Origin of the sequence: Methylovulum psychrotolerans, from assembly GCF_002923755.1 — a bacterium.
In the GTDB taxonomy this organism is placed as follows: domain Bacteria; phylum Pseudomonadota; class Gammaproteobacteria; order Methylococcales; family Methylomonadaceae; genus Methylovulum; species Methylovulum psychrotolerans.
Genome location: NZ_PGFZ01000007.1, coordinates 109,704 through 167,374 on the forward strand (window position 1 = coordinate 109,704; position 57,671 = coordinate 167,374).

General features: G+C 50.1%; 47 protein-coding genes (1 of these 47 only partly in view). 36 read left to right on the top strand and 11 right to left on the bottom strand.

Annotated features, from left to right (window positions below; genetic code table 11):
- The 5 genes from AADEFJLK_RS15165 to folP form a co-directional block, all read left to right on the top strand.
- The coding region (locus AADEFJLK_RS15165) for an AAA family ATPase (protein ID WP_211299232.1) at nucleotides 1–831 on the top strand (831 nt) is incomplete at its 5' end.
- Nucleotides 828–1,712 carry a DUF4435 domain-containing protein gene (locus AADEFJLK_RS15170; protein ID WP_103974844.1) on the top strand — a complete coding sequence of 295 codons (885 nt, stop codon included), beginning with the start codon at nucleotides 828–830 and terminating at the stop codon, nucleotides 1,710–1,712. The genes AADEFJLK_RS15165 and AADEFJLK_RS15170, both read left to right, overlap by 4 nt.
- Before the next feature lie 64 nt (nucleotides 1,713–1,776).
- On the top strand, nucleotides 1,777–3,057 hold the full coding sequence (gene eno, locus AADEFJLK_RS15175) for a phosphopyruvate hydratase (protein ID WP_103974845.1): 1,281 nt from the start codon (nucleotides 1,777–1,779) through the stop codon (nucleotides 3,055–3,057).
- A 214-nt stretch (nucleotides 3,058–3,271) separates the two neighbouring features.
- The gene (locus tag AADEFJLK_RS15180) at nucleotides 3,272–3,544 is read left to right on the top strand and encodes a septum formation initiator family protein (protein WP_088617947.1); all 273 of its coding nucleotides are present in this window, start codon (nucleotides 3,272–3,274) and stop codon (nucleotides 3,542–3,544) included.
- A gap of 231 nt (nucleotides 3,545–3,775) precedes the next feature.
- Nucleotides 3,776–4,591 (top strand): dihydropteroate synthase, encoded by an 816-nt coding sequence (gene folP, locus AADEFJLK_RS15185; protein ID WP_103974846.1) that lies wholly within the window; start codon nucleotides 3,776–3,778, stop codon nucleotides 4,589–4,591.
- Between the two features lie 233 nt (nucleotides 4,592–4,824).
- Here the strand turns inward: folP and AADEFJLK_RS15190 are convergent, their stop codons facing one another.
- The 3 genes from AADEFJLK_RS15190 to AADEFJLK_RS15200 form a co-directional block, all read right to left on the bottom strand.
- Nucleotides 4,825–5,154 carry a helix-turn-helix domain-containing protein gene (locus tag AADEFJLK_RS15190; protein ID WP_088617944.1) on the bottom strand — a complete coding sequence of 110 codons (330 nt, stop codon included), beginning with the start codon at nucleotides 5,152–5,154 and terminating at the stop codon, nucleotides 4,825–4,827.
- Nucleotides 5,155–5,301: 147 nt separating this feature from the next.
- A complete protein-coding gene (locus AADEFJLK_RS15195) occupies nucleotides 5,302–7,215 on the bottom strand; it encodes a proton-conducting transporter transmembrane domain-containing protein (protein ID WP_088617943.1) in 1,914 nt (637 codons plus the stop codon).
- Nucleotides 7,212–9,875 (bottom strand): YbcC family protein, encoded by a 2,664-nt coding sequence (locus AADEFJLK_RS15200; RefSeq protein WP_103974847.1) that lies wholly within the window; start codon nucleotides 9,873–9,875, stop codon nucleotides 7,212–7,214. Before AADEFJLK_RS15200 ends, AADEFJLK_RS15195 begins: the two co-directional genes overlap by 4 nt.
- A gap of 392 nt (nucleotides 9,876–10,267) precedes the next feature.
- Between AADEFJLK_RS15200 and AADEFJLK_RS15205 the strand changes: the two genes are divergently transcribed.
- On the top strand, nucleotides 10,268–12,067 hold the full coding sequence (locus AADEFJLK_RS15205) for a tetratricopeptide repeat protein (RefSeq protein WP_103974848.1): 1,800 nt from the start codon (nucleotides 10,268–10,270) through the stop codon (nucleotides 12,065–12,067).
- A 23-nt stretch (nucleotides 12,068–12,090) separates the two neighbouring features.
- Here AADEFJLK_RS15205 and AADEFJLK_RS15210 read toward each other — a convergent pair whose 3' ends face one another.
- From AADEFJLK_RS15210 to AADEFJLK_RS15220, 3 genes are all read right to left on the bottom strand, one after another.
- Nucleotides 12,091–13,116, bottom strand: a complete 1,026-nt coding sequence (locus AADEFJLK_RS15210; RefSeq protein WP_103974849.1) for a hypothetical protein — start codon at nucleotides 13,114–13,116, stop codon at nucleotides 12,091–12,093.
- Nucleotides 13,117–13,121: 5 nt separating this feature from the next.
- Nucleotides 13,122–13,349, bottom strand: a complete 228-nt coding sequence (locus AADEFJLK_RS24605) for a hypothetical protein (RefSeq protein ID WP_103974850.1) — start codon at nucleotides 13,347–13,349, stop codon at nucleotides 13,122–13,124.
- Nucleotides 13,350–13,473: 124 nt separating this feature from the next.
- On the bottom strand, nucleotides 13,474–13,686 hold the full coding sequence (locus tag AADEFJLK_RS15220) for a hypothetical protein (protein WP_103974851.1): 213 nt from the start codon (nucleotides 13,684–13,686) through the stop codon (nucleotides 13,474–13,476).
- A gap of 305 nt (nucleotides 13,687–13,991) precedes the next feature.
- Between AADEFJLK_RS15220 and AADEFJLK_RS15225 the strand changes: the two genes are divergently transcribed.
- The 6 genes from AADEFJLK_RS15225 (at nucleotide 13,992) to fae (ending at nucleotide 21,547) form a co-directional block, all read left to right on the top strand.
- Nucleotides 13,992–15,224 (top strand): multifunctional CCA addition/repair protein, encoded by a 1,233-nt coding sequence (locus AADEFJLK_RS15225; RefSeq protein ID WP_103974852.1) that lies wholly within the window; start codon nucleotides 13,992–13,994, stop codon nucleotides 15,222–15,224.
- A 41-nt stretch (nucleotides 15,225–15,265) separates the two neighbouring features.
- Complete coding sequence (locus AADEFJLK_RS15230) at nucleotides 15,266–15,748, top strand: YajQ family cyclic di-GMP-binding protein (RefSeq protein WP_088621479.1); 483 nt, start codon at nucleotides 15,266–15,268, stop codon at nucleotides 15,746–15,748.
- 1,071 nt (nucleotides 15,749–16,819) lie between these two features.
- On the top strand, nucleotides 16,820–18,907 hold the full coding sequence (fusA, locus tag AADEFJLK_RS15240; RefSeq protein ID WP_088617938.1) for an elongation factor G: 2,088 nt from the start codon (nucleotides 16,820–16,822) through the stop codon (nucleotides 18,905–18,907).
- A 185-nt stretch (nucleotides 18,908–19,092) separates the two neighbouring features.
- The gene (locus tag AADEFJLK_RS15245; protein WP_103974854.1) at nucleotides 19,093–19,980 is read left to right on the top strand and encodes an ATP-grasp domain-containing protein; all 888 of its coding nucleotides are present in this window, start codon (nucleotides 19,093–19,095) and stop codon (nucleotides 19,978–19,980) included.
- 97 nt (nucleotides 19,981–20,077) lie between these two features.
- Nucleotides 20,078–20,923, top strand: a complete 846-nt coding sequence (locus AADEFJLK_RS15250; RefSeq protein ID WP_103974855.1) for a triphosphoribosyl-dephospho-CoA synthase — start codon at nucleotides 20,078–20,080, stop codon at nucleotides 20,921–20,923.
- A gap of 105 nt (nucleotides 20,924–21,028) precedes the next feature.
- A complete protein-coding gene (gene fae, locus AADEFJLK_RS15255) occupies nucleotides 21,029–21,547 on the top strand; it encodes a formaldehyde-activating enzyme (protein WP_088617935.1) in 519 nt (172 codons plus the stop codon).
- A gap of 95 nt (nucleotides 21,548–21,642) precedes the next feature.
- On the opposite strand, the gene AADEFJLK_RS15260 is transcribed toward fae, so the two are convergent.
- Complete coding sequence (locus tag AADEFJLK_RS15260; RefSeq protein WP_103974856.1) at nucleotides 21,643–22,344, bottom strand: HisA/HisF-related TIM barrel protein; 702 nt, start codon at nucleotides 22,342–22,344, stop codon at nucleotides 21,643–21,645.
- 414 nt (nucleotides 22,345–22,758) lie between these two features.
- On the opposite strand from AADEFJLK_RS15260, the gene AADEFJLK_RS15265 reads away from it, so the two are divergent.
- Complete coding sequence (locus AADEFJLK_RS15265) at nucleotides 22,759–23,388, top strand: DUF3313 domain-containing protein (RefSeq protein WP_170065130.1); 630 nt, start codon at nucleotides 22,759–22,761, stop codon at nucleotides 23,386–23,388.
- A gap of 247 nt (nucleotides 23,389–23,635) precedes the next feature.
- Here the strand turns inward: AADEFJLK_RS15265 and AADEFJLK_RS15270 are convergent, their stop codons facing one another.
- From AADEFJLK_RS15270 to mrcB, 3 genes are all read right to left on the bottom strand, one after another.
- A complete protein-coding gene (locus AADEFJLK_RS15270) occupies nucleotides 23,636–24,946 on the bottom strand; it encodes a replication-associated recombination protein A (RefSeq protein WP_103974858.1) in 1,311 nt (436 codons plus the stop codon).
- 5 nt (nucleotides 24,947–24,951) lie between these two features.
- Nucleotides 24,952–25,581 carry an outer membrane lipoprotein periplasmic chaperone LolA gene (gene lolA, locus AADEFJLK_RS15275; RefSeq protein ID WP_088617926.1) on the bottom strand — a complete coding sequence of 210 codons (630 nt, stop codon included), beginning with the start codon at nucleotides 25,579–25,581 and terminating at the stop codon, nucleotides 24,952–24,954.
- 98 nt (nucleotides 25,582–25,679) lie between these two features.
- Nucleotides 25,680–28,031 carry a penicillin-binding protein 1B gene (gene mrcB, locus AADEFJLK_RS15280; protein ID WP_088617925.1) on the bottom strand — a complete coding sequence of 784 codons (2,352 nt, stop codon included), beginning with the start codon at nucleotides 28,029–28,031 and terminating at the stop codon, nucleotides 25,680–25,682.
- Nucleotides 28,032–28,489: 458 nt separating this feature from the next.
- Between mrcB and AADEFJLK_RS15285 the strand changes: the two genes are divergently transcribed.
- The gene (locus AADEFJLK_RS15285; RefSeq protein WP_088617924.1) at nucleotides 28,490–30,289 is read left to right on the top strand and encodes a DEAD/DEAH box helicase; all 1,800 of its coding nucleotides are present in this window, start codon (nucleotides 28,490–28,492) and stop codon (nucleotides 30,287–30,289) included.
- A gap of 143 nt (nucleotides 30,290–30,432) precedes the next feature.
- Here AADEFJLK_RS15285 and dnaQ read toward each other — a convergent pair whose 3' ends face one another.
- Nucleotides 30,433–31,164: a DNA polymerase III subunit epsilon gene (gene dnaQ, locus AADEFJLK_RS15290; protein WP_088617923.1), complete on the bottom strand. Its 732-nt coding sequence runs from the start codon at nucleotides 31,162–31,164 to the stop codon at nucleotides 30,433–30,435.
- 342 nt (nucleotides 31,165–31,506) lie between these two features.
- Between dnaQ and thiD the strand changes: the two genes are divergently transcribed.
- The 22 genes from thiD to AADEFJLK_RS15405 form a co-directional block, all read left to right on the top strand.
- Complete coding sequence (gene thiD, locus AADEFJLK_RS15295; RefSeq protein WP_103974859.1) at nucleotides 31,507–32,298, top strand: bifunctional hydroxymethylpyrimidine kinase/phosphomethylpyrimidine kinase; 792 nt, start codon at nucleotides 31,507–31,509, stop codon at nucleotides 32,296–32,298.
- Nucleotides 32,295–32,906, top strand: coding sequence for a thiamine phosphate synthase (thiE, locus tag AADEFJLK_RS15300; protein WP_088617921.1), 612 nt, complete (start codon nucleotides 32,295–32,297; stop codon nucleotides 32,904–32,906). Before thiD ends, thiE begins: the two co-directional genes overlap by 4 nt.
- Nucleotides 32,907–33,088: 182 nt before the next feature.
- Complete coding sequence (gene adk, locus AADEFJLK_RS15305) at nucleotides 33,089–33,727, top strand: adenylate kinase (RefSeq protein WP_088617920.1); 639 nt, start codon at nucleotides 33,089–33,091, stop codon at nucleotides 33,725–33,727.
- A 118-nt stretch (nucleotides 33,728–33,845) separates the two neighbouring features.
- Nucleotides 33,846–35,258, top strand: a complete 1,413-nt coding sequence (leuC, locus tag AADEFJLK_RS15310; RefSeq protein ID WP_088617919.1) for a 3-isopropylmalate dehydratase large subunit — start codon at nucleotides 33,846–33,848, stop codon at nucleotides 35,256–35,258.
- A 15-nt stretch (nucleotides 35,259–35,273) separates the two neighbouring features.
- The gene (locus AADEFJLK_RS15315; RefSeq protein ID WP_088617918.1) at nucleotides 35,274–35,387 is read left to right on the top strand and encodes an entericidin A/B family lipoprotein; all 114 of its coding nucleotides are present in this window, start codon (nucleotides 35,274–35,276) and stop codon (nucleotides 35,385–35,387) included.
- A gap of 41 nt (nucleotides 35,388–35,428) precedes the next feature.
- On the top strand, nucleotides 35,429–36,064 hold the full coding sequence (gene leuD / locus AADEFJLK_RS15320) for a 3-isopropylmalate dehydratase small subunit (protein ID WP_088621478.1): 636 nt from the start codon (nucleotides 35,429–35,431) through the stop codon (nucleotides 36,062–36,064).
- A gap of 22 nt (nucleotides 36,065–36,086) precedes the next feature.
- Nucleotides 36,087–37,175, top strand: coding sequence for a 3-isopropylmalate dehydrogenase (leuB, locus tag AADEFJLK_RS15325; protein WP_103974860.1), 1,089 nt, complete (start codon nucleotides 36,087–36,089; stop codon nucleotides 37,173–37,175).
- Nucleotides 37,175–38,197: an aspartate-semialdehyde dehydrogenase gene (locus AADEFJLK_RS15330; RefSeq protein WP_088617916.1), complete on the top strand. Its 1,023-nt coding sequence runs from the start codon at nucleotides 37,175–37,177 to the stop codon at nucleotides 38,195–38,197. Before leuB ends, AADEFJLK_RS15330 begins: the two co-directional genes overlap by 1 nt.
- A 69-nt stretch (nucleotides 38,198–38,266) precedes the next feature.
- Nucleotides 38,267–41,017, top strand: coding sequence for a motility hub landmark protein FimV (locus AADEFJLK_RS15335; protein ID WP_170065131.1), 2,751 nt, complete (start codon nucleotides 38,267–38,269; stop codon nucleotides 41,015–41,017).
- A gap of 492 nt (nucleotides 41,018–41,509) precedes the next feature.
- Nucleotides 41,510–43,933, top strand: a complete 2,424-nt coding sequence (locus AADEFJLK_RS15340) for a tetratricopeptide repeat protein (protein WP_103974862.1) — start codon at nucleotides 41,510–41,512, stop codon at nucleotides 43,931–43,933.
- 120 nt (nucleotides 43,934–44,053) lie between these two features.
- Nucleotides 44,054–45,064, top strand: a complete 1,011-nt coding sequence (locus AADEFJLK_RS15345; RefSeq protein ID WP_088617913.1) for an NAD-dependent epimerase — start codon at nucleotides 44,054–44,056, stop codon at nucleotides 45,062–45,064.
- The gene (locus AADEFJLK_RS15350; RefSeq protein WP_088617912.1) at nucleotides 45,064–46,356 is read left to right on the top strand and encodes a nucleotide sugar dehydrogenase; all 1,293 of its coding nucleotides are present in this window, start codon (nucleotides 45,064–45,066) and stop codon (nucleotides 46,354–46,356) included. The genes AADEFJLK_RS15345 and AADEFJLK_RS15350 overlap by 1 nt, the downstream gene beginning before the upstream one ends.
- Nucleotides 46,357–46,453: 97 nt before the next feature.
- Nucleotides 46,454–47,164, top strand: a complete 711-nt coding sequence (locus AADEFJLK_RS15355) for a polysaccharide export protein (RefSeq protein ID WP_249028060.1) — start codon at nucleotides 46,454–46,456, stop codon at nucleotides 47,162–47,164.
- Nucleotides 47,165–47,210: 46 nt separating this feature from the next.
- Nucleotides 47,211–48,785, top strand: coding sequence for an XrtA system polysaccharide chain length determinant (locus AADEFJLK_RS15360; RefSeq protein WP_088617910.1), 1,575 nt, complete (start codon nucleotides 47,211–47,213; stop codon nucleotides 48,783–48,785).
- 21 nt (nucleotides 48,786–48,806) lie between these two features.
- Complete coding sequence (locus tag AADEFJLK_RS15365; protein WP_088617909.1) at nucleotides 48,807–49,787, top strand: XrtA-associated tyrosine autokinase; 981 nt, start codon at nucleotides 48,807–48,809, stop codon at nucleotides 49,785–49,787.
- Nucleotides 49,788–49,944: 157 nt separating this feature from the next.
- Entirely contained in the window at nucleotides 49,945–51,483 is a 1,539-nt protein-coding gene (locus AADEFJLK_RS15370) for a TIGR03016 family PEP-CTERM system-associated outer membrane protein (protein ID WP_249028061.1), read from the top strand.
- A gap of 2 nt (nucleotides 51,484–51,485) precedes the next feature.
- Nucleotides 51,486–52,442 (top strand): XrtA/PEP-CTERM system-associated ATPase, encoded by a 957-nt coding sequence (locus AADEFJLK_RS15375; protein ID WP_088617907.1) that lies wholly within the window; start codon nucleotides 51,486–51,488, stop codon nucleotides 52,440–52,442.
- Between the two features lie 46 nt (nucleotides 52,443–52,488).
- Complete coding sequence (locus AADEFJLK_RS15380; protein WP_103974865.1) at nucleotides 52,489–53,328, top strand: XrtA system polysaccharide deacetylase; 840 nt, start codon at nucleotides 52,489–52,491, stop codon at nucleotides 53,326–53,328.
- Nucleotides 53,325–54,362 (top strand): FemAB family XrtA/PEP-CTERM system-associated protein, encoded by a 1,038-nt coding sequence (locus tag AADEFJLK_RS15385; protein WP_232463747.1) that lies wholly within the window; start codon nucleotides 53,325–53,327, stop codon nucleotides 54,360–54,362. The genes AADEFJLK_RS15380 and AADEFJLK_RS15385 overlap by 4 nt, the downstream gene beginning before the upstream one ends.
- A 4-nt stretch (nucleotides 54,363–54,366) precedes the next feature.
- The gene (locus AADEFJLK_RS15390) at nucleotides 54,367–55,557 is read left to right on the top strand and encodes a TIGR03087 family PEP-CTERM/XrtA system glycosyltransferase (protein WP_103974866.1); all 1,191 of its coding nucleotides are present in this window, start codon (nucleotides 54,367–54,369) and stop codon (nucleotides 55,555–55,557) included.
- Between the two features lie 3 nt (nucleotides 55,558–55,560).
- The gene (locus tag AADEFJLK_RS15395; protein WP_103974867.1) at nucleotides 55,561–56,706 is read left to right on the top strand and encodes a TIGR03088 family PEP-CTERM/XrtA system glycosyltransferase; all 1,146 of its coding nucleotides are present in this window, start codon (nucleotides 55,561–55,563) and stop codon (nucleotides 56,704–56,706) included.
- Nucleotides 56,707–57,036: 330 nt separating this feature from the next.
- On the top strand, nucleotides 57,037–57,671 hold the beginning of the coding sequence (locus tag AADEFJLK_RS15405; protein ID WP_103974868.1) for an XrtA/PEP-CTERM system amidotransferase. The gene runs 1,258 nt beyond the window's last position; 635 of the gene's 1,893 nt are visible here — the first part of the coding sequence; it begins with the start codon at nucleotides 57,037–57,039; the stop codon falls past the right edge of the window.

A 57,671-nucleotide genomic window follows, 5' to 3' on the forward strand; every position in this document is an offset into this window, starting at 1 on the left:
AATGGTGCAAACGATACTTATGTCGATAAGCATCTTGAGAAAAAACTAGGATATTTTCCAGTCCTATTCATTGAAGCTTCGAGGCTTATACGCACAGAAAAACAAGAAGGCTTTCGGCATAAAGAAGTTATTATCCATACTGTAAAAATATATGCCATTGAGTTGCAGCAAGCCATTAAATCGGTAATGGCGGATTATGCCAAGAAAACCCAAGAATTGGAGCAGACGTTTCCGTTCCGATTGCTAAAAACGACTGTCCATTACAGCGATGAGCAATTAAAAGCCCATTTCAATACTCTGCAAGATACGCGGCAGAAATTAAGGGCTATAGGCCTGTTACCCATAAGTGATGCTGGAAATTTAGATGCCGCCTCTATTGATAGCTTAGAAGCCCAGCACAGGGCAGTGATGGATCTTTATGTCAAAGACAGCGAGGAAAAGCTGGAGGTTTTAGCTCCGTTGAGCCAAAAAATTCAGCTGTTGCTGAGTATCATCAACAGCAAGTTTCAGGGCAAAGAACTGCGTATTGACGAACAACAAGGCTTGGTGGTGATCGGCAAGGAAGGCGAGATTGATCTTGCCTTGCTGTCATCCGGTGAGCAACACGAATTGGTGATGTTTTACGACCTGATTTTTAAAGTCGAACCGGATACCTTGGTGATGATTGATGAGCCTGAGCTATCCCTTCATATATCATGGCAGCATAAATTTATTGACGAGTTAAAGAAAATCGTTGAGCAAGCCAAGTTTGATGTGCTTATTGCCACCCATTCGCCGACGATTGTCGGACAAAACTCACATTTGATGGTGGGTTTGGATGTTCATGGATGACTTTATGTTTTTCTGACACCGATAGCCTTGATGCCGCCTTGTTGATGTTTAGGCAAAACCCTGCCTACAAACAGTGCAGTTTTTTGTTTGTCGAAGGGGAGGGCGATGAAAAGTTTTGGAATGGCAGAATTGCCGAAAATTTGTGCTGTATTGTTTTTGTGGTGGCATTTGCACAAAATAATCTTAGAAAAACAGGTAAAATAGCGGTTATTGAGAATATCCGCACATTAAATGCCAGTAGAAGTGCGATAGATGGCTATTTAGGCCTGATTGATAACGATTATGATGGCTTGGCGTGTTTGCCTAGGGATAATAATCTCTGTGTAACCGATACCCATGATTTGGAAACCTTGTTGTTACGTTCGCCTATGGTTTTTAGGAAAGTATTGGCGGAATTTGGCGATAGCCAATGTATAGCGGCGTTTGAGCAACAAATAAATAAACCGATACAAGCGCATTTGCTGGCCTTGGCGTTGCCGTTTGCACACCTAGAATGGTTTAAGCAACATACCCAGCCTAGTTTGGAGCTTAAAGACTTACATAAAAATGACACCGTCTTAATCCGGCAGGCATGGCGTGTAGAGCTTTTTCAGCTTTATGCGGAGGCAAGCAAGAAAGGCATAGCGGCTACCGAAGAACACTTGCTTAACGATACTGCCCAGTGTGACCCTTGGTTATGGTGCAACGGCCATACCCTGTTGGAGATATTGGCTATTGGTTTCCAACATAGTGCATTAGGCAACAACAAAAAGGCCACTGCCGATAATATAGCCAATTATCTGCGCGGGGCAATAGAAACAGCTGAGTTGTATCAAACCGAATTGGGGCAAGCCATTTTTCATTGGCAAGCCCAGCATCCGCCTTATCGGATAGTCAATTAATTTTTACCCCCTAAATGCAACCCCATGTTGCTTTTTATTTTTAACCTTTGGAGCCATTCAAAACATGAGCAAAATCGTAGACATTAAAGCCAGAGAAATTTTAGATTCTCGTGGCAACCCCACTTTAGAAGCCGATGTCATCCTGGAATCAGGCATTGTCGGCAGTGCGATGGTGCCATCGGGCGCGTCCACTGGCGAGCGTGAAGCGATTGAATTGCGTGACGGCGATAAAGCCCGCTTTTTGGGTAAAGGTGTGTTGAATGCGGTCAATAACGTCAGAACCGAAATCCGTGATGCTATTATCGGTAAAGAAGTGAGCGACCAAGCAGACATTGATAACACCATGATCGCGCTGGACGGCACGGACACGAAAGCCCGTTTGGGTGCAAACGCTATGTTGGCGGTCTCTATGGCGGCTGCCCATGCCGCTGCGAAAGAAGCGGGTGTGCCGTTATATCGCCACCTGAACAAAACCGGCAAGTTTGTGTTGCCAGTGCCAATGATGAACATTATCAACGGCGGTTCACACGCTGACAACAGCGTCGACCTGCAAGAATTTATGATTTTGCCTGTCGGCGCACCGACTTTCCGCGAAGCGATCCGTTACGGCGCGGAAGTGTTCCATAACCTGAGCAAAGTGTTAAAGTCTAAAGGCTTGGCGACGACTGTCGGTGATGAAGGCGGTTTTGCCCCTAACTTGTCATCTAACGAAGAAGCGATCAGTGTTATCCTGCAAGCGATTGAGCAAGCTGGCTATAAACCTGGCGTGGATATTTTCTTAGGTCTGGATGCCGCCGCGTCTGAATATTATGCCGATGGCATTTACAATTTGGCTTCTGAAAGCAAAACCTATACTTCAGCAGAAATGGCGGATTTCTTTGTTGATTGGGTCAGCAAATACCCTATCATTAGCATCGAAGACGGTTTTGACGAAAACGATTGGGACGGCTGGAAATTGCTGACTGAAAAATTGGGCGGCAGCATCCAATTGGTCGGTGACGATTTGTTCGTAACCAACCCTGCTATCTTGAAAAAAGGTATCGACCAAAACATTGCTAACTCCATTTTGATTAAAGTTAACCAAATCGGTACTTTGACCGAAACCTTGGCGGCGATTGATATGGCCCATGCGGCGGGTTACACGGCTGTGGTTTCGCACCGTTCCGGCGAAACTGAAGACACCACGATTGCTGATCTGGCCGTTGCTACCGGCACAGGCCAAATCAAGACCGGTTCATTGAGCCGTTCTGACCGTGTTGCTAAATATAACCGCCTGATGAAAATTGAAGAAGAATTGGGTGATTTGGCCGTTTATGCAGGCCGTAGCGCGTTTAAAATGCTCTAATAGCCAACATATCGGATAATTGGCAATAAGCCGATTGTCTTAGGCGTAAAGTGTAATGGCACGGGTTTCATCTGCTTGAGGGTAGGTGGAGGTCGTGCCAGTTTGCCAAAGTCTGGGAGCAGCCTGTCTTATACGCTAGCGTTAGGCGCATAAGACAGGCTGTTCTTATTCAGGCGTAATTTTTGTTGTGGTCTATTCTAAAGGTCGTCCGTTAATGAAGGTTCTGTTCGTTATCATCGTGCTGCTGATTGCGCATTTTCAATACCGTTTATGGGAACCTAAGAATGGCAGTCTTGCGCAATTACAAAATCGTGAACAGGATTTGGAAGAATTGAAGGCGCAGGTTGAAGAAAAGAAACAGCGTAATGAGGCACTTTACGCGGAAGTTGAAGATTTACGCAAAGGCCAAGAGGCCTTAGAAGAACGCGCCCGGGATGAATTGGGTATGATCCGCGCGGATGAGACCTTTTTTCAGGTCTTGGAATAGGTGGCCTAGTTTGTCCTACTGGCCTCATAGTTGCCGTCACCTAACATAGCCAAGTCCTTTTGCCAGACAAGGGTTTTGGTGATGTTCCCCGTGTCGCCGTGTACCTTGCGCGGTATTTTTCAGCACAGGCAATCCCCCTATACACCCCCCTTTCCCCGAACCACACTTTGCCGAATGTCGGCGTGACTGACAATAAAGCCAATATTATCGCTAGCATAGGAGCTTGCCGTTATGTTCAACCCATTTTATAAGCCGCTCATCATGGGGATTTTAAATGTTACCCCTGACAGTTTTTCCGATGGTGGCCGTTATAGCGATATAGCCAGTGCGGTTCAACAAGTGGAAAAGATGCTCGCCGAAGGGGTGGATATAATTGATGTGGGTGGTGAATCGACCCGCCCAGGGGCGGAACTGGTGGCGGCGGACGAACAGATCCGCCGCGTGGTGCCGGTGATTACGGCTATCCGCGAGTTTACCGATACCCTGATTAGTATCGACACCACTTCCTGCAAAGTCGCTAGTGCGGCTTTGGCGGCGGGGGCAAATATGATTAACGATGTGTCGGGCGGGCGGCAGGATACCGATATGTTTGCTGTAGCCGCCGCCGCCGCTGTGCCGATTATTATTATGCACAGCCAAGGTACGCCGAAAACTATGCAGGATAGCCCTTATTATGAAGATGTGGTGCGCGAGGTGCTGGAGGCGTTGCAAGAACGTATCGAGACGGCCTTACATGCGGGTATTAAAAAAGATAATATTGCTATCGACCCTGGCATAGGCTTCGGCAAACGCAAGCAGGATAACCTTGATTTGCTGGCGCATTTGGATGTCTTTGTGGCGTTAGGTTTTCCGGTGTTATTGGGGACTAGCCGCAAACGCTTTATGGGCAGTATTTGCGAAGTGGCGGAACCTACCGAATTGGTCACCGCCACCGCCGTGACGACAGCCTTAGGGGTGATGGCGGGGGTAAAAATGTTCCGCGTCCATGATGTTAAAGAAAACCGTCAGGCGGCGGATGTCGCGTGGGCAATCAGGCAGTGTGGCTGAGCGTATTGGCTAACAGCCACCCTTCGACAAGCTCAGGGCGGACGGTTAATCCTAAAACCGAAAACTTGACCGTTTGAAGTATAGGTGGTCATTGCGCCTCAGCGTGTTCAACCCCACCCCAGTCCTCCTTTTCGCAGGGTGGGGAGCGAATGGCTTCCCCGTCGTAGAAGCGAAAATTAGGAGGCCCTATGGGGAGGGCAGTACTTTCCGATTTAGCACGTTCCTGAGAGGCTTTAGGCGGTGCTGGCGTGGCTTTCCGAATAGCTTTGATGGGGCTGATGAGCGGAGGGGCTCGCAGCGGTTTTTCGGCTAGTAGGGGAAATTCCGCCGGTATGCCGATACAATAGGCTTTCGTGGCCCCATTCGTTGTAGCTGTGTACCCAGCCCATGACAGTTTGGTGGTTCCGGCCTGTTTCGCGGCTGATTTGGGTCGCGTTTTTGCCTTGGCTGATTTCGAACAGTGCCAAAAACCGCTCGCGTGTCCGTGGATGTTCGCTGTTCAGGGCAAGGTTGCGCAAAAATTCCGGGGATTGCCCCCATTTCTCGTAGTTTATGGCTAGCATTTTCTAGTCCGGCTCCTATGATTTCTAAAGAAAACAGCCTGCCCAATCCGTGTGCCGCCACCATGCCAGACATGGGAATGGTGGCGGCTACCGATAGGTTTGTGGAGACCCACGACGCGTAACAAGGCTTCGTGGGTTACAGACGGCTTACTTATCTGATTTAAAAATAGCCTGCAAGGCGGTGATTTCCGTATGGTTACAGATTTCGGTAGGGCGGCCCATGCACAAGCGTAAGAACACCCGTGCCGCCGCAATACCGTTGATGACGAAAGAAATGGCGATTAACGCCGCTATCCAGGCGAATTCGCTACTGGCATGGTACAACAATAAGTCTTCGCCGATAAAGGCAGGGGTAATCGGAAAGCCCACCAAACCCAAAAAGCTTAAAAACAACAGCAAAGCCAAGCTAGGGTGGGTTTCTGACATGGCACGGTAAGCAAAAGGCGCGTCGGCAAAGCGTTCTTTACCCGGCAGTTTGCTTAATACGATCAGGCCTAATAACCATGAAGGCACAATGCCTGTCATAAACAGCAGGATGTCGAATTGGGCGCTAGGTTGCAGCAACCATACCGATGTCGCCGCTAACAGGCAACTCATTGCCACCGCATTCCAAACGTGGATAAAGCTATGTTTTTGGCTAAAGGCACTGAGCGAGGCTAAAACCATTGCCAAGGCGACCGGAATGGCCAGATAGGTGCTCTCCAGCCAACCTAAGCCGACCAATGCGCCAAACAGGGCGCATACGCCTGTGCCGACCGCCGCTTTCTGCCACAGTTTAGAGCGGTTGATGGTGGCACCGATATTTTTCAAGGGTTCCCATAACACTGAGCGGACTAAGCGCTCCAAATTACCTTCTTGTAAGGCAAAGACATATAAGGTGTTTTGCAGCACTTCGGGTAAGGTATCACGCACCGAAACGGGAAAACGTGCCTGCATGGCAGTGGTTTTAAAGCCCATATCGGTATCCATAGCCCCTTCCACCCGCAGCATGTGGGCGACAATAGAGGGCGAAACCAATAACTGGTAGCAACGCAAAAAGGCATTGCCTAAAAAGTGCAGCAATACCAAAGTCTCCAACCCTAAGGCCAGTTCCATAAACATAATGCCGACTTGGGTGATGGAGGCATAAGCAATTTGGCCTTTGATATTCGATTGGGTCTTTTCGGAAATGCTCGCCACCAGTACGGTTATCAGGCCGATACCAAAGACCATCAGGCGGGTGATGATGTGGTAGCTCCAAATCGGAGTGGTGCGCAATAATAAGAACACACCCAAATGCACGGATAAAGCCCCGTAGAAAATCGCGCTGGAGGGTGTAGGTCCTTCCATGGCCCTAGGCAACCAAAAACAAAACGGGAATTGCGCCGATTTGCCGCAGGCGGCGATAAAAATCAGCAAAGACATCAGCATTAAGGCCGGATAGCTGGCGGGCGAGGGGGCGGTATGTTCAAACAATACCGACAATTGGCTGAAATGGTCGCTGCCATGGAACAGCAAATGGCTCATCCACGCGCCCAGCAACAGGCCAATATCGCAAAAACGGTACACGGTATACGCGCGTAAGGCGTTGCGCACGGGCTGGATGCGGTGGCGGTAAAAGGCGATCAATAAGAACGACGAAATACCGACAATTTCCCAACCGGCGAACAGCATGTCGATAGAACCCGCCAGAATGACCATGTTCAGGCCAAACGCAAAGCCGAAAATGGTCAGAAAAAAGCGTTTATAGCCGGATTCACGGTGCAGATAGTAACGGCAATAGCGGACGATAATCGAGAAAATCACCCAAATGGCGAACAGGTAGGCCGCACCTATGCCATCGAGGAAAAATAGGATAGGAAACTCGTAGCTGCCGTGTGCGTAAAGCTCGAACCATTCAAATTCGTAATCGGCAAAGCCGTGCATACCCCAAGTGACCAGTAATGCCAGAATGCTCAAACCCAGCGCGTGGGTTACCCAAAAGCTGAGGGCGGCAATGGTCTTTTCCGTTTTGCCAAACAAGGCAATCAATAATAAGCCTGCCAACGGTAAAAACTGGCAGGTTAATAACAAGACATTCATGATGCTCTCCGCAATTGATGGACCGGAATCGTGGCTTTTTGCCCTTGGGTAATCGTTTCCGAATAAGCGGCGGACGGTATGTCGGTCTGTTCAGAAAAATCCACAGCTTCCCAACCCGTGCTGAAATAATAGGATAATTCACGGCTGTCGGGATGGCAGGCCACCAACCGCACCCAATCATTATCCAGCCATTCCATTAAGGACGGGCCTAATTTGGCGAAGGCCTTATCCAGCACTGGCGTGGTTTGCTCAATCACAATCAGCAAGCGGGCCGGTTCGTGGACTTCAATCATTTGCGACGGTAAGCCAGTACGCAAATCGCCTTCCACGCCGTTGGCGACCCCCAGCAGGCCGATGACGTTATGCGGTAACTTGGTGCCCGCCCCATAAATCGAATTGTCGATGCGCGAGAACAGATACTCCAAATTGATGCCGCCGCAGACCGGAATAATGGCCGAGAGGATTTTGACAATCAGCACACCTTCGGGGTCGGAAGCCGGATTGTATGAATGCAAAAACGCCCGGCGGTCCATAAACAGGTCTTGCGTCAAGCTGCGGCGGCCAACAATGCTGTACAAATTATTGGAGTGGTTCAGCTCAGGGCGTGGTTCAAAAATAGAGGTGGCGCGGGCAATCACATGGTCGTGGGCTTCTTTGCGCGCTTGCGATTGCGGCTCGGTCTTAAACAGGCGGTAACGTTCCAAGGCATTGCTTTCCAGTGCTTCTTTTGGCAGGGCTTGTGGCCCTAATTCAAACCAGCGGCAACGCTCCAGGGCATTTTTATCTAAAGCTTCCTGCATGGCTTGCTGGAACACCGCCAATTTGTCGATAGCCGCTTGCGAATACAAGTGTTTATCAAAATAAGTGATTTCATCACGGCTGGTATTGTGCAAGGCGGGGACAAAATAAGTGCTGTCGGGGATATGGATACCCCGCTCGCTTAAGATGGCCCGGACATTGGCATGGTTGGCCATCCAGGCAAACGCCCGTGCATTGGGCGCACCCGGTTTACCTGAGCAGGCGCCGCAATCGTAAGCGGCAAAATGCGGATTGTTGGTGCTGCTGGAACCGTGCGCGACAATCACGACTAAGGGCGCAAAATTTTGGGTCAGGCCAATATTGCGTAACAGCCCTTCGATTTTGTCGGCCATTTCTGGGAAAGAAAAGCCCAGCATCTGCCCGTCTTCGGTCGGTTCGTCGGTTTCGCGCAACAGATGCAAATGGGTATGGGCATCGCTGACTTCACTGAGTTTTTTGATTTTCAGCAATTGTGAACCTGGGCGGAACACATCCCAAGCCATCCGGGCGGCGTAAGCCATGCCTAAAAATTGTGTGACCAGCAGGCTGCGTAACAGCGAATGGCGGTTAATATGCAGATTGGAAAGCTCGGCGTTGACTTTGGGTTTTGGCGCTTCCGGTTTCAGGTTCGATTCTAAAATCAGATGCTTGGGGCTAATAATATTGGGGCATTGTGCCACCGGGTAGGCATCGTCAAAGCCTTGGTAAAGAAAGTCGATACCAAAAAAACCGGCGGCTCCAAAAGTCTCAATACCTGTATGAGTTTCTTCCAAGTGCCGGCGTAAGGAGCATTCGCGGTCATCAATACAAAAAAAGGCTTGGGCGACCGGGGCGGATTTGTCCGCTTCGGCAGGTTCGGTCGGTTTTAAGGCCGCCAACAGTTCGGCATGGAGCGAAAATTCCATCGCCTCGTGCCAGATTTTCAGGCGCAAGGGGATGGTGATTTTTTCTTCATAATCGCTGAGCAGCAGAAAATCACCGGAATTTGGCAAGTCACTAATTTTTATGGCCCGTCCGGCGAATTTTTTCTGGACGACGGCAAGTTCTGCCATCAGTTCGACGGCAAACATTTCTTTTAAAGAAATTTGGCGGCGTTGCAGCAAAATTTTGGGGTCCAGTTCAATCAGCCGCACCATACCTGCCCAACCAGGATGGGACAGCAGCAACTCCAGCAGATATTGCTCATACAGGGCTTCGTCGCCGACGATGGCCTCAAGACAGCTTAAAATCACTTCTTCGGGGTCAAGGTCTAATAAACCGACCACGCTGGCTTCGTTGAAAGGATACAGCGGGATAAAGCTATTTTGCGCCAGCCTTTGCACACATTGCCAAAAACTTTCGCCGGGTTTTGCCAGTGTCCAACGGCTAATGCCTTGGTCAAGAAAATTAGCCAGCAGCCGGAATATGATCGGATGTACTAAAGAATTTAAGTCAACTTCCAAATGGGTCAGCCAACGGTTGCGGATACCGTGGTTAGCCAACGATACAGGCGGATAGTGGACGCTATCGTCGGCGATAAACAGCCGTTCGCGTAAAGCTTGTGCGCCCGATTCGCTACACTCGGAGTGGGCGATGGCCCAGTCGATAGCGAAATCTTTAATCCGCCCATCTCGGTATAACTGCTGGTAGTCGGCTAAAGGCAAATAACTGCGTGCGCCAAACACTTTTGCCGCAATCGCCACGCCTTTGTGGAAAGGATGGTGTTGCACGGCATGTAAGGTGTTGTGGTGGATAAAATCTTTAATCGGCCCTTGGGTGGGCAACCAGTGGGCGATGTTGTCGATAGCAGTATCAAGATCAAACGGCCCTTCGCCGATTGGCGAAGTATGATGCTGGATCGAGTAAGAAGGTGTGGCTGTCATCGCATGAAACCTGCAAAGTGAAGCGGAATTGCTATAAACCTTAGATAAGCATAATGTGTGCCTGAATTTAAGCTATTGATTGTTATATTTGTTTTTTAGAAACCTGATAGCTATTGGTGGTATTGCCCCTATTGGCGGTTTATTTCAACCAAATGTGGTGGTTGCTGGCATTAAGGCGGGTGATTTGGCGTGGTGTCAGGCAATGCCTGATGGGATGGCGCTAAGAATTAAGCGGCGTTAAATTAAGCTGAGCCACCTTGTTGATTTTTACGGTTAAGGCCTATACTGTTAGCCGTAACGTCAACACGAGACTTAATTTATGTCAGCTATGACTGCGCGACCGTCTAAAAAAATTTTCAATCGCTATTGTGCGATGAAATAGGGGACTGATAATGGTCTTGACGCTGGCCGAAGAAGAGCAATGGCAGGAATTTAGCCGTCATGTCGAATGGGCGGAGCGGTTTTGCCTGATTATCTTGTTTGTTGAAGACGCGCTGCTGGCAGGGCAGTTCCTGCAACGCTTGCAGAACCAACTGCAAGGCCAAGTCTCTAGCTTGCATATTCTTAAGCCCTCGCGCCCTGAAAGCTTAGCCGCTGATATTTTTGAGGATTTGCGGCGTTGTTTAGTGCCGCATACCATCGTGCCGTGCTGGCTGGAATTGCATCAACACCGCTCGCCGGAATGGCAACGGGCTTTGGATAATTTTTTCGCCCGTTTTAATGAAAACCGCGACCGTATCCGCCGTGACTATCCGTGTCCCTTTATCATCCTTTTACCTGTAGCGTACAAAAGCCGCTTGCGGGAAATAGCCCCTGATTTATGGTCGGTCAGAAACCATACCGATGAATTGCGGCTTAGCCAACAGGCACCAGTTCGGCGTAGTTATCATGAGTATGTCACGCCCAAATCCGGCGCAACACCGTTAACAGTGAGCGAACAGGCCTTAATGAGACCGGAAATCCGTGAATGGCAGCGGGTGCAGTCTCTGGAGATGGCGGATGATGAGCGGTTTTTGGTGACGATAGATGCATTTGATGAGGCCTTAGAGTCTGGGCAATGGGCGTTGGCTGAGGGTCTAGCCCAGCAATTGCTTACCCTTAGCCATAATATACTGGCCGATGAAGGCGAAACGACCTCGGCTTTGCGTAAGCTGGGTATCGCTTTAGATGGATTGGGGAATATAGAAAAAACAATGGGGCGTTATGATGCCGCTTATCAAGCTTATGTCAGCTGTTTACAGATTGACCGCGAATTAACCACAAATGCCAATCCCCAAATATTGCGGGATTTAAGTGTCTCGTTGGGCAAGGTAGCCGATATTGATAGTATTTTAGGCCGTTATGATGCCGCTTATGAGGGTTATGCCGAAAGCTTGCAGATTTGCCGAGGGTTAAAGGATTGCTTGGGCGATAGTCCCCAAGCATTGCGGGATTTAAGCGTCTTGTTAAACAAAGTGGCTGATATTGATAAGATATTAGGCCGCTATGATGCCGCCTATAAGGACTATGCCGAAAGTTTGCAGATTCGCCGAGAGTTAAAAGACCGCTTGGGCGGCAGCCCAGAAGTGTTGCGGGATTTAAGCGTCTCATTAGACAGGGTTGCCGATATTGATAAGATTTTAGGCCGTTATGATGCTGCCCATACAGGCTACGCCGAAAGCTTGCAAATTCGCCGAGGGTTAAGGGATGGCTTGGGCGATACTCCCGGAGTGTTGCAGGATTTAAGCGTCTCATTAGACAGAGTTGCCGATATTGATAAGATTTTAGGCCGCTATGATGTCGCCTACAAAGGCTATGCCCAAAGCTTGCAGATTCGCCGAGGATTAAAGGATAGTTTAGGTGAAACTCCCGAAATGTTGCGGGATCTAAGCGTCTCACTAGAAAAAGTGGCCGATATTGATAGCATCTTGAACCGTTACGAGGTCGCCTATAAGGGTTACACTGAAAACTTACGGATTTGCCGAGAGCTAAAAAATAGGTTCCGGGTAACACCTCAAATTCTCCGGGATTTAGGCATTGCTCTTGAAAAACAGGCGGATTGTCTGTGTCGTTTAGGACGTGACGGACAGGCCTTAGCGGCATATCAGGAATGTTTGCCTTTATTGGAGCGCTTGCAAGCTGCGCTCAGTTACGATGAGTATCCAGAACGCATTGCCAAGATAAAACAAGCGATTGCCGATTTAGATAAGTAAAGTTGGCCTATCATGGCATCCGCTCAATTGCCGTCCACCATCATCGGCTGAAAACTAAATACGTTCGGGTTGCTGGCATCCACTTGCACTTGCACCCAATGTAAATTAGGGCTGCCGAAGGTTTCGACGCGGGTGAGGTTTTTGAGCAGATGGGCAGAATCGGCCAAGGGCTTGTCCACTTTATAAAAATGGGTGTCGCCGTGCGTCAGCACCACTTGGCCGTTAAAGGCTTTGGTTTCGGCAATTAAGGTGGCCAGAAACGCATCATAACCATCAAAGCCTGCTTTTTGCCGCTCGTTTTCCGTGTCGGTTTCAGGCAGGTCAAAACCGGGATCGGCTTGGATGATGACCATGAGGCCGACCGCCTGTTGTTGGCGGGCAATGGCGAAGGATGCGCGTAAAAACGCGATATTGGCAGCATCACGGGCGCGGTATTCGGCGTTGTCGGCAGTACAATCGGCTTCGGTTCTGGCACTTTTGGGGTTGAGGCAATGCCCGTCATGGACTTTGTTATTATTGCTGCCGGGCATATTGAGGCCGACGAAGACCACACTGCCTTGTTGCCAGCGGACGTTTTCCGCATACAGTCCGCCCGCCGCGCCTTGGCGTTGCAGGGGGATTTTGTTTTGCCCAAAGCTGAACGCCTCGGCGAATAAGGTTTTGCGCAGATAATCCAGCCGCTCTAGGGCGTTATAGCCGCCATTATTGCGGCGGTGGCAGTCCGTCCATTCATTATCGCCCGGCACATAAACGGTAGGTGCTTGGAGTTTGTTAAATAAGGTTTTGACTTCCAGGCCAATCGCGCTGTCTGTGCAAAGGGAGGCACCGTCTTTGGTATCGCCGTCATAAACGGTAAACGCCAAGTGCGCCGCGTTCATGCTGGCAAGCAAGCGGGTCATTTTCTCGCCGTCTTTCGCCCCGTCACCGTTGCGGGTATAGGGCATGTCGCCCCAGAGTGCGAAGCTATAGGTATTGGGGGCTTTGACTTGGCAACTGGTGGCGATTATCAGTAGCGTAATGGCTAGGGCAGGGCGGGGGGTTGTGGGCATAGCTGTTAGGTTTTTGGAAACAAGTAAGCGGAAATGGTGAACATGATCGAACCTAATTGCACCGTCGCCGCCCCTATCAGCGTCATAATCACATTACTGTTAATAAGCCGTTGGTCGGCATTTGCCAAGCCAGTAAAGACTAAGCAAAAATCAATTGCCATAGCAATGCCTACAATTAACAAAACATATTTGTTGATGGTCTTAAACAGTGGCAATATTTCTTCTGTCATCATTTTGCGTAGCGCGTCGTTAGCCTTAATTGAATTGGCTTGCGCTTCTTCTATTATTTTGCCCTATCGATAATCAAGCTCTACATCATCAACACGTTGGGCTGATTCGTCGGCATCGCTCATAAAGCTACAATCCTATAAACTTAATGGTTTTAGCTTCGCCGGATGCGTCTTTTTTAAAGATAATTTCGCCTTTTTTGGTGGATTCCCTTATGTAGTCGGCAATTTGCAGGGCAGTAGCCACTGCTTGCGAACTGCTTTCTATACCCAATTCTTTTTTGAAATGCTCAAGGATTTCTTGGTCTTGATCGGTTAAGGTGATGGTTGATCTAAATGCCATTATCGGTTGCCTCTCTCTTTGTTTTCGGGTTTTTGAGAAAATTTAACTGCCCAGCCTCTTGCCTCGCGGAAGTTTTCTATCATATTAATAGAATATACAAAATAAATCCCAAGCCCCCAGTTAGCGGGTGTGTGCGCTTTGGCCGCGCTGTTTCCGGTTAAAGCGGGTTTTACAGGGATTTTACCACCTTTTTCTGCCTGTCCGGCATCCGTTATAATGGCGGTTTTCAGGCGTTAGGTACATCCCTATCGTTGCCGCCTATGTTATCCTACTGGCAATTTTTTATAACCCGTTAATCGTTAATTATGGAAATATATCTCGTCGGTGGCGCGGTGCGTGATAAATTGCTTAACCTGCCTGTGACCGAGCGCGATTGGGTAGTGTTGGGCGAAACGCCGGACAGTTTGCTTAAGCAAGGATTCCGGCCAGTGGGCAAGGATTTTCCGGTGTTTTTGCATCCCGACACCCAAGAAGAATACGCGCTGGCGCGGACGGAGCGCAAAACCACGCATGGCTATAAGGGCTTTAGTGTTTACACTGCGCCGGATGTGACTTTGGAAGAAGATTTGATCCGCCGTGATTTGACCATTAATGCGATGGCGATGACTCCCGACGGTCGGGTGATAGACCCGTATCATGGCCAGCGTGATTTGCAGCAACGGGTGTTCCGCCATGTTTCGCCCGCATTTGCCGAAGATCCGGTGCGGATTTTGCGGGTGGCGCGGTTCGCCGCCCGTTACAGCACGTTAGGCTTCACTTTGGCCCCGGAAACCTGCGAGCTGATGCAGGCGATGGTGGCGGCAGGGGAGGTGGATTATCTGGTCTCTGAGCGGGTGTGGGCGGAGTTGTTTAAGGCGTTGAACGAAACCACCCCGGCGGCGTTTTTTACCACCTTAAAAGCCTGTGGGGCGTTGGCGCGGATTTTCCCTGAGTTGGATAACCTGTTCGGGGTGCCGCAGCCGCCCCAGCATCATCCCGAAATTGATACGGGGGTGCATAGCCTGATGTGTTTGGAGCAGGCGGCGTTGTTGTCGCCTAGCCCTGAGGTACGCTTTGCGGCTTTGGTGCATGATTTGGGCAAGGCTTTGTCGCCGAAAGAAGACTTGCCGCACCACAACGGCCATGAGGCTAATGGCTTGCCGCTGTTAGAAGCGATGTGTACGCGCTTGCGCATTCCTAACGGCTTTAAGGCCTTGGCGCAACAAGTGATGCAATACCATACCCATTGCCATAGGGCGGCGGATTTGCGGCCAGGGACGTTGACCGACACGCTGGCGGCTTTGGGGGCGTTTAAGCCCGCCAATGCCTTGGAGAGTTTTTTATTGGCCTGTGAGGCGGACGCGCGTGGGCGCACGGGCTTTGAAAACCGTCCATATCCACAGGCGGGCTTGTTCCGCGCTGCCGCCAAGGCGGCGGTGTCGGTGGATATTTCGGCGATTGTCGGCGGTACATTGCAAGGGGCGCAAATCGGCGAGGCGATACGCCAATTAAGAATCCGTGCGGTGACGGAGGCTATCCACGCTTATGCTTTGCTGTAAAATGCCCCGCTTATTTTTTTAATCTATTTGAAGTTAATGCTATGCCCTCTTTTGATATTGTTTCTGAATTTGATAAACATGAGTTAAAAAACGCGGTCGATCAGGCCAGCAAAGAAGTGGATACCCGCTTTGATTTTAAAGGCACGGATTCGTCGGTGACGTTAACCGATGAGAAAATTGTCATGGTGTCGGAGTCTAACTTCCAGTTACAGCAGATTTTTAGCATCGTCTGCGCCAAACTCAGCCGACGCGGGATTGATATTGCTTGTATGGAACTTGGCGATGCCAAAGGTAGCGGCAAAGCCATGCGCCAAGAAATCACTTTAAAGCAAGGCCTAGATTCGGCGATGGCGAAAAAAATCGTCAAATTGATTAAGGACAAGAAACTGAAAGTGCAAGCGGCGATTCAAGGCGAGCAAGTGCGGGTAACCGGAAAAAAACGCGATGATTTGCAGGAGGTTATTCAGATGCTGCGTGACGAGAAGCTGGAAGTGCCGTTGCAGTTTGAGAATTTTCGGGAGTGACGGACGCGCAGCCCAGACAAGGTGGCCTGTACGGTGGATTTTTGTGCGGGGCATGGTCTATTGTTGTGCATAAAGTCGGCATAGTATGCCCCTTTGTTTGGCTAAGTGTTGCCTTTAAACGCTTGGAGGCTAGGGGGCTGCTATTTTTGTGATATACCTCACAAAAATATTGCATTTTAAGATAAACGGGGTTAGTCGTCTTGGTGATTTGCCCACAGCAAAAATCAAGCACTTAAGCGGAGCTTGCCGATCCGCCATCTATTGCCATATATAATATAACTCTATGATAAATAAAAATAATAAAATTGGCTTATATTTATACAATTTAACAAAACTGTAACAAAAACCGCCATTAAGCGTTAATTTTTACAAGTAATCCACAGAGTTATCCACAGGTTTTGTGTATAACTTTTTTAGCGGCCACTGTTTGCCGCCGCCAGCGGCTATTCTTGCCCCAAACTGGGTCAAGAAAAAAATGTAGGGCTTTTTAGGCGAACGGTTTTGATTCAACAATAGTTGCCCACAGAAAAAATCAAAGACTTGGCGTGTGTTCACAGATAAGCCCATGATAATTTTTTGTAAATGCAACTGATTGATATTTCTTATTTTTATGAGATTGATCGATATTTGTACAATCTGACAAAACACTAATAAAAACCGTGCTTAACCCGTAAAGCCGACATTTTGTCCACAAAGTTATCCACAGCTTTTGTGTATAACTTTTATGGCCGATTAGGTGCGGATAAATGCCGCTGTTAACGGCAATTTACGCCTGTTTATAAGCCCTGTTAATGGTTTCCTGTATTTTTGTCCGCGTTTTAGGTTAAAATAGGCGGCTTTCAAAGCTGGACGTATGAGAAGCAACGGTGACTTTAAAAACGCTATCTCATTGGCTTTGGACGACTGCATCTGGCCTGCGCATTTCTCGATGCAATGGTGTCTTAAGCGTCACCTACAAGGCTGTGGTTATGGTTGTCCATTAGTCCCAGTCCGAACCAAGCCCTCTTGAGTTTTAAGGTTCATGAGTGGTCACCCAAAAGTTTTTTATGCCCAACCTTTCAGAGTAAACACATGACAGAATTATCGCATTACAGAAATATCGGTATTTTCGCGCACGTCGATGCCGGTAAAACCACTACCACCGAGCGGATTTTAAAGCTCACCGGTAAAATTCATAAAATCGGTGAAGTGCACGACGGTGCGACCACCACTGACTTTATGGATCAAGAACGTGAACGTGGTATTACCATCCAATCAGCGGCAACCACTTGTTTCTGGAAAGACTACCGTTTCAATATCATTGATACTCCAGGTCACGTTGACTTTACTATTGAAGTATATCGTTCTTTAAAGGTATTGGACGGCGGTATTGGCGTGTTCTGCGGTTCTGGCGGTGTCGAACCCCAATCTGAAACCAACTGGCGTTATGCGAACGATTCGAAAGTATCGCGGGTTATTTATATCAACAAGTTAGACCGTATTGGTGCTGACTTCTACCGCGTTGTTAAGCAAGTAGAAGAAGTATTGGGCGCTAAACCTATTGTTATGACATTGCCTATTGGCCGTGAAGATGAATTCGTCGGCGTGGTCGATGTGTTAACTCGCCAAGCGTGGATCTGGGATGATTCTGGGGATCCAATGAACTACACCATCCAAGACATTCCTGCCGATATGGTTAAGGATGCCGAAATGTGGCGCGAAAAGCTGATTGATTCGGTTGCCGACCAAGACGACGATGTCATGGAAAGATATCTGGAAGGCGAAGAGCCGACTATCGAAGAAATTAAAATGTGCTTGCGTAGAGGCACTATTAAGATGGACTTCTTCCCGACTTTCTGCGGTTCATCTTTCAAAAATAAAGGTGTGCAGTTGGTTCTGGACGGTGTGGTTGATTATCTGCCTTGCCCAACCGAAGTTCAGCCACAGCCTGAAGTGGATTTGGAAGGTAACCCGACTGGCGAATTTGCTACTGTGGATGCTAGCAAACCCTTACGCGCTTTGGCGTTTAAGATTATGGACGACCGTTTCGGCGCGTTGACTTTCTTGCGCATCTATTGCGGTAAATTGGAAAAAGGCACCTCGGTGCTGAACACATTTACCGGTAAAACTGAGCGTATTGGCCGTATCGTCGAAATGCATGCCGATACGCGTAATGAGTTGGAATCTGCGCAAGCGGGCGACATTGTTGCCGTATTGGGTATGAAGAACATCCAAACTGGCCATACCTTGTGTGACCCTAAGTTCCCTGCGACATTGGAGCCTATGGTATTCCCTGATCCTGTTATCTCGTTGGCGATTTCGCCTAAAGATAAGGCCGGTTCAGAAAAAATGGGTATTGCTTTAGGTAAGATGATCCAAGAAGATCCGTCTTTCCACGTTGAAACTGACGAAGACAGCGGCGAAACCATTCTGAAAGGTATGGGCGAGCTGCATTTGGATATTAAGGTTGATATTTTAAGACGTACGCATGGCGTTGACGTTCTTGTCGGTAAACCACAAGTCGCGTACCGTGAAACCATCACCAAAGCGATTGAAGACGATTATACCCACAAGAAACAATCCGGCGGTTCCGGCCAATACGCGAAAATCAACTATAAAATCGAGCCAGGCGAGCCAGGTAGCGGTTTTGTGTTTGAATCAGCGGTAACCGGCGGTAACGTGCCACGCGAATACTGGCCTGCGGTGGAAAAAGGCTTTAAGAGTATGCTTGATAAAGGCGTACTGGCTGGCTTCCCTTGCTTGGATTTGAAAGTCATTCTGACAGACGGTGGTTTCCATGCGGTTGACTCCTCATCCATCGCTTTCGAAATCGCGGCAAAAGCGGCGTTCCGCCAATCAATCCCTAAAGCGGGCCCGCAATTGATTGAACCGATCATGAAAGTGGACACGTTCACCCCTGAATCTCATGTCGGTGACGTGATCGGTGACCTTAACCGTCGCCGTGGTATGATCAGATCACAAGATCCAGGCATCACCGGTGTCCGCATTAAGTCTGATGTGCCGTTGAGCGAAATGTTCGGCTACATCGGCGATTTGCGTACTATGACCTCAGGCCGTGGCCAGTTCTCTATGGAGTTCTCGCACTACATGCCATGTCCGAAAAACGTCGCTGACGAAGTGATTAAAGAAGTCAACGAACGCAACAAAGCAAAAGGCTAATTGGTCTTAAGTGGCCGGGTGGCTAATCCCGCCCGGCTATCGCTTTTTTACAATCTCCTTGCAGGATTTAGCTAAAATAACCTCCTCCGTGGGCTTGTCGCTCAACAGGGGCGAGTTTATTTTCAGCTAAATTCTTATGGCATCCGCTCTAGCGGCAGGATGTAACCCAACCTTTTTCCGACATCGTGGGCAGAATAGCCATTTTTACCGATGACCCAGGCTGGCACGGCAAACAGCTCCAACAGGCGTTTGCTGAGCGTGGGTTTGACAGCAAGTTTATCTCCCTAACCGAATGCCGTTTGCGCATCGCCCCAGACCAACTGCCTGTGCTGATCCCTCAGTTTGAAAACGCTTTGCCGGATGCGGTTTTTGTGCGTGGCGTGCCCGGCGGGTCACTGGAAGAGGTGGTGCTGTATTTGGACATACTCCATGCCTTAAAAGTCTTGGCTATCCCGGTTTACAATAACGGCCATGCCATAGAGCGCAGTGTCGATAAGGGTATGACCAGCTTTTTGTTGCACCATGCCGGTTTGCCGACTCCCTTAACGTGGGTATTGCGGGATAGGGAAGCGGCGTTGGCCTTGGCTGAGCAGGAATTAAGCAACGGTCATTTGCTGATCAGCAAGCCTTTGTTCGGCTCGCAAGGCGAAGGTATCCGCCGTTTGGAAAAAATGACCGACTTGTTCTGGTTAACCGCCAGCCGGGGCGTGTACTATTTGCAGCGCTTTGTCGAATGTGCGGGCGAAGGCTTTTCTGACCATCGGGTGTTTGTGATTAATGGCCGCGCCGTTGCCGCCATGCAGCGGCGCGGTAAGTTCTGGCTGAATAATGTCGCGCGTGGGGCGAGTTGCGCCCCGGTCGTCCTCAATGCCGATTTGGCGGAGTTGGCGGTAAAAGCCGCTGAGGCGTTGGCGATGGACTACGCTGGGGTGGATATTATTGAAGACCGGGCAGGGCAGTACACCATCATCGAAGTCAACAGCATCCCGGCTTGGAAGGGCCTGCAAAGCGTCTGCGAGGTGAATATCGCCGCCTTACTGGCCGATGATTTGCTGGGCAGGTGCTTGGCTTGACGGCTCTGCTTAGTTGCCCAAGCGGCCAATAAAGCCAGTTCTCTCCTTTAGGTTATTTCCCCTTAATGGCACAACGTTTTAATCCCCTCCTTAAATCATGACTTTATCTCCCGCCCGTTTGGCAGCGTGTTACCGGCAAGCGTGTGAGCTTGAGTTGCAGGCGTTCAAGCCCGGCAATGTCAGTGTCTACGCGGATGGGCATGATATGACTGTCGCCGATTTTCGCCTCAGTGCCGAGGTCAGTGCCGCGCCGTTATGCTGCCCTGATTACAGCTTAGGCGAGAAAATCTATTATGCCGTGAAGGCCACCCGCGCTGCCGTGGGCTGTAATACCAATTTAGGAATCATCCTCTTAGCCGCTCCCTTAGTGCAAGCGGTGCTGAACAACACAGGCCTGGGGCTGCGTGATGCCCTTAGGCAAGTGTTGGACAGCACCACGGTCAGCGATGCCGATTGGGTGTTCCGGGCTATAGCCCTTGCCGCCCCCGGCGGATTAGGTGAGGCCGAACAACAAGATGTGCATACTGGCGCGACCGTGACCCTAAAAGCCGCCATGCAGCTTGCCAGTGGCAAAGACCGCATAGCCCTGCAATACCTTACGGCTTATAAAGATATTTTTGATTTTGCCTTACCAACCTACTATAATGGTAAAAATGTATGGAAAAGCAAAAGCTGGTCAGCGGTAGTGGTTTATACAACGATGTTAAGCCAATTTCCTGACAGCCACATCGAAAGAAAATATGGTAACCAGTATTCCCAGATGATTAGGCAAACCATGGCGCGGCTCACCCAGGCGCTGGAAATCCCAGACCCTCAACAGGTGTTGCCTTTGCTTTACCAAACGGATGCGGCACTAAAAGCCCAACGAATAAATCCGGGCACCACAGCAGATATGACCGTAGCAACGTTGCTGGCGGTACTTTTACAGGAAGAGTGGGCATGACTCTATCCATCAAGAATTTGTTTTCAAAGACAAATAACAAGACACAGACGGTGTCAAAATTCGCTTAAACCTTTCAACCTTTTTCTTCACAGGGGAAAAACAAAAATGGCAAAAATTACTAAATTGTGCGTTGGTGAATCATTAGTTGGCGACGGCAACGAAATCGCTCACATCGACTTGATCATTGGCCCAAGAGGTTCAGCTGCTGAAACTGCTTTCGCAACTGCTTTGACTAACAACAAAGACGGTTTCTCTACTCTGTTGGCTGTTGTTGCTCCTAACCTGATGGTTAAACCTGCGACTATTTTGTTCAACAAAGTCACTATCAAAGGTTCTAAACAAGCCGTACAAATGTTTGGCCCAGCACAACGTGCTGTTGCTATGGCTGTTGCTGATTGTGTTGAAGACGGCACTATCCCAGCTGACGAAGCTGACGACCTGTTCATCTCTGTTGGTGTATTCATCCACTGGATGGCTGAAGACGACGCGAAAATTGAATCTTTCAACTACGCTGCAACTAAAGAAGCTCTGAAACGCGCTGTAGACGGTTCACCAACCGCTGCTGAAGTTGTTGCTGCTAAAAAAGACGCAAAACACCCATTCGCTGTTAACAACGAAGCGTAAGCTTTTTCGTTTAACGGATGTTAAAAATACCTCAGTCCGCTGGGGTATTTTTTTGCCTTAAGGAAAGGGGGCGTAGGTCTCCTGCCCGCTGCCGCTTACGTCCTGTCTGTATTTAAGCTCAGCAAATCCCCCCGCCCAATCGCCCCCGAATGTAAAGCGCTCGCCACCAAGGCCTGCTTGATCCCTAACACGCTTAAGGCCTGCAAATCGGCCAAATTGCGCACCCCGCCCGCCGCAATAAAGCGGTGCTTGGGGTAAGTGTCACAAAACGCCCTAAGCCGCGCCATGTCCGGCCCTTGGTCGCTGCCCACCTTCGCCAAGGTCATAATAATAATGTCCTCAGGCCAATACTGCGCCCCTGCAAACAGTTCCGCCGCCCCCAACGCCTGCCCCGTCGGCGAATAATCCAAAGACAACACAAAACGCCCGCCAAACGCCTTTAACTCGCTAAGGGAGCCGTCGGTATAAGACTCGCTGCCCAGCACGGGCAGATAATTGCTATAAGGCGGTAAGTCTTGGGCGTGTTGATAGCCCTTATCCACCCAAAATGTTAGCTGCGGGAAAGCCGCCAGCACCTGCGCCAGTAACGCATCATGATGGCCTTGGCGGGTAATCGCGTCTAAATCGGCGATGTAAAAGGTGTCGAAATCAGCCAAGCTTAAGAAGGCTTCTAGGACGGCGAAAATATCCGCCGAGGGGCAGAGGGGGGAGTGGATGGGCTGGTAATGCGCCCGGTCGCCTTGTTTGGCGTGGACGACTTGTTGGTTTTTTAGGTCTAGGACGGGGATGGGGGTCATGAGGCGATATAGTATTTTGGGTTACTGACTGACGTGATAAGCACTTAATCTATAAAGATATTTGTATTTTTCTGTTAACGGGTAACGTTGCCCCTGTTGTTGAATCCTAGCCAGAATAGCGATGTTTTGGGATAATCGTTGCGTTTGTATCTGGTGTTCTAGGCCGCTCAATGGGTTATTAAAACAACAGCATGAAATCAATGCGTAAGTAAGGCCTTACTGATTTTAGCTGCCCCAAAGGCCTGCTGGTAAATGCCAAATTTATTTCTTAGCTGTGAAGATACCGATAGGACTTTAGAGTTACCTAGGCCATTTGTCAATCATCGCTTATCCTACGCCTTTAGCCCGCACGAATGCGACACAGCTTCCGGTACTCTCGCGTTAGCCCTCTTACCCACTCAGGAACACCTGCTCATGAGACTTGTTTTTTCTGTATCCGCGTTACCGCTACAACGTCCCTTAACCCTATTAGCGGTAGCGTTGCTTTCTGCCTGTGCTGCCCAAGAAACCACCCATACGGGTTTTTTAAGCCATTATGAGCAGTTGCAGCCGACTAAGGATAATGGCAGTGATTTGGTTTTTAAGGCGCAGCCGTTATCGAAATATGTCGCGTTTATGGTTGATGCGCCGGTGTATATGCCGGGGTCTAAGTCGGATAAGGATGTCAGTGCGGAGGATGTGACGGAGATTAAGACCGAATTCCGGGAGGCGGCGATTGATGCGTTTTCCGAACGCTTCCATTATACGACTGAGCCTGGCCCTTATGTGCTACGGGTTAAGCTGGCGATTACCGGGATTGACAGGCCGCCGTATTGGTTTAAGGTGGGAAAGTTTTATATGGTGCCGCCGTTTGCTAACGGTGGGGCGAGTAGTGAGGCGGAAGTGGTGGATGCGGTGACGGGGCAGCGGTTGGCGGCTTTGGCGACGTATCGGAATGCCGATCCGTTACATGGCGGGGTGTTGGGGTATTTTACCCGTTATGGCCATGCCAAAAGTGTGTTGGCGGGGCAGGCGGAACGGTTGTTGGCGTTGTTGCCTAAGTGAGGTTGACGGCTTAAATCTACTGCTTAGGAACGTGCATAAAATAACCTCGGCATAAGCATTTTTGGAGCGCGGGCATCTTGCCCGCCCTTGCGGGCAAGATGCCCGCGCTCCAAGCCGCGTACCTTTTAACGTTTGCCTACATTATTTCCTACCCATTCCTAAGCCACAAAGGCCTCTCATGGTTCGACAAGACTTACCGCGAGTAGCTCCTGTAGCTTGATCTTTTGCCCTTTGTTATCTCAACTTATCAAAGCTTGCCCGCCTGCTTGTCCAGTTCCCTTAAGTGCTTGAGCTTTTCGCTGATTTTTATTTCCAGACCCCGGTTGACGGGTTCGTAGTAGCGGGTGTCGGGCAGTCCGTCGGGGAAGTAGTGTTCGCCGGCGGCGTAGGCTTCGGGTTCATTGTGGGCGTAGCGGTAGGCTTTGCCGTAGTCCAAGGCTTTCATCAATTTGGTGGGGGCGTTCCTTAAGTGGACGGGAACGGGCAAGCTGCCGTGTTGTCGGGCATCTTGCATGGCGAGTTGGTAAGCTTTGTAGACGGCGTTGCTTTTCGGGGCGCAGGCTAGGTAGACCACGGCTTGGGCTAGGGTCAGTTCGCCTTCGGGGCTGCCTAGGCGTTCTTGGGCTTCCCAGGCGTTGATGGCGATTTGTAGGGCGCGGGGGTCGGCGTTGCCTATGTCTTCGGAGGCCATGCGGACGATGCGCCGGGATAGGTAAGTAAGGTCGCAGCCGCCATCAATCATGCGGCACAGCCAATATAAAGCGCCATCCGGCGAGCTGCCGCGCACGGCTTTGTGCAGGGCGGATATTTGGTTGTAAAACTCGTCGCCCTGTTGGTCGAAGCGGCGGACTCCGCCGGATAGGACTTCTTGGGCGATGTCAGAGCCTATATCGTGGCGTTGCTCTGCGCCCGCCAGTTCGACGGCGATTTCTAAGACGTTGAGCAGGCGGCGGGCATCGCCGTCGGCGGCTTGGGCAAATTGTTGCCGGACGGCGGTATCCATGGTGATATTGAGTGTGCCCAAGCCGCGTTCGGGGTCGCTGAGGGCTTGGGCTAAAACCTGTAGCAAGTCGTCGCTGCTGAGGGCGTTGAGGACGTAAACCCGGGCGCGGGACAGCAAGGCGTTGTTGAGGGCGAAGGAGGGGTTTTCGGTGGTCGCGCCGACAAAGTAGATGGTGCCGTCTTCGACATGCGGTAAGAAGGCATCTTGTTGGGCTTTGTTAAAGCGGTGCACTTCGTCGACAAACAGCACGGTGCGTTTGTTTTGGCTGTGTTGGAGTTTTTTAGCCTCGTCAACGGCGGCGCGGATGTCTTTTACGCCCGATAACACGGCGGATAGCGGCATTAACACGGCATCGGAGTGCTGGGCGATCAGGCGGGCGAGGGTGGTTTTGCCGGTGCCGGGCGGCCCCCAGAAAATCATCGAGTGCAAACGCCCGGACAAAATCGCTTCATACAGCGGTTTGCCGGGTTTGAGCAAATGCGCTTGGCCGATGTATTCGCCCAAGGCGCGTGGGCGCATACGGTCGGCTAGGGGTTGCAGGGCAGGTTCGAACATGGGGTTTATTCGGAAAACACGTCAACGCCTTTAGGGGCTTCAAATTTGAATAGGGTCGGGTTGATGGTCGGGTTGTGCTTGATATTGCTGAAGTAGATGCGGGTCAGTTGCCCGAAGTTATCGCTCAATTCCATGCCGCTCAAGTCGCCTTTTTCTAAGCCGATGGTCAGGTATTTGAAGCTGCTGTCCTGACTTTTCGGCAATAGCTTGATCCATTGCAGGTCGCCGTCCACACCTTGCTGTTCCATGGTGTAGTTGTCTTCCAGGACGATGTCGCCGCTCAGTAACAGGGCAGGGGTGGAGCCTACCGAGTCGCCCAGTTTTTTTACCGTGACTTGTTCGAGGTCGGTGTCGTAAAACCAGACTTTGCCGTCTGTAGAGATGATTTGTTGTTGGAAGGGTTTTTGGTAATCCCAGCGGAATTTGCCGGGGCGTTGCAGATAGAACACGCCATAAGTGGTTTGCGCGGGGTTGCCCGCTTCGTTGATCAGCACTTGTTTAAAGTCGGCGGTAAGCGAGCGGGTTTTAGCCAAAAAGGTTTTCAGTTGTTCTACGGGCTTGGCTTCGGCAAACGCGGCGGCGGGCAGGGCTAAGCTTAGGGCGATAATAGCGGTGCGGAAAAAGGCGGTCGTCATTAGGCGGTTCTCGTTAAAAAAGGTGGCACGGGCGTTAGGTTAGCCGCCCGTTTTTTGGCTGGCGGGTCACGCCAGCCTGTTTCGGATGTCAAGGCTATTTAATCGGGTATAAAGCGTTCAAATTGTTCGGTCCAGGGCTGTTCCTCTTCTTCTTCGGGTGCGGCTTCTGGGGCGGCCCGTTCACAGGTGCGCCGGGCCGGTTCGGAGCCGGCGATAAAGGGGTATTCGCGCCCCCGCCCGCAGGCATCGGCGGCGACCATGCGGATATTTTCCGGTTTGTTCAGCACCACAGGTTCGGTGGAGATTTGCCGCATTAACGCTAGCCAGACGGGTAATGCTCCGGTCGCCCCAGTCAGGCCTATCGGTTTGTTGTCATCGCGGCCGACCCAGACCACTGACAGAAAGTCGCCGGTATAGCCCGCGAACCAACTGTCTTTGGCATCGTTGGTGGTGCCGGTTTTGCCTGCCAGGCCGTAATCCTTTGGGAAGACTTTATAAGCGGGCGAGCCCGTACCTTCGCGCATGACTTCTTGCAGTATGGTGTTGACGATATAGGTCGCGTCGGGGTCGACGGTTTCCTTCACGTTAAACGGATAGCTTTGCAGGTGCTTGCCGTCGGTGGAAATGACCGCGCGGATGGTGGAGATGGGGGTCAAAAAACCGCCGCCCGCGATGGTTTGGTACATTTGCGTGACATCTAGCGGAGTCAGCCCGGAAGAGCCTAGGAGCATGGACGGGTAGAGGTCGATTTCTTTATTGATCCCCAGTTGTTTTAAGGTTTTGGCGGTTTTGGCTATGCCGATATCCATGCCGATGCGGACGGTGGCGAGATTATACGACTTTGCCAGGGCTTTATGGAGAGGGACGCTGCCATGTTCGCGGTGGTCGTAGTTCTTCGGTATCCAGTCGCTGCCGCTTTGGCTGCGGACGACGATGGTGCTGTCGCTGATGGCGGTGGTGATGGTGTATTTTTTCGGGTTTTCCAGTGCGGTCAGGTAAATGGCAGGCTTGATTAATGAACCGATGGGGCGCACGGCATCAAGGGCGCGGTTAAAGCCGCCTTCGGCGTTTTCGCGGCCACTGACTAAGGCGACAATTTCGCCGCTGTCTTTGCGGGTGACGACGATGGCTGTTTGCAGGTCATTGGCTTTGGGTTGCTTTTCCAGTTCGCGCAATTTAACGGCGGCGGTCTTCTCGGCGGTTTCTTGGATTTGCGTATCTAAGGTGGTGAAGATTTGCAGGCCTTCGGAGGTAAGGTCTTCCTCGTGATAGGCGGCCCTTAATTGCCGTTTGACCAGATCCAAAAAACCCGGATAGCGGTTGTTAGTGTGGTGTTTGCGCGGGATAACGCTTAAAGGCTTGGCTTTGGCATCCATCGCTTGGCGTTCGGTGATGAACTGTTGCTCGGCCATTTCGTCAAGGATGAGGTTGCGCCGTTGCAGGGCATGTTCGGGATAGCGGCGCGGATCGTATTCGGAGGGGCCGCGCACTAGGGCGACCAGCAAGGCCACTTGATCCAGAGGCAGGTCTTTTAAGCTGTTGCCGAAGTAAAATTCGCTGGCTAAGCCAAAGCCGTTGACGCTGTTCGGGCCGTCTTGGCCTAGGTAAATTTCGTTTAAATAGGCTTCCAGAATGGCTTTTTTAGGGTAGCGGTATTCTAGGATAAAGGAGATGAAGATTTCCCTGACTTTGCGTTGCAAGCTGCGTTCGGAGGTTAAGAAAAAGTTTTTCGCCAATTGTTGGGTGATGGTGCTGCCGCCCTGCACCATGTAGCCGGTGCGCAGGTTGACCCACATGGCTCTGGCGACACCGCGCGGCGATACGCCGAAATGGTTGTAAAAGTCACGGTCTTCCGAGGCCAGCAAGCCTTTAATGAGCGCGTCCGGGGCTTCTTCGAGCTTAATCAGGATACGGTCTTCTTTGATGGTGGGGTAGAAGTTACCGATTTGCACCGGATCCATGCGCAAGATGGGGATGTCTTTCAGCTCTTCGTTATCGCTGGCGGTCGCCAACGGCAAAATGGATTCTATGCCGGTTTCGTTAAAACTGACAACGATGCTTTGGCTGTTTTGGGTATCGTCCCAGAAGGTGAATTGCCGCGTTTTGATACGGACTTGCTGCTTGTCCCGGCTGTAAGAGCCTTCTAACGATAGGCGCGGGTCTTTGCGGTAGTGCAAATTTTGCAGCAATTCTTCCAGTTTTTCCGCCGTTAAGCTGTAACCTGGGTAAAGTTCGACCGGATCGGCGTAGACCCGCGCCGGCACCGCCCAGCGTTTGCCGTCAAATTGTTGGCGTACGTCGTAGTCGAGATAGGTCAGGTAGCTCATGAGGGCGAAGCCGCTGGCGGCGCAACTGACCAATAAAAGATGTCTAAACCAATGCGGGCGGTTTTTTTTGGGTTTCTTTTTGTTTGCGTAGCGGACGCGGTTTTTAGTGGGTTTTTCTGCCATGACACCTGGTGCTGAAAGGGGTTTTATTATCTATGCCGTTCATTATACACGGATAATGGGGTAACTAGAGGGCTGATGATGGCAGGGGTAGCTTAACGTTGGCTGAAGCGGTGTTGCCTGTCAGGTTTATTGGCGCATGTTGCTTCGTTGTCATGCTTTACCTAAGCCCTTGTTTATAGAGCCGTCGCCCAACCTTTTTCATTAGGGCTGGGAGGCGGGTTTTTATGTAGCGTTTTGTTTTTTATCTGTTTAACGGTTTTTTTTATCGTCTGTGTTCTGAATGGGGTGTTTTAAGGTAAAAAAGGCGGGTGGCCAGTAAAACGGCTAAGATTAGCATTTGTATCCGGTCAAATCACTATCAATTTACTGCAATTTTTGCCGCAATCAGATATAATCTCATATTAAACAAACATTTCCCCCGCGCATTCGCGCTTTCTCTATTCCAACAAGGTAAATCCATGCTCAATGATGTTTCTACATTACCCTCTTTCCGTGATTTGGCGCTGACAGAATCGGTGCTCAAGGCACTGGAAGATGTCGGTTATGAAACACCTTCGCCGATTCAGGCACAAGTTATCCCACACATGCTCGCAGGAAAGGATGTATTGGGACAAGCACAAACAGGCACCGGGAAAACCGCTGCGTTTGCGTTGCCAATTTTATCGCGCATCGATCTTAAGCAAAAAGATCCGCAAGTGCTGGTGTTAGCTCCGACCCGTGAACTGGCTATCCAAGTAGCCGAAGCTTTTCAACGTTACGCCGCCCATTTAAAGGGATTTCATGTCCTGCCGATTTATGGCGGGCAAGATTACAGTACCCAGTTGCGGCAATTAAAACGCGGTGCGCATGTCGTGGTCGGTACGCCGGGCCGTGTGATGGACCACATGCGCAAAGGCACATTGAATTTGGATGGCCTGACTACGTTGGTGTTGGATGAGGCCGATGAGATGTTGCGCATGGGCTTTATTGATGATGTCGAATGGATTTTGGAACAAACCCCGGATGAGCGGCAAATCGCGCTGTTTTCCGCCACCATGCCGACGGTCATCCGCAAAATCGCCCAAGAATATCTGTATGAGCCCGAACAGGTCACGATTAAGGTGACGACGGCTTCGGCGGAAAATATCCGCCAACGCTATTGGGTGGTCAGCGGCATCCATAAATTAGATGCCTTGACCCGTATCTTGGAAGTCGAGACTTTCGACGGCATGATTATTTTCGTCAGGACTAAGACGGCGACCGTCGAGCTGGCGGAAAAATTGGAGGCGCGGGGCTATTCGGCGGCGGCGATTAACGGTGATATGTCGCAAGCGTTGCGTGAGCGGGCGATCAATAACCTGAAAAACGGCAAGCTGGACATTCTGATTGCCACCGATGTCGCAGCACGGGGTTTGGACGTTGACCGTATCACCCATGTCGTCAATTATGACATCCCTTACGATACCGAATCTTACGTCCACCGTATTGGCCGTACTGGCCGTGCGGGCCGTACCGGTGACGCGATTTTGTTTATCGCCCCGCGCGAGCGCAAATTGTTGCTGAACATTGAAAAGGCGACTAAGCAAAAAGTCGAGGAAATGGGCTTGCCGTCTACGGAAGTCATTAACAATAAGCGTATTTCCCGCTTTAAGCAAAATATCACCGATACCTTGGCGGCGGAAGAGTTGAGCTTTTTCAGCCAATTGGTTGAGCAGTACCAGCAGGAACATAATGTCTCGGCGCTGGAGATTGCCGCCGCTTTGGCTAAGTTGGTACAGGGCGACACGCCGTTGTTAGTGCAAAACTTGCCGAAAAAAGCGCGTGAGCGTGATGATGCGCCAATGCGTAGCGACCGTGAAGACCGTCCTAGAAGAGACCGTGACCGGGGCGATAGGGGCGACCGTGAGCGCGCACCGCGCCGTGATTTTGGCGGCTCTGATATCGAAATGGAAGTGTTCCGCATCGAAGTCGGCCATGCCCATGGTGTCAAGCCAGGCAATATCGTCGGGGCGATTGCCAACGAGGCGGGTATTGACGGTAAGCACATCGCACGGATTAAAATCGAAGAAGATTACAGTACGGTCGAGTTGCCTGCGGGTATGCCGAAAGAGCTGATCCAGGACTTGCGTAAAGTCCGTGTGGCCGGTCAGCCTTTGAACATTTCCAAAATGGAAGCGGGTGCTGGCAGGTATGCTGATGATGGGGCAAAAAAAACCGATAAAACCAAAAAACGTGTCGGCTCACCTTCCAGACGTGCTAAGCCAAAAGCGGAAGAATAAGCCGATAATAAGGCCGGCGGGTTTAAGCCGGACAGAATGATCTGGTGGTGCGGTAGCCCTTCCTTAACAAGAAGGGCTGTCCGTGAGTGTCGTTTGGCGCATCAGGAGTAAGGGTAGGGGGCTAAAATTAGGTTTTTAGCCCCCTATTGTTTTTGTGGCCAAAGACAAAGGCCGCTGGCCTTGGTAATGGCTTCTAGCCGTTGCTGATGTTCGGCCTGTTCTATATCACTGCACGCAATAACAGCCAAGGGCGGACGGTCGCTGGCGACGCGCCGCTCGTTTTGCGGCAGGTGTGCGGAACTGCTGGCGGCGGGTTCGTCCAATAATGAGGCTTGTCCGCCGGTCATCAGCAAGAACACGTCGGCGAGAATTTCCGAGTCCAATAACGCCCCGTGCAATTCGCGGTGGCTATTGTCTATGCTATAACGCTTACACAGGGCATCTAAGCTGTTGCGTTGGCCTGGATGTTTTTTTCTGGCAAAGGCTAAGGTGTCAAACACTTTGCAATAAGCATCCAGTTTGCTTTTGCCCGCTCCTTTTAGCAAGGCCAGTTCGTGGTTCAAAAAGCCTACGTCAAACGGTGCGTTATGGATAATCAGCTCCGCACCCTCAATAAAAGCGATAAATGCCTCAACAATGTCGGGAAACCGTGGCTTATCCTGTAAGAATTCGTTAGTGATGCCGTGGACAGCGATGGCGCCGTCATCAATTTTGCGGTCAGGATTCAGATAATAGTGGAAGTGCCTACCGGTCAGCCGACGGTTGACCAACTCGACACAGCCTATTTCAATCACCCGATGGCCTTCTTGCGGATTAAGCCCGGTGGTTTCGGTATCCAGTACGACTAAGCGGGAAGCAAACTTATGGGTGGCCATGGCTTTTCCTCAGTGTGTGAAAGGGTTAGTGATTTATTGTGTGGCATTATAGTTTTAAAAAAAGACTTATTATAAGGAGTGAGTGTTAAAAATATAGGGAATTTCACTTGCCAGAAGTAGTTATCCTTACTATTATTATAGGTTAATAGTCCCTGTTTCAGGAGACGCCCGGAACTGCCCAGCGGATTATTACCCGTCCGGCCTTGCGGGTACGGCTGGCCTGTACGGGTGCGGGCGTTGTTTTGCCATAAGGATGGGCTATGACCAAGCTTGCCTGTTGCTTTTGTCAGATAAGGCACATTATAGTGTGCTATAACTGAGCTTTGGTATTAAGGAATTGCAATGAACCCTTCCCGTCCTATAGTCTTGTCATTTTCCGGTCATGATCCGAGTGGCGGGGCCGGCATACAAGCCGATATTGAAACCCTGGTCAGCCACCAGTGCCATGCGGTCAGCGTCATTACCGCGTTGACTGAGCAGGATACGCGTAATGTTAAAAGGCTGATACCGCAATCGTCGGAAAATATTATCAGCCAAGCAAAAACCTTGTTAGATGACATGGCGGTAAACGCCTTTAAGATTGGCCTGATCGGTCATCATGAAACGGCGTTGGCGATTTATGCCATTCTGAAGCAATACCCGGATATCCCGGTCATTTTGGATCCGGTGTTAGCGGCGGGCGGCGGAGCGGATTTGAGCAATGACCGCCTGATCGCCACGGTCGTGGACTTGCTGCTGCCCTGCACCACGGTACTGACCCCTAATAGCGAAGAAGCGCGTAAATTGGCTAATCTGGAAGATTTGTCGGAGTGCGGTTTGTCGTTGTTGGAGGCGGGCAGCGAGTATGTGCTGATTACCGGTACGCATGAGTCCACACCTAGCGTCCAAAACCAATTGTTCCATGATGAGCGCTGTTGGGAGACTTATACTTGGGAACGCCTGCCGGCCAGTTACCACGGTTCCGGTTGCACCTTGGCGACCAGTATTGCCGCCCTGATGGCGCATGGCTTGTCGCCCATACAGGCGGTGCTGGAAGCGCAGGAATATACTTGGAACTCATTAAATACCGCGTATCAGACCGGCAAAGGCCAATATAACCCTAACCGTTTTTTCTGGATGGAAGACGACGTATGATGCTCCCCCGCCGTGGCTTGTATGCCATCACCCAAACCGGCCAACCTGCCGCTACCCTGCTTGATGATGTGGCGGCGGCGATTCGCGGCGGCGCTGCGGTCGTCCAGTACCGTGATAAGCATCCCACCGACGCGTTGGCGACGGCGACGGCTCTGGTGCAACTTTGTCATGCGCATCAAGTGCCGTTGCTTATTAATGACGATATAGGCCTGGCGGTCGCCGTTGCCGCCGATGGGGTGCATTTGGGTAGGGATGACGGCGATATTGCCCAAGCGCGGGCACAATTGGGGGCTGCCGCCATTATTGGCGTATCTTGCTATAATAGCGTTGACAGGGCAGTGGCGGCTCAGCGGCAAGGCGCGTCTTATGTGGCTTTTGGGCGGTTTTTCCCTTCTGCCTCCAAGCCCCTGGCCGCACCTGCCAGTATTGATAGCTTATATCACGCCAAGCAGGCGTTGCAGATACCTATTGTCGCCATAGGCGGCATTTTACCGGACAATGGCGGGGCGTTGTTGGCCGCTGGGGCGGATTTACTCGCCGTCATCGGTGGCTTGTTCGATCAGCAGCCGGAGCTTGCCGCCCGTGCTTATAGCGCATTATTTGCCTGAATAATCGGCGGCCGGGATGCCTTTTGCCGCTTAATTTTGTCTTAAAGTGAGAAATTGACATTTTTTAAAAGAGATTAACTAAGAAGTGTTATAAAATATCGAGTTATACTTTTATCCGCCGATAAGGATTTTATGGGCGGTTAATCTTTCAGCAAGCTATTAAAACACGACGGAGTTATTTCATGCGCATCATCCTGTTAGGGAGTCCTGGTTCTGGCAAAGGCACCCAAGCCCAGTTTATTACCGAAAAGTACGGTATTCCGCAAATTTCCACAGGAGATATGCTTAGGGCCGCGGTGCGTGCAGGAACTCCGCTAGGTGTTGAGGCAAAAAAGGTCATGGATGCGGGTGGGCTGGTCTCTGATAATATTATTTTGGGGCTGATTAAAGAACGGATTGCCCAAGCCGATTGCGCCAACGGCTTCCTGTTAGACGGTTTTCCGCGCACAATTGCCCAAGCGGAAGGGTTGGAAGCGATGGGGGTGATTATCGATACGGTGATTGAAATTGTCGTTGAGGATGAGGAAATCGTTAAGCGGATGGCGGGGCGGCGGGTGCATTTGGCCTCAGGCCGCACTTACCATATCGAATACAATCCGCCTAAGACGGCCGGACTGGATGATGTGACCGGAGAGGCTCTAGTCCAACGCGATGATGACAAAGAAGAAACGGTGCGTAAACGTTTGGGCGTTTATCATGAACTGACTAAGCCGTTAGTCAATTATTATTCGGCTTCAGGTAAGGATGTCCATTTCGGTTCGATTACGGGTGTGGGTACCGTGGATGAAATTACCCAAAAAGTCTTCGCCATCTTGGCCTAAAAGCCGCAGATAGCCAGCCCGCCGCACCCATCTCCCTGAGCGGAGGGGTACGGCGGTTGGTTGCAGGCCGCCTTTATTATTAACCTCGCCGTTTACGGCACCATCATTCGGAACAGTTATGCCGGGTAAAACACTTTATGACAAGTTATGGGAAGATCACGTCGTCTATACGGAAGATGACGGGTCGGCGCTGATTTATATTGACCGTCATTTGCTGCATGAGGTCACGTCGCCGCAAGCGTTTGAAGGTTTGCGTCTGGCGGGTCGCCAGCCTTGGCGGGCGGACAGGAATTTGGCGGTTGCCGACCATAATGTGCCGACCACCGACCGCGATCAAGGCATTGCCGATCCTATTTCGCGCCTGCAAGTGGAAACCTTGGACAGTAATTGTGCTGAGTTTGGCATCACCGAATTTACTATGCACGATGCCCGGCAGGGTATTGTCCATGTCATAGGGCCTGAGCAAGGTGCGACTTTGCCGGGCATGACCGTGGTCTGCGGTGACTCGCATACCTCCACGCACGGTGCATCAGGCGCGTTGGCGTTCGGCATCGGTACGTCGGAAGTTGAGCATGTGTTGGCGACCCAATGTTTGGTACAGAAGAAAGCGAAGAACTTTCTGATTAAGGTCAACGGCTTGGTAGGCCCTGGCGTGACGGCAAAGGATATTGTTTTGGCTATCATCGGTAAGATAGGTACGGCCGGAGGCAATGGCTATACTATCGAATTTGCTGGCGAGGCGATCCGCGCCTTATCGATGGAGGGGCGGATGACCGTCTGTAATATGGCCATAGAGGCGGGGGCACGGGCAGGTTTGGTCGCAGTCGACGACACGACGATTGACTATTATTATGGCCGCCCTTACGCCCCTAAAGGTGGCGACTGGTTTATGGCGGAGCGTCTCTGGCGGGATTTGCATTCCGATGCGGATGCGCTGTTCGATAAGGTGGTCGAATTGGAAGCCGCCGCTATTTTGCCGCAAGTCACTTGGGGCACGTCACCGGAATTGGTGGTGGCGGTGGACGGGCAAGTGCCTGACCCTGCTTTGGAAGCCGATGCCGTCAAGCAGCAAAGCATGGTCCGCGCCTTGCAGTATATGGGCTTGTCCGCTGGGCAAGCGATTACGGATATTGCTGTAGATAAGGTTTTTATCGGTTCTTGCACCAATTCGCGTATTGAAGATTTACGCGCGGCGGCGGCGGTTGCCCAAGGCAGGACAAAGGCGGCGACGGTTAAACTGGCGATGGTCGTTCCGGGTTCCGGGTTGGTCAAGCGGCAGGCCGAGGCGGAGGGTTTGGACAAAATCTTTTTGGCGGCAGGTTTTGAGTGGCGTGAACCGGGTTGTTCGATGTGTTTGGCGATGAATGCTGACCGTCTGGATGAGGGTGAGCGTTGTGCGTCGACCTCCAACCGCAATTTTGAAGGCCGTCAAGGTTATGGCGGGCGTACCCATTTGGTGAGTCCGGCGATGGCGGCGGCGGCCGCTATCGCGGGGCATTTTGTTGATGTCCGTCAATGGTTGGACGTATAAATCGGAGCTAAGGCTATGCACAGGCTACTGCTGTTATTGATCGCCGTTTTGGGTTTGTCCGCTTGCAATACCATGCATGGTATCGGCAAGGATTTGGAAAAGCTCGGTTCGGTAATCAGCCGATCTTGATCGGTTTAGTTTTAAATAAATTCATTTACTGTAATATTACTATGCAAGCATTTACCTTATTGAACGGTCTGGTCGCGCCGCTGGACCGCGCTAATGTCGATACCGATGCCATTATCCCCAAGCAATTTCTTAAGTCGATACGCCGCGCCGGCTTTGGCCCTTATCTGTTTGACGAATGGCGTTATCTGGATCACGGTGAGCCGGAGATGGATTGTAGCCAGCGGCCATTGAACAAGGATTTTGTCCTGAACCTGCCGCAATACCAAGGGGCGCAAGTTCTGTTGGCGCGGGAAAATTTTGGCTGCGGCTCATCGCGCGAACATGCGCCGTGGGCATTGGAGGATTTTGGTTTCCGGGCGGTTATCGCGCCTAGTTTTGCCGATATTTTTTATAATAATTGCTTTAAAAATGGCGTGTTGCCTATCGTTTTACCGGCGGCGGCGGTGGACGGGTTGTTTCAAGAGATAAGCGGCGGCTATCGCTTGCTGATTGATTTGGCTGCTCAGCAAATCACCACGCCTTCAGGGTTGAAGATTGGCTTTGATATTGACGATAACCGCAAATACCGTCTGCTGAACGGCCTTGATGATATTGCCTTGTCATTGCAGCACGCCGATGCGATTGCCGCCTATGAAGCGGCGCGGGCCAAACGGGCACCGTGGCTGTTTGTGGCTTAATTTACCAAAATAATGGATAGATATGACAAATAAGATTGCAATATTGCCGGGTGATGGCATAGGGACAGAAATCGTTGCCGAAGCGGTTAAGGTGTTGGACTTTTTAAATGCCGATATGGCGTTAGGCTTGGAGTTTGAGTATGGACTGATCGGTGGGGCGGCGTATGACGCGCATGGCACGCCGTTTCCTGAACAAACCTTGGCGTTAGCAAAACAGGCGGACGCTATTTTATTGGGGGCGGTCGGCGGCTATAAATGGGAGTCGTTGGACATTGCCGTGCGCCCTGAAAAAGGTTTGTTGGGATTGCGTTCGGAATTGCAGCTGTTCGCGAATTTGCGCCCGGCTATTTTATACCCGCAATTAGCCGCGGCTTCCACGCTCAAGCCTGAAGTGGTCGCCGGTTTGGATATTATGATTATCCGCGAATTGACCGGGGGCATTTATTTTGGCCAGCCGCGTGGGGTCAGGTTACTGGAAAATGGCGAGAAGCAAGGCTACAACACTTTAGTGTATAGTGAGTCGGAGATCCGCCGCATTGCCCATGTCGCTTTTCAAACTGCGCAAAAAAGACAGGGCCGGCTTTGTTCGGTCGATAAGGCCAATGTTTTGGAATGCACCGAGTTATGGCGGCAGGTGGTGACGGAAATCGGCAAGCAGTATTATCCTGAAGTCGGGCTTAGCCATCTGTATGTCGATAATGCCGCGATGCAGCTGGTGCGTGCGCCAAAACAATTTGATGTGTTAGTGACCTCTAATATGTTTGGTGATATTCTTTCTGATATATCGGCCATGTTGACCGGTTCTATCGGCATGTTACCTTCGGCTTCTTTAGATGCCGCCAATAAAGGTATGTATGAGCCTATTCATGGTTCTGCGCCGGATATCGCGGGTAAAGGTATCGCTAATCCGTTGGCAACCATTTTATCGGTGGCGATGATGTTACGGTATACTTTCAACCGTAGTGATGCGGCAGGGCGTATCGAACAAGCGGTTAATGCGGCTTTAAACGCTAATATCCGCACCGCTGACATTTATTCCGACGGTATGCAAAAAGTCAGCACTTGCGCTATGGGTGATGCCGTCATTTCTGCTTTACAAGAGGGTGCCTAATGACCAAACTGTATAATGTTGCCGTAGTGGGCGCGACCGGAGCGGTCGGCGAAGCCATGTTGGCTATTTTGGAAGAACGTAACTTTCCGGTCGGCGAGGTTTACGCGCTAGCGAGCAGCAATTCGGTCGGTAAACGTATCCCGTTTAAAGGCAGTTCTTTGCCGGTGCAAGATTTGGCGACATTTGATTTTTCTAAGGCGCAAATTGGCCTGTTTTCGCCAGGTGCGGCGGTGTCGGCCGAATATGCCCCCAAAGCGGCGGCGGCGGGCTGTATCGTTATAGATAATACTTCACAGTTTCGTTATGATGACGATATCCCTTTGGTAGTGCCTGAGGTTAATCCCGAAAAGGTCGCCGATTATAAAAATCGCGGCATCATCGCTAACCCCAATTGCTCGACTATTCAAATGTTGGTGGCTTTAAAGCCCATTTATGATGCCGTGGGCATTGAGCGCATCAACGTCTGCACTTATCAGGCCGTTTCAGGTACGGGTAAAGAGGCGATTGAGGAACTGGCCAAACAAACCTTGGCTTTGCTGAATATGCAGCCGATCAACAGCCGGGTTTACCCTAAACAAATCGCTTTTAATGTCTTGCCGCAGATTGACGTGTTTCTTGACAACGGTTATACCAAAGAAGAAATGAAAATGGTCTGGGAAACCCAAAAAATACTGGGCGACCCTAACATTAAAGTGAATGCCACAGCGGTGCGGGTGCCGGTTTTTTATGGCCATTCCGAAGCGGTGCATATTGAAACACGCGATAAAATCGATGCTGCCACAGCGCGGGCTTTGTTGTTAAAAGCCCCTGGGGTGACGGTTATTGACGGGCGTGCGGACGGCGCTTATCCGACTGCGGTAACCGATTCTTCAGGTCATGATGACGTGTTTGTCGGACGTATCAGGGAAGATATTTCCCACCCTAAAGGGCTGGATTTATGGGTGGTGGGCGATAATGTCCGCAAGGGTGCGGCGTTAAATAGTATACAAATTGCCGAAGTGCTGGTAAAAATTCACATCTAGTCTAAGATTAGTTTAACATTTGACTGTTCATGGTAAGAGACTGTGATAACTATTTTGAAGGAGAGCGGTGTGCGTAATTTAACTAAAACTTTAGCGGTCGTATCGTTTTTGCTGCCGGCTAGTGCCTATCCCTTGGGGATAGGAGAGATTAAATTGCACTCAGCCCTTAATCAAAATTTGGATGCTGAGATTGCGTTGGTCTTATCCGCAGGCGAGAAAGCCAGCGATATTAAGGTTGCTTTGGCGCCTCCTGATAAATTTGATGAAACGGGCATACCTTGGAGTTATTTCTTATCCAAGCTGAAATTTCAGACTATTGTTACTGACGGTAACCGGGTGGTTATTAAAGTTGCTTCACGCGAGGCTTTAAAAGAACCTTTCTTGGATTTCTTGTTGCAGGTCAGTTGGCCTAAAGGCGAATTGTTCCGTGAATTTACGGTTTTGGTTGATCCGCCGGCGGAATATGCCCACGCGGCCACACCGCTGACGCAGGCGGCGGCAAGCTATGCACCGTCCCAGCAATATAGGCGGCAAGAACAGCCGCCGGTTGTCCAGCAGCGGCCACGCAAGTCCCGGCCAAGAGTGACCGCCAGCGGTAATGGCGGACGTTATGGGCCGGTGGGGCGACATGATAATTTATGGAAGATTGCCGAAGGCTTGAGTAGGGAGACAGGCGCTTCTGTTGAACAAATGATGGTGGCGTTGTACGAGGCTAATCCGGGGGCTTTTTATAAAGCCAATATAAACGCTTTGGCAAATGGCAAGACCTTAACCATACCGAGCCGTGAAGAGGTTCTAAAACTTTCCCAAGCGGATGCTTTGGATGAGTTCAATCGGCAGATGGAGGCTTGGCGAAGCCCTTCTTCGGTGCCGCGTGTGAGCGCAAGTGAGATAGCCGAAGCTGAAGCCGCCAGTAACCAACTGACGTTGAGCGCACCCGCCCAAGACTCGGTAGGGCAAAATGCGTCTGTCCCGCCAGCCGGCCAAACGGCAGGCAATGCGGATAAGGGGGCAAATGCCCGTCCGAATACTGCTGACCAAGGTTCGGCGGATGCGGCGATAGCGGCAAAACTCGACCTGCTAGAAAAGCAAATAGCGGCTATGCAGGCGCAGATAGCCTTGAAAGACGAGCAGCTTGCCGCCTTGCAGAGCCGTACGCAAGTGCCTGAGGCTCCTGCACCGGCCACAACTGCGCCGCCAGCGGTTGTGACGCCGCCAACGGTTACGCCTGCGAACATCCCGCCCGTTACATCTGCGGAGCCTAAGCCGGCCCCAACACCGGCGCCTGTTGCCAATGTTACGCCCACCCCACCGCCGGGGGCAGTCCCCAATAAGGCGGTCGAGCCGCCCAAAACTGCGCCGGTGAAGCCGCCTGTACGCCGGGTCGCGCCAGTCCAAGTGCCTGAGCAAAGCACACCGCTTTGGATGTATTTAGGCATCGGTATGCTGGGGCTTAGTGCGTTGGGGCTTGCGGCTTGGTTTTGGTTGCGCCGCCGACAAACGGATAATCAAGATTTGTTTGATGTGACGGGCATCTCAAAGCGTCCGAAACAAGACCCTACTTTATTCGCCGATGATGAGCAAAACATCAGCGATAGTGGCGATATGTCGGACAATCTGTTTGTCAGCGATTTTAATAGCGGCGAATTTGATGTTTTCGATATGGATCAAGCGGAAATTGACCCCATTTCCGAAGCGGATGTCTATTTGGCCTATGGGCGTTACCAGCAGGCCGAAGAGCTGATGCGCCATGCCATTGATGAGCAGCCTAGCCGTGATGAATTTAAGCTGAAGTTACTGGAGATTTTTTATGCCCATGAAGATCGGGCGGCGTTTGAGAAATACACCGGGGAGCTTGTTAATGAGGGCAAAATAGACGAACCCGCGTTCTGGAGTAAAGTCACCGAAATGGGTAGTGAAATCTGTCCCGATTCGATGTTTTTTGCCGGGCCGGAAACGGCGGTGGCCGAATCGAAAAAGATGGCCGCTGTTAGCGACGAGCAGGTCTTTACTCAAGTGGCGGACAGTAAGTCCGATGAAATGGATTTTGACCTGACTTCATTTGAAGAGCTGTTCTACAGTGATGAGGAAAGCAATACGGCCAATCCTTTGTTTGATCTTGACAGTGATATCAGTAAATCGCTTGCGCCGGTTAAGGGGCCAGAACCGGAAGAAGAGGCCAAAGCCAATAATGACAGTCTCGATTTTGATTTTACCGCCTTGTCATTTAATGTGCCTGCCCAAGATGCGGTTGCCAAAGAACCCGAAGCCCCTGCGGCCGAGAATCTGGCCGATGAATTTGAAAGTTTCGACTTTACCCCGGCGCCATCGGTAAAAAGTCCAGCCACCGAAACTAAGATTGCCGAAAAAACCGATACCGATGATTTTTCGAGTTTGGATTTTGATTTCAGTTCTATAGAAACCAGTATAAAAGGCGATAATAGCGGTATTACGTTTGAAACCTTACAACCTAGCCGTGCCGAAAGCTTTGAGGAAAGTTACCGGACACTGGAGTTCTCAATTGATGAGCCGCTGGTGCCGGAGCCCCCTCAGCCAGCCTTGTTTCAGGATGAATCGTTAAGCATCAATTTAGACTTTAATAAGCCTTCGTTGGGGATTAGTGATCAGCAACGTATTGAAAGCTTTGGGGTTGCCAATCTGTCCGAAATGGACGAAATGGAAACCAAGTTAGACTTGGCGATGGCCTATATTGATATGGGTGATAATGATGCTGCCATGGAGATTGCCCTTGAGGTGTTGGAAAAAGGTACGCCGGAGCAACAAATGATCGCTAAGGCCTTGTTGGAGAACTACCAATAGGGATGCTCTATTAAAATTCAGATGGTTTAACGCATAAAAAAGCCCTTTATTGGGCTTTTTTATTGTTTGTCTTACCCATCTGATAGGATTTTTGGTTAAAATGGCGCTACATTTTTGCAATAGGCCAAACTATATGGCTTGTGGGATTTGTTACCGCCCCGCCTATTTTTGCCTATGGCTTTGCCTTAGGCTAAACCTGTTTAAATAACGGTAGTTTTTGTTTGAAAAATGTCTTTATCACTAATAAATATGGGGGGAGGGATAAAACGTCATGCCGCCCGGGTGCTTTGTGGTTAAATGGGGCTTAAAACGGTGGCTTTTGACGGTAAATATCCGAGGAAAACGTATTTTACGCGATTAGGTTTAGGGATAAGATGTAAGGTCGGCCTACAAACTCTGTTAGAATTTGTTTTATACAGCACATATTAAGGCGGCAAGGCATAATAGCCTGCCGAAACCGGATTACAAATAACATTATGGTAGGTTAGTAAAATGAACGATATTCGTCACGGTAGTAGAAAAACGCTGATAGCCAGTGCTATTTTTGTTGCCTTATTATTGGCGCAGGGATGTGACAAGAAGGAAGATGGTAAAGAGCATTTGCAAAAAGGCATCGAGTATCTCAATAAGGGCGAATATGACAAGGCTAAGCTGGAGTTGGAAACCTCCAGCCAATCGGATAAAGATACGGCCCAAACCTATTATTATTTGGCTTTGTTGGATGAAAAAAACCAACAGTATAAGTCCATGAAGGAAAATCTTGTCAAAGCGGTTGAGTTGGCCCCTAAGCATTGGGAGGCACGGATTAAGCTGGGTAATGTGCTGTTGCTATTGGGCGAGCCTGTCAGGGCGCAAGAACAGGCCGATTACATTTTGCAAGAGAATGCGCAAGATGTGAAAGCGCAAACCTTAAAGGCCTCGGCTTTTATCAGCCAAAAAAAACCTGCGGAGGCGTTGGCGTTGTTAGAGGCCATTTTGGCGAAAGAGCCGGCCAATGCCGAGGCTTTATCGCTAAAATCATTGCTGTTTATGGAGAAGGGGGATTTGCATACCGCCCTTGAATTGATCGACCAAGCGATTAAGGCGGATCCGAAAAGTATCGCCATTTATTTATTTAAAATCCAAATCCATACTAAAGCCAAAGATACGGACGCGGTGATTGCCGACTATAAAAATTTAATCACCTTATTCCCTGATAATAAAGATTTTAAAGTGATGTTGGCTAAAATCTATACGCAGACTGAGAAGAAACAGGAGGCGGAGGCGTTAATCCGTCAGTTAATTGGCCAAATGCCTGATGATATCCGCCCTAAAGTGTTGTTGCTGGATTTTTTGGCGCAAATTTCCCAAGAAAAGGCGATGGCTGAATTTCACCAATTTATCGCGCAAGCAAAAGATCAGCCTAAAGTCTTGCTGGATTTTGCCAATTGGATGGCTTCGCGGAAGAATTATGCGGAAGCCAATAAGGTGTTGAACCAAGTGATCGCGTCAGAAAAAGACAGTAAGGTCGGTTTTGCCGCAAAAACCATGCTGGCAAAAAACGTGCTCGACGATAAGGATTACGATGCCGCCAATAAAATCATCGACGAAATTTTGGAAGCTAAACCAGATTACGATAATGCCAAAATCTTACGCGCACGCTGGTATATTGCCAAACAATTGACGGATGAAGCGATTGATATGCTCAATAAGCTGGCTTTTGCCAAGCCTAATTCCGACGAAGTGTTGTATTTATTGGGGCAAGCCCATCTTATTAAAGGCAATAAATCCGAAGCGGATAAGGATTTTGCCAAAGCCTTGGAATTGAATCCGGCAAATTTCGAAGCCTTAGTCTATGTTTATGATAAGGCGCTGGCGACGAATGATGTTAAGTATGCGAAAGATATCTTGAAAAAAGCCCTGAAATTCAAACCGGATAATCTGGTGTTGCTGGAAAAGCTGGGTAAGATTAATTTATCGGAACATAATTGGGAAGAAGCCAAGCTGATTGTCCAACAAATTAATAACGTCGTTAATCCGTTATCTAAAGATTTGGCGGCGTTTTTGTTGGGGCAAGTCTATCAAGGCCAAGCGGATTATCCTAAGGCGATTGGTATTTATAAAGAACTGTTGGCTAAGTACCCCGAAAATAGTGATGCCTTGATCAGTTTAGGGCGCAGCTATGAAGCCTTGAAAAAACGCCCTGAAATGATTGCTTACTTAGACGGGGTGCTTGCGAAAAATCCCAAAAACCTAGCGGCGGGGATCTTATTGGCTGAATTGTATGGTTTGGATAAAAATTTCGCTAAAGCGACAGCGCTCGTTAAGGATCTGATTGATAAAGACCCTAATATTCCCAAATTGTATGCCATGTTGGCGAATATAAAATTGGCTGAAAATAATAATCAGGGGGCTATCGCAGTTTATGAAGACGGTCTGAAAAAGAATGCCGAAAGTGTCGAACTGTCATTGGCATTGGCTTCCTTGTATGAGAGCAATAACCGGCATGACTCGGCGGCTAAGCTTTATGAGCAGTTGTTGGAAAAAAATCCGCGTTTGGATGTGGCGATTAATAATCTTGCCTCTATTCTGAGCGATAATGATAGCGATAAGGCCAATTTGGATAAAGCCGCACGTTTGGCTGAGACGTTTAAAGATTCCGAGCAAGCTTATTTTAAAGATACCTACGCGTGGATATTGATTAAGCAAGATAAAGTTACTGAAGGTCTGAATCTGCTTAACCAGATAGTGTCGGCAGTACCCGATGTGCCGACTTTCCGCTACCATTTAGGGGTTGCTTACCATAAAAATGGTAATGTCAGTTTAGCCATTTCGGAATTGAAGCAAGCTTTGGAATTGGCAAAAACCAAAGGTAACTTCCCTGATAAAAAAGCCGCCGAGGCGTTGTTGGCCGAGATCGCTAAGACTGCACATTAGGCGGGCGGCGGGCGGATTATCCGTGTGGCGGTCGCTTGCTCTTGTGTGCCCGTTTATCTTGGTGTGAACGGCATCGCCGGGATTTTATTTATTGTAGTACGGATTGATTAGGAGATCATTTTGAAAATACTGGTAACAGGTGTGGCAGGATTTATAGGCTCCACGTTGGGCTTGAGGTTGTTGGCACGCGGTGACGAAGTGGTGGGTATTGATAATCTTAATGATTATTATGATGTCAATTTAAAGCTGGCACGTTTGGAGCGCTTGCAAGCCCATAGCAATTTCACGTTTATCAAACTGGATATTGCCGATAGGGCAGGGATGGAGGCGTTGTTTGCCAAAGAAAAATTCCAACGGGTCATGCACTTGGCCGCCCAAGCGGGCGTGAGGTATTCGTTGACGAATCCCCATGCTTATATTGATGCCAATATTGTCGGCTTTATGAATGTGCTGGAAGGCTGTCGGCATCATCAGGTGGAGCATTTGGCTTACGCTTCGTCCAGTTCAGTGTATGGGGCAAACACCAATATGCCGTTTTCCATCCACCATAATATCGACCATCCGGTTTCCCTTTATGCCGCAAGCAAAAAAGCCAATGAACTGATGGCGCATACTTATAGCCATCTGTATCGGTTGCCGACGACGGGGCTGCGGTTTTTTACCGTTTATGGGCCATGGGGCAGGCCTGACATGTCGCTGTTTTTGTTTACCCGCAGCCTGTTGGAAGGCAAGCCGATCGATGTCTTCAATTATGGCAACCACCGCCGCGATTTTACTTATATTGACGACATTGTCGAAGGGGTTATCCGGGTTATTGACCGGCCGGCGCAAGCCAATCCGCACTGGTCAGGCCAAGACCCTGATCCGGGCACGAGTACGGCACCCTACCGTGTGTATAATATCGGCAACAATAATCCGGTGCAATTATTGACCTTTATTGAAACGCTGGAAAAATGCTTGGGTAAGACGGCAATCAAAAATCTGTTGCCCTTACAGCCAGGCGATGTGCCGGATACTTATGCCGATGTTACCGATCTGGTGCAGGATTTGGATTATAAGCCCGCAACGTTGTTGGAAGACGGGATACGCAATTTTGTTGAGTGGTATAAAGACTTCTATAGGATTAGCTGATGAATGCGCATGGCAGAAAAATTTCGGTGATAGGCCTAGGGTACGTCGGTTTGCCGGTGGCCGTTGAGTTTGGCAAAAGCCAGCAGGTGATAGGTTTCGACATTAATGCCGTCCGCATTAATGAGTTGCGGCAAGGGATAGAACGCACCCATGAAGTGGCCGCCGCCGAATTGGCTACCACCGATATTTTATTTACCTGTGATGCGAATGACTTAAAAAAAGCGGATTTTCATATCATTGCCGTGCCCACTCCGGTCAACCAGGCTAAACAGCCGGATTTGTCGCCTATGTTGAGCGCCTCAAAAACCGTTGGCCAGCAACTTAAAAAAGGCGATATTGTGGTCTATGAGTCCACGGTCTATCCCGGCGCGACTGAAGAAGATTGTATTCCGGTTTTGGAGCGGGAATCGGGTTTGCGCTGGGGAACCGACTTTGCCGTAGGCTATTCGCCTGAACGCATTAATCCGGGCGACAAGGTGCATACCTTTAAAACTATTACGAAAGTGGTGGCAGGTGACAGTCCGGCAACGCTGGCGATAGTGGCCGCTGTTTATGAGTCGGTGGTCACCGCCGGTGTGCATAAGGCCACGACGATTAAAGTCGCGGAAGCGGCCAAGGTTATTGAAAACACCCAACGGGATTTGAACATTTCCTTGATGAATGAATTGGCGCTGATCTTTAACAAAATGGGCATCGACACGAAAGATGTGCTGGCGGCGGCGGCGTCAAAATGGAATTTTTTGCCCTTTGAACCCGGCTTAGTGGGGGGGCATTGCATTGGTGTCGACCCTTATTATTTGACTTACAAGGCGGCTACCTTAGGCTATACGCCGCAGGTGATTTTATCAGGACGCAGCATTAATGATAGTATGGGCGGCTTTATCGCCAGTCAGACGGTAAAAGAACTGATTAAGTCGGGGCGTTGTGTCAAAGGCAGTATTGTCACAGTATTGGGCTTTACCTTTAAAGAAAATGTCCCCGATATCAGAAACACCCGTGCTATTGATATTATTAGGGAATTGCAGGATTACGGCATTGAGGTGCAGATTTTTGACCCTATGGCGGATGCCCATGAGATTATGGAAGAGTATGGCGTTGCGGTGGTTGCCGATGAAAGCGGCTTAAAGCCGGCTCACGCCGTCTTATTGGTGGTTCCGCACCAGTATTTTATGGCTAAGGATTGGGCGTATATCTCCGGGCTATTAGCAGGGCAAACCGGTGTGGTGATTGATGTTAAGGCGAAGTTGGATAGGGCGGCAATTCCCCCGAACATCTCCTTATGGCGGCTATAAAGGTGCTGTGCTGGCAACGTATAATTATTGAGTTTTTTGCATTATGAGGCGAAAGGTGTTTTTTTTACAGACCCGAACATGGCTACTACCCCTGTGTGTGCTTTTACTGTCGGCTTGCGGGCATCTACCGCAATTGGCGCAGGATGATGATGCCGCGATTCCTTCCGATTATACTTACATCATCGGCCCAGGAGACAGCATCAACATTTATGTGTGGGGCAACCCTGACATATCAACGACGGCGACTGTCAGGCCTGACGGTAAAATCACCATACCTTTGGCTGAAGACCTTACCGCCAGCGGCAAAACGCCCTCCCAGCTTGCCCGTGTGATGGAAAAATCCTTGGCAAAGTATGTCCGTGACCCGCAGGTGGTGATTATGGTCAGCGGTTTTCAAGGTGTTTATAGCCAACAAGTGCGTATCATCGGACAATTAAGCGGCGGCTCTGGCGGCAGCGGCAGCAGCGGCGGTATCGGTAGCGGTTCTAGTGGGGGAGGCATCAGTAGCGGCGGCGGTTTAAGCGGTTCGTCCGGTATCGGTGCCAGCGGTGGTGCGGGTGGTGGATCACGTTTTTCTGCCCGCGCTTTCCCCTATAAAAAAGATATGACTTTATTGGATTTGATGATTCAGGTCGGTGGGCTAGGCCAATATGCCGACGGCAACAGAGCCAGCATCATCCGCAATATTAATGGTGACATGCAGCAGTTTGGGATCAGGATTGACGATCTGATTGAAGATGCCGATTTGTCGGCGAACGTAAAGATTTTGCCGGGCGATATTGTTATTATCCCTGAGGCATTTTTTTAACGGCCTAAGGCTATCTTCTCCAGTAACATTCTTAGTAAAAAAAACTATGCAGCAGCAATTGACAGAACTCCTTTTCTATTTAAGAGGAACCTTAAGATATAAATGGATGGCCATTATTTTGGCATGGATCATCTGTATGGTGGGCTGGTTAGTGGTTTTGGCCATGCCCAGGCTCTATACGTCCGAAGCCAAGGTGCATGTCGAGACGGCCACTATGCTGAGGCCGTTGATGCGGGGCATGACGGTCGAGTCGGATGTCAGGACGTTGCTGCGGGTTATGCAGCAGTTGATGTTCACTAAAAGTAATGTCGAGCAGATCATCCATTTATCAGATTTGGAAAAACAGGTGAAAACCCCCCGCGATCAGGAAGAGTTGATCGAGAAGCTGAAGAAAAGCATTAAGATCAGTGCGGTTGGCGACGATATTTTTACCATAAAATATGAGACTTACAGCCCGGACTTGGCAAAAAGTGTCGTGCAGGCGGTTTTGACGGTGTTTTCTGAACAGACACAAATTTCTACGATTGCTGGGGCGGACACTGCCCACCATTTTATAGACCGGCAGATTCAGGAATATGAGGCCCGCCTGCGTAATGCCGAAAAGGCAAAAGAAAATTTTATGCGTTCTAATTTGGGGATGTTGCCTAACCAAGGCAGTAACCAAGTAGAGCAAATGCACGCTCTCACCGTGGCCTTGGAAGAGGCGAAGCTCACCTTAGATGAAGCCAATTCAAGAAAACAGGCCTTAAAAGTCCAATTGGACGAAGCCTTGGTGGCGGGTGACGATGAATGGGGCGATTTGGCAGGGCAGCAATCGACGGTAGAAGATGAAAAAATCGCCGAGCTTAAGATACGCCGTGACGATTTGTTGATTAAATATACGCCTAACCATCCTGAAGTGGTGCATTTGGAAAAAACCATTAAAGATTTGGCAAAAATTAATGCCGCAAAGAAAGCCAAGCAGAGCCAGGCGGGTGGGCTTGACAGTTCGGTGATGACCAACCCTTATACCCAATCCATAAAAATTGCCTTGAATGAAGCCGAAGCGAATGTCGCTTCCATCCAGTCACGGGTCAATATTTTGGAAAAGCGCTTGGAATTGATGCAAAGCGAGTGGAATACCCGGCTCTCGGTGGATACGGAAATGCAAAATCTAAACCGTGATTATACGGAAATTAAGAAAAACTATGACCAATTGCTGTCTAGCCGCGAGCAGGCCAGTTTATCTAAAAAGGTCGATGACCAAGCGGAATCGTTAAAATTTAAGATTGCCGACGCGCCTGATAAGCCTTTAACGCCTTCATCGTTGCCACGGCCTATCATGCATTCGGTGGTTTTTGTGGTGGGCTTAGGGGTAGGTTTCGGGCTAGCCCTGTTGATTTATATCGTCAGGCCTTCAGTAATGACGACGGCACAGCTGAGGACATTGACAGGCTTGCCAGTTTTGGGCAGTGTGTCGATGAAGCTGAGCGAGCGGGAAAACAAAAAAAATAAGAAGGAGTTGTTCAGATACAGTTTTTCGACTTTCGGGTTAGTGGTCGTTTATATCTGTTTTATGATGATTGATATTTTGCATATTGATATGTCTCGTGTGGTCAGCATGTTGCAGCATATCATCTAAAAATTTGCTAGGGATTATGTAATGAGTATTATTGAAAAAGCGCTAAACAAAGCCGACCAACAGGAGAGCGGGTCTGATGCTGCCGCCGATTTGTCGGCGGATGTCCAGCCTGTCGCTTACGGAAATGCCGATATGCCGCCGGATAAGCCGATGTCCACCAGCAATGATTTAGGATTTAGAAAAAGGGAAAGCTTTAAGGGGACTCAGGAGCGGGTTGAAATTGATTGGGTAAGATTGGCGGAAATGGGCTTTGTTACCCCCAGCGATGTCAACACCAAAACCATAGAAGAATACCGTAATATCAAACGCCCTCTGGTTTACAATGCGTTTGGTGCGGGCAGTGTCGGTATTGCCCGGTCTAATTTAATTTTGGTGACCAGCAGTGTGCCGGGCGAAGGCAAAACCTTTACCGCGATTAACTTGGCTTTGAGTATCGCGAACGAGCGCGATAAAAAAGTTTTGTTAATTGACGCGGATGTCGCCCGGCCATCGGTATCGAAAACCTTAGGGATTAATTCGCCGTCTAGGTTAGGCTTGATCGATTATCTGGAAAACGAAAATATCGCCTATTCGGATATTGAATTGTTAACGAATATGCCGGGCTTGCGCATCATTCCGGCGGGTAAGCTGCATAAATATTCGACCGAGTTATTGTCCAGCAATAAGATGGTTTTGTTTGCCGAAGAGCTGAGTAACCGTTACCCTGACCGTATCGTTATCTTCGATTCGCCGCCACTGTTAGCGGCAACCCAAGGCGAGGTGTTGGCGAAACTGGTCGGGCAGGTGGTGTTGGTGGTGGAGGCCGAGAAGACTTTCCAAAGCATGGTGTTGGAGTCGGTCAATAAGCTTTCCGCCTGCGATGTGGTGTTATTGGTGTTTAACAAAACCTTAATCAGCTTGAGTGATGGCTATTATTATGGTTATGGCTATGGCCAATACGCTACGAATAGTTACACGAGCGGCCCAGGCGGTTCTGCTGGCCCTAATAATTCTGGCAGTTAGTGGTTCCGCTTAGGTGATGAATGCCTATTTTGTCAAGCAAGGAGGGGCATGGCTTGTGGGTGTCCTGCGCCTTAAGCGACGGTTTATCCCCGCATCCGTCCAGCCTTACCAAGCTTATGGAGCACCGCTTAGCAAGCTGTTAAGCGACTGCAACACTTTGCCTAAACCCCTCCCTAATGCAGTCAGGACTGCCCGATGGATAGCATGGTTGCCCTGCGCTTTTTGTAACCTTGCCTACGCAGCCAATTGGACGGCTTACCCAACCTTACAGGCCCAAGAAATTTATTCTGATAACGTCACGCTAGCAAAGCCGGGTTCGGAAACGGGGGCTTTTGTCAGTGACGTTAGTCCTGGGCTTTATGTGTCCAGGCAGTCGGGCCGCGATTTGCTTAACCTTAATTATCGCTTGCAAAATTTATATAATGCGGCGGGCAATAATGATGTGACGACGTTTAACCAATTACAGTTTAACGCCAACCATACCTTTATACCCAATAGGTTTTTTGTTAATGCCAGCAGTTCTATCAGCCAGCAAAATATCAGTAATGCCCGCATAGCGGCTGATAATATATCGGGAGGCGGTAGTCGGGCTAACGTCAACACCTTTAATATTGCGCCGACGTGGACACCGCATTTTGGCCATTATGCATCGGGCACGGTCGGCCTCAATCTCAGCACCGTCACTACCGATGTCGGAACGGCAAGCTCAGGCACTTCGACGGCGGCGCTGTCCGACACAGTAAACTATGGGGAAAATATCCAAATAAACAGCGGCACGGCATTCAAGCGGATAAGCTGGAATTTGGCGTTTAATAATCTGGATAATGAGCGGGTGACCGGCAACAATGTCAGTTTCCAAAGTTCCAGCCTGACGCTACGGACCCATTTGAACCGTTATTTTAATCTGTTTGTCCAAACGGGTCAGAGCAACAATAGCTTCCAAAGCGCCAACACCGGCACGACCAACGGGGTGTTTTATACCGCCGGGGCGCAGTGGCTCCCCAGCCGGCATTATAGCCTTGAGGCCGGTTACGGCAATAACGCTTACGTCACCTTAAGCTTAAACCCGACGCAGCGGTTAAGCTGGGTCACGACGTTTAGGGACAATGCAATTGGCCTTAATGCAGGCCAAACGTGGCAAACCGCCCTCAATTACCGTACCCAACGCAGTAATTGGTCGTTAACCCATAATAATGCCACTACGACCACTCAGGCCTTGTTGTTGCAGCCCCAGTTGGTCACTGTTGACCTTAATCCCGACCCGTTAGTGCAACAGTTGCAGCAATTTATCATCAATTTGCCGACGCTCACTGACCAAGTGATTGTTACCCAGACCTGGGCGTTATCGGTATCGTTCAGGACAGGTAAAAGCACTATTTTTGCCAGTGGTTCCGACCAAATACGGAGCTACCAAACCATCGGCAATAAGGAAGATGTCACGGCACTCAATGCGGGTTGGAATTGGCAGTTCGGGCCTAAAACCAGTCTTTACGCCAGTCCTGGTTGGCAGTTAATTGAGCGGGGCGGCGTGGCGCAACGGGATAACCGTTATGATTTTGCCGTGGGCGTAAACCGGGCACTGAGCCAGCGCATTAATAGCCGGATCGAATTTCGCCATATTGACCAATCCTCGGCGCTCAACACCAATAACTTTCAAGAAAACCGCGCGACAGCCAGTTTGTTTATGAGATTCTGACCATGTATGACGGATTTTATAAATTAACCAGAAAACCGTTCCAGCTCAATTCGGATAACGACTTTTTTTTTAAAAGCGAAGTGCATAAAAGGGCGTTGGCCTATATGCGTTATGGTTTGACCCAAGGGGAAGGCTTTATTGTCATTACCGGAACGCCGGGGACAGGTAAAACCATGCTGATAAAGCAGTTGCTGGGCAGTATTAATCCGCAAAAAGTCACTTATGGCGTTATTGTCTCGGCTCAGGTAGGGGCAGAAGATATACTGAAAGTGGTGGCGGCAGCCTTAAATTTGTCTTATCAAGAAGATGATAAAGCCACGTTGTTGGGTAAATTGGAGCAGTTTTTTGCCGCTGAGGCCGCACAAGGCAAGCGGGTGCTGCTGATTGTTGACGAGGCGCAAAATTTGCCGAAAAATTCCTTGGAAGAATTGCGTATGTTGGCAAATTTTGAACGGGGCGGCAAAACCTTGTTGCAGTTGTTCTTGCTAGGGCAAAACCAGTTTAATAAAACCTTGGCCCAATCCGATATGGAGCAGTTCCGGCAGCGGGTGGTGGCGACTTATCAGCTTAAGCCGCTGGATGAAGAGCAGGTGAAAAATTACATTCTGTTCCGGTTAAAACGGGCGGGTTGGCAACAGTCGCCGCATTTTTCCGATGTTGCTTTTGAGGAGATATTTGCGCATTCTAAGGGTATCCCAAGAAAAATCAATACCCTCTGTGAGCGTATCATGATGCTGGGTTTTCTTGATGAATTACAGGTGATTGACCAGGCTGTGGTGCAAACGGTACTGGCTGACATTGCCGAAGAAGAACTGGATGATGGGGAAGTGGGAGCGCTTCCAGCCAATGTCAACGCCGCTATTGCGGGCAGCTTGGAGGCGCGGGTCGCCCGCTTGGAGAACCTGCTTGCTGATCTGCATAAGGTGCTGGCGGCTTACCAGCCCCTACCAGAGGAGTAGCCACCGCTTTTTACACCGCACCAATTCTTTTAAAACTGCAACGGTAATGATTGTGACCCTTAAAAACGCTATGACTGTCGATGTGGAAGATTACTTCCAGGTCTCCGCTTTTGAACCCTATATTGCTAAAAACCAATGGGATGCGCTGCCGCACCGGGTCGCTAACAATACCCATCGGGTGTTGGACTTATTTGCCGCCCACGGCATTAAGGCGACTTTTTTTACCCTCGGCTGGGTTGCCGAGCGTTATCCCGATGTGGTTAAGCGTATCGTCGCCGAAGGTCATGAGCTGGCGTGCCACGGTTACGAACATATCCGTGTCACCGAGCAAACACCCGCCCAGTTCCGTGCCGATGTGGCCAAAACTAAATTGATATTGGAGGATCTGGGTGGGGTGGCGGTAAATGGCTACCGTGCCGCCAGTTATTCGATCAATGCCAGTAATTTGTGGGCACTGGACATTTTGCAGGAAGAAGGCTTTGCTTACAGTTCGAGCATTTATCCGGTCAAGCATGATCTTTATGGGATGCCTGACGCGCCGCGTTTTCGGTATGAGCCGCTTGCCGGACATCCTGATTTTAAGGAAATCCCTATCACCACGTTAAAAATCGGTGCGAAAAACCTACCGTGCGGTGGCGGTGGGTTTTTTCGGTTTTATCCTTATGCCGTATCAAAATGGGCGTTCCGACGGGTTAACCAAGCGGAACAGCAAGCGGCTATTTTTTATTTCCATCCCTGGGAAATCGACCCGGAGCAACCGCGCCAATCCGGCTTAAACCTCAAAACCCGCACCCGCCATTATCTTAACCTTCAGCGTATGGAAGGCCGTATCAAGCAACTGTTACGCGATTTTGAATGGGATACGATGGCGAAGGTGTTTTTATGAAGCAGGCCAGTACGATGATACACACTTTAGATGCCGCCAATTTTGCCCGTTGGGATGCGTTTGTCAATCAGCATCCTGAGGCGACGTTTTTTCATTTGTCCGGTTGGAAAACGGTGATCGAACAGGCTTTTGGTCATAAAACGTATTTTTTGTATACCGAAAACGCCGGGGCAATCACGGCCATTTTGCCGTTGGTGCATGTTAATAGCTTGTTGTTTGGCAATAGCTTGGTCTCTACGGCTTTTTGTGTCTATGGCGGCATTATTGCCACTGACCCGGCCGATTATGCGGCCTTAGATGCCGAAGCTTGCCGCTTGGCGCAGCAGTTGGGGGTGGATGCCTTAGAAATGCGCCACCGTGAACGTAAGCATCCTGAGCGGCCTTATAAAGACTTGTATGTCACCTTCCGTAAGGCTTTAGACCCGGACGTAGAGAAAAACATGTTGGCGATTCCCCGCAAACAGCGGGCGGTGGTCAGAAAAGGCATAGAAGCGGGTCTGACCAGCACCATAGACGAGGATGTCGAACGCTTGCATCTGGCGTATTCGGAAAGCGTCAGGAATTTAGGCACGCCCGTGTTTTCGAAAAAGTATTTCCGTACCTTAAAGCAAGTGTTCGGTGCGCAATGCGAGGTGTTGAGCATTGAGCATGACGGTAAGCTGATTGCCAGTGTGATGAATTTCTATTTCCGCGATGAGGTGTTGCCGTATTATGGCGGCGGTACGGCCTTGGCACGGGATCTGAAAGGCAATGACTTTATGTATTGGGAAGTCATGCGCCGGGCGGTCGAAAAAGGCGTAAAAATTTTTGATTATGGGCGCAGTAAAATCGGCACGGGATCTTACAGTTTTAAGAAAAACTGGGGCTTTACGCCGGAGCCGTTGTTTTATGAATTTTTTCTGGTGAAAGCGACCGAATTGCCGGATATTAACCCGCTGAACCCCAAATACCAGTTTTTTATTGCCGCTTGGAAACGCCTGCCGTTACCTGTCAGCCAAATGCTAGGGCCGTGGTTATCGAGAGATTTAGGGTAGGGCGATGGAGAATTTGCTGTTTTTGGCCCACCGTATCCCTTATCCGCCCAATAAGGGCGACAAAATCCGTTCCTACCATTTTTTAAGCCATTTAGTGGCCGAATTTACGGTCTATCTGGGGACGTTTATTGATGATCCGCACGATTGGCAATATACCCCAATGGTGGATGCCTTGTGTGCCGAAACCTGTTATCAGGGCTTGCAACCGTTGCCTGCGAAAATCAAAAGCCTGCAAGGTTTGGTGGTGGGGGAAGCGTTAAGTTTGCCCTATTACCGTAATGCCGCGATGCAGGCGTGGGTCGATGCGACAATTAAAGCCCATGCCATTAATAAAGTGCTGATTTTTTCCTCGGTGATGGCGATGTACATCCGGCCTGAGCATGGCGTAGAGATGGTGGTGGATCTGGTCGATGTCGATTCTGACAAGTGGCGGCAATATGCGGAAAAAAAACACGGCCTGGCACGTTGGATTTATCAGCGTGAGGCGAGGTATTTGCTGGCTTATGAGCGGCGCATAGCCGCTGTGGCGAAAGCCTGCTTGCTGGTGTCCGAGCAGGAGGCGGCTTTGTTTAAGGCCTTGGCACCGGAAGTTGCCGAGAAGGTGGGTTTTGTCAATAATGGGGTCGATACCGGCTATTTTGCGCCACAGCATGGCGCGGTGTCGCCGTATCAGGCCGACGCGCAAGTGCTGGTGTTTACTGGGGCGATGGATTATTGGGCGAATGTCGATGCCGTGGTCTGGTTTGCCGAACAGGTGTTCCCGCGCTTGCAAGCCCGATACCCGCAAGTGGTGTTTTATATTGTCGGCAGTAAGCCCAGCAAAGCAGTGCTGGAATTGGCCAATAACCCTGCCATTATCGTGACCGGACGGGTTGATGACGTGCGGCCTTATGTGGCGTATGCGCGGCTGGCCGTCGCCCCGCTGCGTATTGCCCGTGGTATCCAAAATAAGGTGTTGGAGGCGATGGCGATGGCGAAGGTGGTGGTCGCCAGTCATGCGGCGATGGAAGGCATTCCGTATCCTAGCGATGCCGAGGTGGCGGTCAGTGAGGATGCCGGGCAGATGCTGGCTCAGCTTAGCGGTTATTTACAAGTGCCTGTCACCGCTCCCGCTTTGGTTAACCGCGAGTTTGTCGTCGCCCATTTCAGTTGGCAGCAAAATGTCCATAAACTTGCCGCGCTCATCCAGGAGTAAGCCATGCCGCAACCCCCTTTAATCGTCCATATCATTTACCGTTTAGGCGTAGGCGGCTTAGAAAATGGCTTGGTTAACCTGATTAATGCCATGCCGCCCGAGGCTTACCGCCATGCTATTGTCTGCTTGAAAGACAGCACCGATTTTAAGTTACGTTTGACCCGCGCTGATGTCGCCGTGTATGAGTTGCACAAACGCGAGGGTCAAGATTGGCACTCTTTTGTCGCCCTGTACCGTTTGCTGAAAAAGCTCCGGCCCAGTATTGTGCATACCCGCAACTTGGCGGCGATTGAATACCAGATTGCCGCTTTTTGCGCCGGTGTGCCTGGGCGTGTCCACGGCGAACATGGTTGGGATGTGTTCGATCCGAATGGCACGAATGTCAAATATCAATGGGTTAGAAGGGTATTAAAGCGTTTTATTCACCGTTTCATCCCCTTATCGCGGCATTTGGAAAGCTATTTGCTAGATAAAGTTCATGTCACCCCACGCAAAATCCGCCGTATTATCAACGGTGTCGACACCCGCATTTTTTACCCGCGCACGGGAGCTAGGCAAACTCTGGACGGTTGCCCGTTTGCGTTGACTGACGACGAATTGGTGATTGGCACGATTGGCCGTATGCACGGCGTGAAAGACCAGATTACGTTAGTGAAAGCGTTTATCTTGGCCTGCCAAGGTGCCGAAGCCGATAGCCGCCATTTAAGGTTGGTCATTATCGGCGACGGGCCGTTGCGGGCAGAGGCGGTGGCCTTGTTAGAAGCGGCGGGGGTAGCCGGGCAAGCGTGGTTGCCGGGGGCGCGTGACGATATCGCCGAGATTAACCGCCGCTTGGATGTCTTTGTTTTGCCTTCGCAAGCCGAGGGTATTTCCAACACCATTTTGGAGGCGATGGCCAGCGGGTTGCCGGTACTGGCGACGGCGGTCGGCGGCAACCCCGAATTGGTGGTGGACGGTGTGACTGGCCGCTTGACTCCCGCTAACAATGCCGAGGTGATGGCGGCGCATTTGCTGGCCTATAGCCACGATGCCCAGATGCGCCACGAACAGGGGCGGCAAGGGTATCAGCGGCTACAGGAACACTTTTCCTTAGCGGCGATGGTGGCGAACTACCAAGCGGTCTACGATTCATTTTTTCAAAAGGAATAACTGACGTTACGCAGTAACGTCGCTTTACTCCCGTTTGCCGCGCCGAGCATCGCAGGTTTTGTCGGGATAAGCCCGAAGGGGCGCGGCAGGGATGCCGCGCGTCGGCAAGTGGGCAGGAGCCCACTTTGCCGACCCCCGACAAAACCGAGAAGCGCAGGAAGAAGCGGCAATCGGGCCGCCTTTTCTTTGGATACTTTCTTTTGGCGGAGCAAAAGAAAGTATCTCGCCTTCGGGTGCGAGAACCCGATTAAAAAATCGTCGCGACAGCGACTCATCGCTATATTTTTCAATATCGCAAAAATGACTGCGTAACATCAGAGGAATAACATTATGTGCGGAATTGTCGGCATTTTTGATTTGCAAGCCAAGCGCGACATCAACCGGGATTTGCTGTCACGGATGAATGAGACCCAGTTTCATCGCGGCCCCAATGAAGGCGGCATCCACACTGAGGCGGGGCTAGGGTTTGGCCATCGGCGCTTGTCCATTATCGACTTAAGCAGCGGCCAGCAGCCGATGATTAGCCGCGATAATAATGTCGTGCTGACCTTTAACGGCGAAATTTACAATTTTATGGAACTGCGCCAAGAGCTGGAAGCCTTAGGCTACCGCTTCCAGACCCATTGTGACACGGAAGTGATTTTATATGGCTGGCAAGCGTGGGGCGAAGCCTGTGTCGACCGTTTTCGGGGCATGTTCGCCTTTGCTATCTGGGACAGGCCGCAACAGACTTTATTTTTGGCGCGTGACCGTTTGGGTGTTAAGCCGCTGTTTTATGCGCAGTTGCCGAACGGGCAATTCATTTTTTCTTCTGAGTTAAAAGCCCTGAAAGAACACCCCGATTTACCGAAAGAATTCGATCCTACCGCCATTGAAGAGTATTTTGGCTTTGGCTATATACCCGATCCAAAAACCATTTATAAAAATGTTTATAAACTGGAGCCGGGATTTTGCCTAACCTTAAA

Excerpts from the sequence above, each read along its gene's own strand:
- AADEFJLK_RS15170 (WP_103974844.1), top strand. The coding sequence starts at position 828 with ATGACTTTATGTTTTTCTGACACCGATAGCCTTGATGCCGCCTTGTTG.
- eno (WP_103974845.1), top strand. The coding sequence starts at position 1,777 with ATGAGCAAAATCGTAGACATTAAAGCCAGAGAAATTTTAGATTCTCGT.
- AADEFJLK_RS15180 (WP_088617947.1), top strand. The coding sequence starts at position 3,272 with ATGAAGGTTCTGTTCGTTATCATCGTGCTGCTGATTGCGCATTTTCAA.
- folP (WP_103974846.1), top strand. The coding sequence starts at position 3,776 with ATGTTCAACCCATTTTATAAGCCGCTCATCATGGGGATTTTAAATGTT.
- AADEFJLK_RS15190 (WP_088617944.1), bottom strand. The coding sequence starts at position 5,154 with ATGCTAGCCATAAACTACGAGAAATGGGGGCAATCCCCGGAATTTTTG.
- AADEFJLK_RS15195 (WP_088617943.1), bottom strand. The coding sequence starts at position 7,215 with ATGAATGTCTTGTTATTAACCTGCCAGTTTTTACCGTTGGCAGGCTTA.
- AADEFJLK_RS15200 (WP_103974847.1), bottom strand. The coding sequence starts at position 9,875 with ATGACAGCCACACCTTCTTACTCGATCCAGCATCATACTTCGCCAATC.
- AADEFJLK_RS15205 (WP_103974848.1), top strand. The coding sequence starts at position 10,268 with ATGGTCTTGACGCTGGCCGAAGAAGAGCAATGGCAGGAATTTAGCCGT.
- AADEFJLK_RS15210 (WP_103974849.1), bottom strand. The coding sequence starts at position 13,116 with ATGCCCACAACCCCCCGCCCTGCCCTAGCCATTACGCTACTGATAATC.
- AADEFJLK_RS24605 (WP_103974850.1), bottom strand. The coding sequence starts at position 13,349 with ATGATGACAGAAGAAATATTGCCACTGTTTAAGACCATCAACAAATAT.
- AADEFJLK_RS15220 (WP_103974851.1), bottom strand. The coding sequence starts at position 13,686 with ATGGCATTTAGATCAACCATCACCTTAACCGATCAAGACCAAGAAATC.
- AADEFJLK_RS15225 (WP_103974852.1), top strand. The coding sequence starts at position 13,992 with ATGGAAATATATCTCGTCGGTGGCGCGGTGCGTGATAAATTGCTTAAC.
- AADEFJLK_RS15230 (WP_088621479.1), top strand. The coding sequence starts at position 15,266 with ATGCCCTCTTTTGATATTGTTTCTGAATTTGATAAACATGAGTTAAAA.
- fusA (WP_088617938.1), top strand. The coding sequence starts at position 16,820 with ATGACAGAATTATCGCATTACAGAAATATCGGTATTTTCGCGCACGTC.
- AADEFJLK_RS15250 (WP_103974855.1), top strand. The coding sequence starts at position 20,078 with ATGACTTTATCTCCCGCCCGTTTGGCAGCGTGTTACCGGCAAGCGTGT.
- fae (WP_088617935.1), top strand. The coding sequence starts at position 21,029 with ATGGCAAAAATTACTAAATTGTGCGTTGGTGAATCATTAGTTGGCGAC.
- AADEFJLK_RS15260 (WP_103974856.1), bottom strand. The coding sequence starts at position 22,344 with ATGACCCCCATCCCCGTCCTAGACCTAAAAAACCAACAAGTCGTCCAC.
- AADEFJLK_RS15265 (WP_170065130.1), top strand. The coding sequence starts at position 22,759 with ATGAGACTTGTTTTTTCTGTATCCGCGTTACCGCTACAACGTCCCTTA.
- AADEFJLK_RS15270 (WP_103974858.1), bottom strand. The coding sequence starts at position 24,946 with ATGTTCGAACCTGCCCTGCAACCCCTAGCCGACCGTATGCGCCCACGC.
- lolA (WP_088617926.1), bottom strand. The coding sequence starts at position 25,581 with ATGACGACCGCCTTTTTCCGCACCGCTATTATCGCCCTAAGCTTAGCC.
- mrcB (WP_088617925.1), bottom strand. The coding sequence starts at position 28,031 with ATGGCAGAAAAACCCACTAAAAACCGCGTCCGCTACGCAAACAAAAAG.
- AADEFJLK_RS15285 (WP_088617924.1), top strand. The coding sequence starts at position 28,490 with ATGCTCAATGATGTTTCTACATTACCCTCTTTCCGTGATTTGGCGCTG.
- dnaQ (WP_088617923.1), bottom strand. The coding sequence starts at position 31,164 with ATGGCCACCCATAAGTTTGCTTCCCGCTTAGTCGTACTGGATACCGAA.
- thiD (WP_103974859.1), top strand. The coding sequence starts at position 31,507 with ATGAACCCTTCCCGTCCTATAGTCTTGTCATTTTCCGGTCATGATCCG.
- thiE (WP_088617921.1), top strand. The coding sequence starts at position 32,295 with ATGATGCTCCCCCGCCGTGGCTTGTATGCCATCACCCAAACCGGCCAA.
- adk (WP_088617920.1), top strand. The coding sequence starts at position 33,089 with ATGCGCATCATCCTGTTAGGGAGTCCTGGTTCTGGCAAAGGCACCCAA.
- leuC (WP_088617919.1), top strand. The coding sequence starts at position 33,846 with ATGCCGGGTAAAACACTTTATGACAAGTTATGGGAAGATCACGTCGTC.
- AADEFJLK_RS15315 (WP_088617918.1), top strand. The coding sequence starts at position 35,274 with ATGCACAGGCTACTGCTGTTATTGATCGCCGTTTTGGGTTTGTCCGCT.
- leuD (WP_088621478.1), top strand. The coding sequence starts at position 35,429 with ATGCAAGCATTTACCTTATTGAACGGTCTGGTCGCGCCGCTGGACCGC.
- leuB (WP_103974860.1), top strand. The coding sequence starts at position 36,087 with ATGACAAATAAGATTGCAATATTGCCGGGTGATGGCATAGGGACAGAA.
- AADEFJLK_RS15330 (WP_088617916.1), top strand. The coding sequence starts at position 37,175 with ATGACCAAACTGTATAATGTTGCCGTAGTGGGCGCGACCGGAGCGGTC.
- AADEFJLK_RS15340 (WP_103974862.1), top strand. The coding sequence starts at position 41,510 with ATGAACGATATTCGTCACGGTAGTAGAAAAACGCTGATAGCCAGTGCT.
- AADEFJLK_RS15350 (WP_088617912.1), top strand. The coding sequence starts at position 45,064 with ATGAATGCGCATGGCAGAAAAATTTCGGTGATAGGCCTAGGGTACGTC.
- AADEFJLK_RS15360 (WP_088617910.1), top strand. The coding sequence starts at position 47,211 with ATGCAGCAGCAATTGACAGAACTCCTTTTCTATTTAAGAGGAACCTTA.
- AADEFJLK_RS15365 (WP_088617909.1), top strand. The coding sequence starts at position 48,807 with ATGAGTATTATTGAAAAAGCGCTAAACAAAGCCGACCAACAGGAGAGC.
- AADEFJLK_RS15375 (WP_088617907.1), top strand. The coding sequence starts at position 51,486 with ATGTATGACGGATTTTATAAATTAACCAGAAAACCGTTCCAGCTCAAT.
- AADEFJLK_RS15380 (WP_103974865.1), top strand. The coding sequence starts at position 52,489 with ATGATTGTGACCCTTAAAAACGCTATGACTGTCGATGTGGAAGATTAC.
- AADEFJLK_RS15385 (WP_232463747.1), top strand. The coding sequence starts at position 53,325 with ATGAAGCAGGCCAGTACGATGATACACACTTTAGATGCCGCCAATTTT.
- AADEFJLK_RS15390 (WP_103974866.1), top strand. The coding sequence starts at position 54,367 with ATGGAGAATTTGCTGTTTTTGGCCCACCGTATCCCTTATCCGCCCAAT.
- AADEFJLK_RS15395 (WP_103974867.1), top strand. The coding sequence starts at position 55,561 with ATGCCGCAACCCCCTTTAATCGTCCATATCATTTACCGTTTAGGCGTA.